The following is a 57,671-nucleotide window of genomic DNA, read 5'->3' on the forward strand; positions in this document are numbered from 1 at the left end:
TAAGATGTGTATAGCTCATGGCGGATTCTCCTTGTAGGTGTTGTGTGGTAACTCCATTCTACACGAATCCGGCCATGGGCCATTTTTTATTTTGAACTAGGTGTCGCACTTCATATTACAATCCGTCTTATAAAAAAGGAGAGGAAAGATAACTTGCCGTGCCGCCTGCTTCCATTTTTACATATGTTGTATGATCACTACCCTTGCCATATTCTTCTGAAATCGATGAAGTCATAGAGAAAGGAGGAGTAGAAATGGTGTACCGTTATCTGGCACTTGGCGATTCACTGACGGTAGGTATCGGTGCTTTATTTGGAAGCGGGTTTGTTCCACTCTATCAAAAAAGACTGGAGTATCATTTACGCAGTCCTGTTCTTGTAAGTAACCAAGGAATCAATGGACTCACGTCCCAAAGACTTCTATCCATGGTAAGATACAATCAATACTTGCGGAATCTCATTGTACATGCTGACATTATTACGATCTCCATTGGCGGGAATGATTTGATTCAGGCAGCTCGTTCAACGAGGTGGAATTTGAGTTCTCCATTATTCACCCAGACTTTGGACGTATGTGAGTATCATATGAGAGAGATGCTTTCACAGATCCAATCCTTAAAAAAGGATTCACCTTACTTTATTCGGCTCGTCGGACTGTATAATCCGCTGCCTAAGAATGAGGCTGCCTATCATTGGGTGAAACAATATAATGACTTTCTTACAAGTCTAGATAGTCCTAAAATAGCAACGGCCCAGCTTCTGTATGCTTTTCAGGGAAGGGAAAGGGAATTATTATTTTTTGATAAGGTCCATCCAAGCAGTAAAGGATATCGGGTTATCGAATCGCAGCTGGATCGTGTAGGCTATGCTCCGCTGTTGAAGCTAGAGAAGCCTCACATATTACGCAAAAAGAAGAAATAAGAATAGGAAGGGTGCAAGCAAAAGCCAGCTTGTATCCTCTACGTTTCGGTTAGAGGAATATTTCGATATAGAAGAAGGAGCAACCATATATGCAAATAGCAAACAGATCCTCCATCACAAAAGAAGAAGAATTACAGGTTCGCCGTATGCTTATAAATTACTTCGAGCCTTCCTTATCAGGAACAGAACTTGAGAATTGTATGATTTGGCGGTTAACAGGAGGGATGAACAACTCTACGTACTTGATTCATCTGAAAGGGAAGCGATATGTACTACGTATGTACAATAGTCACCAGGATAAAGACAAGGTTAAGTATGAACATGCTATTCTGAATAGCCTTACAATACATAAGCAAGCGTTTGTATATCCGCAGCTGGTACAGACATTGGAAAATACGACATTTACTCATCACGAAGGGAAAATCGGAGCCTTATTTCATTATCAAGAAGGGAGTAATGCGGTACGAATGGGGCCGAGTCAATACTTGCAATTGGGACAAAAAGCGGGCCAGGTTACACTCGCATTGTCTCGAATAACGGTTCCTTTAGCGCCTGTATATCCACCTTACTACAGATTGGATCTAGCTTATCCGGAAATTTCGCAAGCAAAGTTCATTCGCTTTCTACAGCAACCCGACTCGTCTTTTCTAACCCTGCGTCAAGAAACCAAGGAAATAGCAGAAGTAATTGAAGAGCTGTTCATCAAGACTCGCGGGGGACTCGAAGATCTTCCTCACCAACTCGTACATGGAGATCTGAATGCTTCTAATATCTTAGTAAATGAAGAAGGGGATATAACCACGATTCTTGATTTTGAGTTTGCTACTTGGGACCTTCGTGTGATGGAACTGGCTGTTCCTCTTTCAGATCTCATCACTGGCATGATTTTGAATGAGAACTATACCGCAAAAGCAGAAGAGAAGATGTGGAACAATCTTAATGCGCTGATCAGCGGCTATACTTCCGAAGTTACCCTACTACCCGAAGAGAAGGACATGATACCGTCTCTTGTTCTTCTGCGCAGAGTAGATGTCGTCATGCATTTTTTGACTCGGTATCATAAAGGAATTGATCCAGCAGATATAGTTAGCGATCAGCTGCAGAAGTTGATAAGCTGCGTAAGGTGGCTTGCGTTACATCAGGCTAGAGTGAGACAATTGTTATAGAAAAAAAAGCGTTCTTCTTCAGTTGAATAGAAAAAGAAAGCTTTTTAATCTGTTTATATTAATTTCCGAAAGAAACTGCGGACAGCCCAGCGACGCTCTTGCCGTTTTTTATATTTAGGCAGAGAGCGGTATACGTCAATCGACTGACGGTAGGCTTCTTTTGCCTCATTCTTTTGGCCGAGCTTTCCGTAGACAAGTCCGAGGTAATAGAAAGATTCACTGGAGGAAGACTGGATGTCTTGAAATTTCTCTACATATTGAAGTGCCTTAGCCTGATCCGTATCCTTGTATGCAGAAGCAAGACGGAGGTAAGGTTGGCCGTATTTTACTTTTGGATTCAGTTTAGTAGCGTGCAGCGTATGTTGTTCCCCTTGTTCAAGCTGCCCTTGATGAATTTCTGTCGTTCCGACCATATCCCAATATTCTGCTGAGTGATCATAAGACGACTCAATCGATAGTAGTAACTGCTGAGCTTCTCTGTACTTTTTGCGTTCAATCAGGAGTCTCGCTAAGTCAAATTTGGAAGTAACGTCATTTGGATTCAGCGCAATTTGCTGACGATTTTTGGAGATGCTTCGCATCCGTTTAAAAGGTTTTGTAATGCTTGGAAATACACCGACAAAACGCCGATCCAGAAGATAAAAAATAAGAAACAGTACAATAATAGCAATAAACGGATTACCAATGATATAGAAAAGCAAACCAAATAGTAAAAACTTACTCATAACCTTCCCCCTGATAAATAATTAGTAATCTCCTCATGTCGAACTTATGGCATTACGAACCTTGCCGAGTTTGCTTCCGATACACGCCGAGTCACTTTAGTCTGATCCTTCTCCAGCAGATGATTGTATCTCGCGCTGAAGCGAACATTTCAATATTATACCATATACGCTCGTGACAGAGTTTCTATAAGTCTAGTAAGATGGAAGTAAATAATGTGGAAAAAGGAGTACAATCATGACAGAGAAAATCAGACAGCAAATCGAGTTTATACGCGAAATTGATAAATTGAAGCACGTATTTCGGCAGTCTTATCTAATGAATCAAGAAAGACACGAGAATGATGCGGAACATAGTTGGCATATTGCTGTTATGGCCTTGTTGCTGAAAGAACATAGTCATGAGGATTTAGATATGACAAAAGTGCTGCACCTGCTTCTCATTCATGATCTGGTAGAAATCGATGCGGGAGATACGTTCGCTTACGATGTCAAAGGATATGAAGACAAATGGGAAAGAGAACTTGCGGCGGCAAAACGAATATATGGGCTGCTTCCAGCGGAACAAAAAGAGGAATGGATGAATCTGTGGCTTGAATTTGAAGAAGGCCTGACAAAAGAGGCACAGTATGCAGCGGCGATGGATCGTCTGCAGCCGGTCCTTCACAATTTTTATACGGAAGGCAAAGCTTGGAGAGCCAATCAGGTATCTGCTGTGTCTGTTAGAAAAAGGCTGGCGGTACTAAAAGAGGTTTGCCCTGCCCTAGATACATTTGCTAATGAATTGATTGACGAAGCGGTAGAGAAGGGTTACCTGTTACCGTAAGACGAATTCAGTAAGCGAGAAGGGAGGATTCTCTTAAAATAAGAGGAGTCCTCCCTTTATTTATTAGATATTAACTTTAAGGAAACAAATAGAACGTTTAGCGCATTAGTCTTCGATAGGAGGAAGGAGTCATCCCGGTATGTTTCTTAAATAATCGGTAAAAATGCGGAAGACTCTCAAACCCGCTGGCTTCCGCAATGGCTACCATTGTATCATCGGTACGCAGCAGTTTTTCTTTCGAGAGAATGATGCGTCTCGCCGCAACATATTCGGTGAGCGTCATCCCCGTATGCTGTTTAAAAGCTCGGCTAAAGTGAGCAGTAGAGATGGAAGCATCCTGAGCAAGTTCAGAAAGAGACACAGGCTGATGAAGGTGCTCGTCTAACCTTTTAAGGGCTTGCGCCATCCAGATCGGCCCCGATAACGTTGTTTTTTCAGGTTTTACAGCATCCGTCATCCGCATCAGGGAAATCAGCATCAGCTGTAACAACAAGAGGGTGGCATAAGTCCTCAAATGCTCCTGACTTACTGTTTCTGTATAAATCTGTTCAATCCATCGTTCGAATTCATCCATTTGTTTGTGGTTCAGTACTTGGATATAATTTCGCGACTTTCGAGACCTTTCGAAAAACTGCTGAATGGATGCTGCTTCTCCTCCCATACCTTGAAAGACAGCAGGGCTGATATAAAAAGCCGAAGACGTCAGCGGATTCTCTGCATCTTGAAAGGTGCGATGAAGTGTATTGCCAGGAATAATGATAAGACTTCTAGCCTTAATATCGACGATCGAGTGATCAATTAACATTTTTCCTTCTCCTTGATGTACACAAATCAGTTCATGCCAGTCATGAAAATGGTCAGGAAGTTCATGTTCAGGAAGTTTGGTTTCATGATATAACATGCGAAAAGGAAGATCGATTGCTGCTTTTAGACGCCCATCCACGGGTGCCTCGAGCTCATATTTCATAGCTGCTCTCTCCTTCTACATACAATATCATCTGAGAGTATATTTTAAGCAAAAATAGCAATTTATGTTCTTTCAGATGATGATACAATGAACAACATAAGGATACAACCACTAATAATAGAGGTGAAGAGTGTGACGGTAAAAAAGGATTATCCAAGACTAAGTATACAGAACAGTAACAGTCACCTAAATTCAGTTCATTCCGAGATCAAACAGCTCCCTGTGAAAGTTCTTCAGATCGGCGAAGGGAATTTTTTGCGGGGGTTTGCAGATTGGATGATTTATGAAAGCGCTATTAAAGGTGCGTTTAAAGGAACGGTAGCTGTAACCCAGCCTAGACGGAAAGGTAGAGGGAAACTGCTGAATATACGGGAACAAGACGGTCTGTATACGCTGCTGACAAGAGGCATTGTTAATGGGACGGCCGTTGAGAAGGCATCCATCATTCCTATTTTGTCTCGTACAATCGACCCTTATGAAGAATGGCAAGATTTTTTACAGCTTGCGATAAGCCCTGAACTGGATATTATCATCTCAAATACGACAGAAGCAGGTTTAACCTACCTGGAGACGAGATATGAAGAGGGTGTACCGATCGATTCTTTTCCTGGTAAACTTACGGTGTTTTTACATGAACGATATACTCACTATTCCGGAAGCAAAGAGAGCGGGGTACTTATTCTGCCTTGCGAACTTGTCGATCGAAATGGAGATGTTCTCAAAAAATACGTGCTGCAGCATAGTATTGATTTTGGCTTTTCGGATTCGTTTCGGGAATGGGTTCAGCAGGACAATCGGTTTCTGAATAATTTGGTAGATCGGATCGTCACGGGTGCCCCTTCAGAGGAAGAGGCGGCTGTACTCACAGAGCGTTTCGGATATGAAGATAAGTTAATGACCTTAGCTGAGCCTTACCATCTGTGGGCGATTGAAGGGGAACCGGACCTTGATGACAGGCTTCCGCTTGCGCAAGCAGGACTGAATATCCACTGGACCTCAGATCTAAAGCCGTTTCAGCTTCGGAAGGTACGTCTCCTAAATGGTTCTCATACCCTAATGACCCCGATTGCTATACTCAAAGGTCAGACATATGTGCGTGAGACGATGGAAGACAGCGAGCTTGGAGTATTTGTAAGAGAAGCAGCGGAAAAAGAAATCATTCCTGCCCTTGATCTGCCTGAGGAGGAAATGCAATGTTATGTCAAAGAAGTGTGGGATCGTTTCCTGAATCCTTATATCAATCATAAACTGACAGATATTATGCTTGGCTCTATCTCTAAGTTTAAAGTAAGGCTGCTTCCGACCCTGCTTGAAAGTATCAACAAAAACGGGGTTCTGCCTGAGCGAATCGTCACTTCTTTTAGTGCACTGCTTCGTTTATATAGGGCGGAACATACGGATAAAGGATATGTGTCAAGCACTTTTAGCGGGCAGATAGTAATCCTGCGGGATGAGGAACAGCTGCTTGCATCCTTGACTCAGCATTGGTCCCAGTACAGCGGAGCTAATATGAATGAGGTCGTTTCGTATATATTGGCAGATGAACAAATATGGGGACAGAACCTTGATCTGATCTCTGGGCTGCGGGATCAAGTGGCAGAGCATCTGAACAAGTGGGAAGAGGAGGAGCATAATGAATACGTATGAATCTTCTGTAACGGATTGGACACGGCTTCATCCGAATGATGATGTGCTCATTGCACTCCGTAATCTAAACGCAGGTGAACAGATTGAGGTAGCCAGCGGACAACATATCATTTTGAAAGAGGATGTCCCAAAAGGGCACAAGTTTGCCGTAAGGGAGCTTCAAGCAGGCGAACATATTATGAAATACGGTTATTCCATAGGTATCGCTAAGGAACAGATCGAGACAGGAAGATGGCTTCATACACACAATGTCAGCACAGGACTAAGCGGACTTATTGACTACGAATATATAAAGACCCCTCTCGAAAAACCGGCGGTTGTTCCTGCGAATCTTCATACTTTTCAGGGGTACAGACGAAGTAACGGCAAGGTAGGAATTCGTAACGAAATCTGGATTATTAATACGGTTGGATGTATTAACAAGGTATGTGAGGCACTGGCGAAAATGGGGAATACAGCTTTTCAGGGCCGTGTGGACGGGGTCTATCATTTTGCTCATCCGTTCGGTTGTTCACAGCTTGGTGATGATCTTAAGTATACTCAGCAGCTCCTTGCGTCCCTTGTATCCCACCCCAATGCCGGCGGCGTATTAGTCATTGGGCTTGGCTGTGAGAATAATCAGATCGAAGAATTTAAGACGTTTATTCCAGCTGAGGATGGGGAGAGAGTACGATTCCTAAAAGCACAGGAAATTGATGATGAGATGGCCGAAGGGCTGCGCTTATTAGAAGAACTGACGGAGCTTGCGGAGAAGCAGGAGCGTGAACCTGTTCCTATATCTGAACTTACCATTGGTCTGAAATGCGGCGGCTCAGATGGTTTCTCGGGTATCACGGCTAACCCTCTAGTTGGGGCTGTATCCGATAAGCTCGTTGCAGCTGGCGGTACAGCAATTCTTACCGAAGTACCGGAAATGTTTGGAGCGGAAACGATTCTAATGAACAGAGCTCGCAGTGAAGAAGTTTATGAAGAGCTTGTGAACTTAATCAACAATTTCAAACAATACTATGTGAACCATGGACAGAATATTTATGAGAATCCTTCTCCGGGTAATAAGGAGGGAGGAATCACCACCTTGGAAGAAAAATCACTGGGCTGTACACAAAAAGGCGGACATTCAGAGGTAGTAGATGTAGTTGCTTATGGGAAGAAGGTAACGCAAAAAGGGCTCAACATTGTGGAGGCTCCCGGTAACGATCTGGTATCCGTAACCGCCCTGTCGGCTGCAGGTGCACATATTGTTTTATTTACGACCGGACGAGGAACTCCTTTTGGCGGACCGGTTCCTACTGTTAAAATTGCAACCAATTCGGATCTTGCTAATCGCAAAAAGCACTGGATTGATTTTAATGCAGGTCAGCTGCTCGAAGGAAAAGCGATGGACGATCTTGCGAATGAATTTCTGGCAGAACTGATTGATATTGCGTCGGGGAATAAAGTGACGAACAGCGAACGTTATGGTTTCCGTGAGATCGCGATTTTTAAAGATGGAGTCATCTTATAGATGTAAAATCATTCTGAAAAATGCGAAAGGCCGGCAGAGATAGTGCATTTCTCTACTGGCCTTTTTTAGCGTGTTCTTTTAGATGATTCCGTAGCTAGCGAGTGTCTTAAGACGCTCCATCGTGAGATGTCCCCGCCATTCTGCTTCGGCTGCTACACTTAGCGCAGGCCAAGAGATTGGCCAGCCTCCGTCTTCTTGTTGAGAGGATAGAAGATGCTCCAAATGCTGCTCCGTAATCTCCTTGGGTACAAAGCGAGCTGCATAGCTGTCTGAACGAGGCGCCCAGTCCAGCACTTTTTGTACATAACCGGTTGCTTTTGGATTCAGCTCGATGACACCAGGCTGCTCTAGCAAATGATCGAGTTTTTGTTTAAGTCGAATGGATCGCTCGCTCTCATCCTGATTTTCCAGAAAATGTATCGCTTGAATAAGATTGTGATATCCTTCTAGTTCAGTGTTTTCAAGGGAAGACCAAACAAAATCTGCAGCCTTTTTAAACCAGTTTTCCCGAAGGAATGGATGCCAATCCTTACATTTATATAGTAGTCCAATAATAGAACCTGATGGATTAAGAGAAGCTGTGTCATCTTTTTCCGTTGTCCACCAGGGTGCATGGGGATAATCGTTTACGTTCTTAAAAGAATAGGGCCAGCCGCCAGTTGTAGGATTCGCATGTTTCTGCAGGAAAAACCCAAGTCCTGTAAGGATACGTTCAGGATAAAAGTGAACTTCATCCAGTAAATGAAGCGCAAACTCAGCACCTTGAGGCTGACTGTAAGGACTGCGAATATCGGGTTCTAGTGCATGCCCAAAACCGCCATCCTGATTTTGATAAGCGGCCAGCGCTTGGACTACGGATTCTGCAGATCTTTGTCCTGTCGCATATTCAAAACGGTAACGATCCAGCAAGCGAGCATGGGTGTACATGAAATGATGAGCTTTTTTCACAACCGGATGAGACACATCTAGTAATGGATATGTTGTCATAGTTTGAATCACTCCTTCAGTGCGTGATCGTATCCTCTTCTGTATTCCTCGTGTTCCTCTATTTCCCTGCAAAACGGTAAGGGAAATAGAAAATTCCCGCACTCTCTGCTACTGCAGATCGTACGGGAATAAGTATCTAGAAACTAGTTGTGATAGCACTTGTAGAGAACTATTTAACTTGCAAAATTTGTACTCCGCGTCCTTCAATTTGGATTGTTCCCTGAAGAGCAGTACCTGTCAGAAGATCCTCGACCTGAACATCACCTAAATCATAGGAACAAGCTTCCTTATTGAAGTTGAGCACAAATAGATAAGAGATTCCGTCTTTTACACGGCGGCTGACTTCAACGCCATCAGGTGTAACCAGCGTCTGTTCAATACCTTTATCGGCTGCTATTTTATCAACCAGGCCCTCTAGGAAGCTAATTTCTGGATCAGAAGCGACATAGTATGCTTCACCAAGGCCAAATACATTACGGGTCAAGGATGGCATGCCTTGATAGAAATCTTCACCATACTCAGCAATCACTTCTGCACCTTCCGTATGGAGCAGATCACAGAGCAGACCGCATTCATACTCGCCCGAAAGTTTGCCATATGCGTTTTTAACAATCATTTTGTTCTTCTGGTCCGGGAATAGTGCATCGATTTCTTCTACCCAGATACCGAGAAGATCTCGAAGTTCACCAGGGTATCCTCCTACCGTGACTAGGTCATTCTCATTAACTACTCCGCTGAAGAACGTAGTAACAAAAGTGCCGCCGTTTTTTGTGAAAGTCTCCAGTTTATTAGCGAATCCGGGTTTCACCATGTAGAGCACAGGTGCTACTACAACCTCATAGGAAGAAAGATCAGTATCGACGCTGATCATATCAACCTGGATATTCTGGCGATAGAAGGCAGCATAGTACTTATGAATTTGTTCTACATAATTCAGTGCTACCGAAGGACCGCTTGATTTCTCAATGGCCCACCAGTTCTCCCAATCAAACAGAATGGCTACTTTAGATTCTACACGAGAGTCAATTATTCGATCTCCGAGTTTCGCGAGTTCTTGGCCTAGCAGAGTTACTTCACGGAATACCCGGGTATTTTCATGGCCTACATGTTCAATGACCGCACCATGGTATTTCTCACAAGCCCCAATGGATCTGCGAAGCTGGAAGAACATCACCGTATCTGCTCCATGGGCAACCGTCTGGTAACTCTGGAGACGCATTACGCCTGGACGTTTTAAAGAGTTGTAAGGCTGCCAGTTTTGCTGGCTTGGAGTCTGCTCCATCAGCATGAACGGCATACCGTCTTTTAGACCTCTCATTAGGTCATTTGCCATCGCTGTCTCACTAGGAGGAGTGGTGAGACTCGGGTAGCTGTCCCAAGATACGATGTCCATATGTTTCGCCCATTTAAAATAATCAAGTTGTTTGAAGAATCCCATCAAGTTCGTCGTTACCACAGAATCCGGTATATATTTTTTAATTGCATCATACTCCATCTTGTAGCAAGCGAGCATACTATCCGAATTAAAACGAGAGTAGTCAAGGGAGATCCCTTGGAAATTAGTTCTGCGCTCACCCCATTCTTCACTGAGATTACTTGGGAGTACGATCTCATCCCAGTCATAGAATGTATGTCCCCAAAAAGCAGTGTTCCAGGCTTTATTCAGGGTATCCAGGTTCTGATAACGTTGTTTTAACCATACACGAAAAGCACGTTCGCAGTTGTCACAGTAACACTCACCGCCATATTCATTGGAAACATGCCATACAAGTACTGCAGGATGATCTTGATAACGTTCCGCAAGCTTGCTAGCAATCCGTTCGGAGTACAAACGATAGGTCGGGCTATTTGGACAGGAGTTGTGTCGCCCGCCAAACTTCCGTTTTCGGCCATCTCGATCTACACGGAGTACATCGGGATATTTAGTAGCCATCCATGCCGGATGAGCGCCGGTACTTGTTGCTAGACAGACATAGACACCGCTTTCATAGAGGCTGTCGATCAGTTCATCGAGCCACTCAAAATGATAGGTGACTTCATCAGGCTGGTTTTTAGCCCATGAGAATACATTAATCGTTGCGATATCGATACCTGCTATTTTGAACATACGAAGATCTTCTTGATGTGTTGCCTCGTCCCATTGCTCTGGATTATAGTCGCCGCCGTAGAATATTTTAGGAAGTTTGGAACTAATCAATGGATTCACCTCTTGTATAAGAATAAGTCCATGATATATCATGAGATATATTTTTAAAATATAAGAATTGTAGAGATGTATATAATAATATGGAACTATACTTGAGGTGAAGTTATGCTGCTTACTCCAGAACATCAGCGTTTTTTTATGACGAGCAGAGAACAACCGCTGCCACTATATATTGAAAGTATTGGAGCGAATTTGAATCAAGAATCGATCGTGCGTTCCGCAGGATATCCTTGCTACCACTGGCTGCAGACCATGGAAGGAGAGGGAGAGTTTACTTTCGCCGGAAAAACGTATCGACTTCTCCCGGGAACCGGTGTACTTGTGGCCCCAGGTGAACCGCATGAGTACAAAAGAAAAGGAGCAGATAGGCTATGGTCTACTCTATACATTACGTTTAGCGGTCCGCAGTCGAGTGCTATTCTAGCAACGCTGGAACTTGAACCATCGGCATGTTACCTGTGGGACCCTTCTTCAGAGCTCCAGTTCTTTGGAGAACAAGTTCTTGGCTCAATCGGCAGTGATCGGGATTTAACCGGTCTTGAAGCATCAGGTGATCTGTATCGTTTTCTATTACTGCTTAAAAAATATGGAACGACAGGAAATTCACCTTCGTTGTCTCACTCTCTTGAAAGGCTTGCTCCACTGCTGCAGTTTATGGAAGAAAAATTGAGTGATCCGAGTGTCGGTTTATCGGAAATGGCAGCTGTACTTTCGGTGAGTCCCCGATATGTCAATACTCTCTTCAAGCAATCTTTTGGAGAGACCGCTTATGGATATTTTATCCTGAAACGAATCCGCAGAGCGAAAGAAATTCTCACATCACGTCCGGATATGACGGTTAAGGAAACGGCAGAAGCTGTCGGTTTCCGGGATGCAAGCCATTTTGTAGCTACCTTTCGTAAGACCGAAGGTGTAACACCAGAACATTTTCGTAAATTGTACTAATGAGTGAAACAGTCTCTTAATACTTTTAGTTGCTTTAATCGGGACTATATATAGATCAAAATGATTCTTTAGGATTGATGAAAACGGTTTTATGTAGGATGATGGGTTAGATAGACGAGAAACATCACTTGAGATGAAGAAAGAAGGGGAAAGAATGTCTGAACTATTCATTTGGCCTGGTCAGCCTCCTTATGCAGCAGAAGGATATGAAGCAGATCGACCAACACTGAGAGCATACCCAGCGGAAGGAGCCAAAAGCGCTGTTATTGTCTGCCCAGGCGGCGGATACTGTCATCTAGCCGATCATGAAGGAGAGCCCGTAGCAAAGTGGCTGAATGAAGCGGGCATTTCGGCATTTGTATTAAAATATCGGATCTTTCCGCACAGAGAACCTGCACCTCTCGCTGATGCTAGACGGGCGATACAATATGTAAGATCCCATGCACAGGAGTATGGGATTGATAAAAATCGGATTGCTATGCTGGGATTCTCGGCTGGAGGACATTTGACTGCGAATGCGGGGACTTCGTGGGTTCCTGGTGAAGAAGATCCGAAAGATCCTGTAGCTTCGGAGAGTTCTAAGCTGAATGCAATGATTCTCTGTTATCCTGTGATTACGATGGAGGATTACGGTCATTTTGGTTCAAGAGAAGCATTACTTGGTAAAGCCGCTTCGAGCGATCTCATTCAAAAATATAGTAACGAAAAGCAAGTATGCAAGGAAACACCGCCTGCTTTTATTTGGCACACGTATGAAGATGAGGCAGTCCCTTTACAGAACAGCCTTGCTATGTCTATGGCGTTAAGTGAATCAAGAGTTCCTCATGAGCTTCATGTATTTGAAGAAGGACGGCATGGAATCGGACTGGCTGAGGAGTTTGAAGAAACAACAGGAAAGTGGAAGGAACTATGTATTACCTGGCTTCGGAAACAGGGATGGTAGAGAGGGCTAAGAAGATGAGAAGGCCTGGGGATATAAAGCTATAAGCTGAGGACAGGGTTATAATTACCAGAGATAGTCACTGATACGGAAGAGCAGGCCTGGATTTTTGTATGCGGTATGGGTCTTGGTGATGGTTAGATGGTAGTCTTGCGTTTAAGTAGAGTGAATCTCGTGTATTAACATGGGTAGATACACCAGCCAGAGTGTTATAGCGATTAGCGAAGGAGTGTTTAACATGGCAGAACTTGAACTTGTACTTGATGCAAAAGCGAAGCTTGGAGAAGGTCCCAGCTGGGATGCGGAAGCGGTCCGTTTATTTTGGGTAGATATTGAAGGGTTTAAGCTGCATGCTTATGATCCGCAGACGGGCGAGGATACCGTTTATGATATCGGACAACATATTGGAGCTGTTGTACCATACGAGAAAGAACGCGTTATCGTTGCGCTGCGAGAGGGGTATCATGAGTACAACCTCCATACGGGAGAGCTTGAGCTTATTCATGACCCGGAAGCGGGCCGTAAGGATAACCGATTTAACGATGGCAAATGTGACCCAGCAGATCGTTTTTGGGCCGGCACGATGAGTCTTGAAGGAAAAGACAAGCAAGGTGCCTTTTATTGTCTAGAAGACGGAGAAGTCAGCACCATATTTACCGAAGTTTCCACCTCTAATGGTCTATGCTGGAGTCCTGATCATAAAACCATGTATTACATTGATACACCTACAGGTAAGGTAGATAGGCTTGATTATGATGAGAAGACAGGCGAGTTGTCTAATCGCAGAACAGCGGTGGATTTTCCTGAGAATGTTGGTTTCCCTGATGGCATGACCGTAGATGCAGAAGGGATGATCTGGATCGCACATTGGGGAGGATCACAAGTCAGCCGCTGGAATCCGGAAACAGGAAAGATGCTGTCACACATAGAGATTCCTGCCGAGCAAGTGACTTGTTGCTGCTTTGGAGGTCAAGATCTGAACGAGCTGTATATTACTACAGCGCGGAACGGACTAAGCGCCGAACAACTCAAAAAAACGCCGCACGCGGGAGGACTGTTTCGAATCAAACCGGGTGTAAAAGGAATGCCGACTTTCCGTTATAAGCAAAAATAAGTTGTTCCGAAATATCTAAATCATCATATTTTACTGAGTAACCCTAAAAAGACATGGTAAAGATCGTATAAACGATCCTTTCTGCGTCTTTTTATTTTGGATAATTGATTTAGTTATCGAGATATACGTAACTTTTTCTCTGCCAAAGTGTTTATAGAGTAATAAATACAATGAGAATAAGGGATAGGGAGGACTATAATTTAGCAAAGGGGATAGTGCGATGAATGACGATCATTTCCAAGATCAGAACCAATTTTCTAAACCCATTGATCCATATAGTGCTAAAGCAAATTTTGATGTGAAGGAAGAGGAGCTACATAAATATGGTGTTCCATCATTATGGCGTGAAGTTTCTAATTTGCTGATTATTGTCGGAATTATTGCAGGCGTAGTTTTATTGTCTCGAATCTTCTAGTAATAATTAGTAACTAATAACAAGAAACGGAATTTTAAAAACACAAAAACCACAGGTGGATAATGGCTATCCATTCTGTGGCTTTTATATGATATATATTAATTGCGGATAAGATAATCAAATGCTCCTAGTGAAGCCGTTGCACCTGATCCCATGGAGATAATGATTTGTTTGTAGGCACTGTCTGTGCAGTCGCCGGCAGCAAATACGCCAGGAAGGCTTGTTGCGCCATGCTTATCTACAATAATTTCACCCATTCTCGTACGTTCGATTGTATCGCCTAACCAATCTGTATTTGGAACCAGACCGATTTGAACAAATACGCCTTGAAGTTCGATATGTTGAACAGTTCCTGTATCGCGTTCAATATAGGAAATACCATTTACTTTATCCGTACCTGTAATTTCCTTCGTTTGAACATTTTTAAGAACGGTAACGTTTGGCAAGCTGTAAAGACGCTCTTGAAGAACAGAGTCTGCTTTAAGCTCAGGCATAAACTCAAGTACCGTTACATGTTTTACGATACCAGCAAGGTCAATGGCAGCTTCAATACCAGAGTTACCTCCGCCGATAACAGCTACATGTTTGCCTTCAAACAATGGGCCGTCGCAGTGAGGGCAATAAGCTACACCTTTGTTTTTGAACTCGGCTTCGCCCGGTACGCCAACATTGCGCCATCTAGCACCTGTGGAAAGAATAACCGTCTTACTCTTAACAACAGCACCGTTTTCCAGCTCGATTTCGATAAGATCTTTTTTCTCCAAACGTTTTGCACGCTGCAGGTTCATTAGATCAATATTGTACTCTTTTACGTGTTCTTCGAGGCTTGCAGCCAGTTTAGGACCTTCTGTATGTTTAACACTGATAAAGTTTTCGATACCAAGTGTATCCATAATTTGTCCACCGAAACGTTCTGCAATAATACCTGTACGAATCCCTTTACGAGCAGCATAAATAGCAGCACTTGCACCTGCTGGTCCACCGCCGACAACGAGTACATCAAATGGTTCTTTATTGCTGAACTCGGATGCATCTGGAGTGCTTCCTACTTTTGCAAGAATTTCTTCCAAAGACATACGGCCGCTTCCAAATGATTCTCCATTCAAGAAAACAGTAGGAACAGCCATGATATCTTTGCTTTCCACTTCTTCCTTAAATGCAGCACCATCAATCATGGTATGTGTGATGTTTGGATTCAGTACGCTCATTACGTTTAACGCTTGAACGACATCAGGACAGTTATGGCAAGACAAGCTGATGTAAGATTCAAAATGGAGTTCATCTTGAATGCTTTTCACTTGATCAATTACCTTTTGATCTACTTTTGGAGGTCTGCCGCTTACTTGAAGCAAAGCAAGTACCAGGGAAGTAAATTCATGTCCTAAAGGAATACCAGCAAAAACAACACCTGTGTCTTCAGAGACACGGTTTACGCTGAAGCTTGGTGTTCTTTCCAATTTTGCATGTTCAACTTTAATTCTGGAGGACATTGTAGCCAGCTCGTCCACTAGGGAGAGCATGTCACGGGAGACTTCATCGTCCCCCGCACACACTTTAAGTACTACGTCGCCTTCCAGAAGCTGAAGATATTGTTCTAATTGAGCTTTAATATCTGCTTCTAGTATCATATTGACGCACTCCTTAGATTTTGCCTACAAGATCAAGGCTTGGTTTCAGTGTTGCACTTCCTTCTTGCCATTTAGCCGGGCAAACTTCACCTGGGTTGTTACGTACATATTGTGCTGCTTTGATTTTGTTAACAAGTGTACTTGCGTCACGGCCGATACCGCCAGCATTGATTTCTACTGTTTGGATAACACCATCTGGATCGATGATGAAAGTACCGCGATCAGCAAGACCAGCTTCTTCGTCCAGTACATCAAAGATACGGGAAATTTTTTGGGAAGGGTCACCGATCATAATGTATTCGATTTTACCGATAGCTTCGGAATGATCGTGCCAAGCTTTATGTGTAAAGTGAGTATCTGTAGATACAGAGTATACTTCTACGCCAAGTTCTTTAAGTGCAGCATATTGATTTTGAAGATCTTCCAGTTCAGTTGGGCATACGAAAGTGAAGTCTGCTGGGTAGAAGCATACTACGCTCCATTGACCTTTAAAGTTTTGTTCAGAAACTTCGATAAATTCACCTTTTTGAAAAGCATTAGCTTTAAATTCTTGTACTTCTTTTCCGATTAGAGACATATTCATGTTCCTCCTAAAGTGTTGTGTATGTTATTACAGAATTTATACTTAACTAGTATTGAAATAAAATTCAAAACTAATTAAATAATAATAATTCTAATCTGATAATTATTATCATATAAGCTTATCATTCTGTCAAGAATAATTCTCAATTAGATTTAATTTTTTATCTCGTAGATGTTTTTTTAATAAACTATACTCTGCCCAGTTATGTGTTCTTTCATTAAAGGGACATCTGCGAAGAGAAGAGGAGTATTTTTAGTATCTTCATCTATAAGCTTACAGAGAATAGAATCAATATTCAAATGCAGTGCTTTGTTGTTTACAGTTTTTATATGGGGAATTACTTTGAAGTCAGGTTAATACTTGCAATTCAATTGATAAGTTTAGAGTGGAAATGAGAAGTGAATAGAATCTATTTGTAGGAGCAGAGAATGTAAGAGAACAACTTGGTAATTTTCCTTCTTCTATTATAGAGGTGAGAAAAGTATATTTAAAGTGATTATTTTCCTTTACAAAATAATTTAGGGCGCCTCTTTCGAGACGCCCAAATCATGGGAGAGGAGAAACCGGATGAAGAGCTTATGGGGAAACGTAAGTCTTCTCCGCGGTTGTCTACGGCACTTGTGATGCCGATAATTACATCATGACCGCTCACAGGTAAGTTTATACATGACCGGGCTAATTTCTTTTTGCCGAATTCATTTGGGCATTTTCACATCTATTATAGATTGTGGTACGATATCGATATAATAAAGGCACATATTAAGACAGAAACAGGGTGACATAAAAAGGTGAGAGTGATATCAGGCACAGCTAAAGGAAGACCGCTTAAAGCAGTTCCCGGAACAGGGACACGTCCGACAACCGACAAGGTGAAGGAAGCGGTCTTTAGTATGATTGGACCTTATTTTGAAGGTGGAAATGTGCTCGATCTTTTCGCTGGCAGCGGCGGACTTGGCATAGAGGCACTTAGCAGAGGGATGGACAAGGGGATATTTATTGACCTTGAACCCAAAAGTATCGAAGTCATTCGAGCTAACTTGAAGGCTACAAAGCTTGAGAATAAGGCAGAAGTATATCGCAATGAGGCAGGCAGAGCTTTGAAACTGCTGGCAAAACGTGCTTACAAGTTTGATGTTGTTTTTCTAGATCCGCCTTACCGGATGAAGAATGCAGATGAACTCATGCTGGCGATGCAGGAGAACGATATGTTATCTGAAGACGCCATCGTAGTCGTTGAATATGATGCGGGTCATGAGTATGAGGAGCACTTTGGACATTTTGACCAAACTCGAAAAACAACCTATGGAGATACGGCTATATCGGTTTACCATTATTCCCCCATCACTGAATCAGTGGAGGAAGATATAAGTCATAATGAAACGAGTCAGGAGATACAAGTTGATGAATAAAGAAGTATATTCAGGCGAGAGAGTGGCCGTCTATCCGGGTAGTTTTGATCCCGTAACGATGGGGCATCTCGATATCATTACAAGAGCTTCCAAACAGTTTGATCGTCTGGTGGTAGCTGTTCTGAACAATAAAAGCAAAAATCCTCTATTTTCCGTAGAAGAACGTGTTGAATTACTGGAGATGGTTACGAAGGATCTGCCCAATGTAGAAGTGGACAGTTTTCGTGATCTTACTGCGAGCTATGTACGAGTTAAAGGGGCCGATGTCATTGTGCGCGGAATTCGGTCGGTAACGGATTTTGAATACGAATTGCAGCTCGCGTCCTTAAATAAGAAATTAAATAAGGACGCCGAGACTATTTTTATGATGACCGATCCGATTTATTCCTATCTTAGTTCCAGTGTGGTTAAGGAAATTGCAAGCTTTAATGGTGATGTGACAGATCTGGTGTCCAAAGAAGTGGAAGAAGCGCTTAGACGTAAAGTTAATGAGAAAAAGGCCCTCGAGTAGACTTCCATCCGGCAATCCATTTGGATAACAAAATGAACGTTGTTAACAGCAAAATGAGAAGCATACCGAGCCATCCCGCATACTGGAAACCGTTTATTACAGGTTCTGAGATTCCGTTTATTCCGGGGGAAGCGTCATTGAACACGGTTCTAGTGGAGAGAAGCCACATTTTAATCGGTGTCCACAAGATCAGGACAAGAATATAAGAAATACATGCATGTAATATTCGTCCGAAAGTAAAGATAGAAGTGCTGATTCCGTACGGTTTCAAAAGGGCTGAGACTTGCCAGTGTGAACTCAGTCCTCCCCAGCCGATCGCCGCTGCAAGCAACCCGAACTGGAGTGGCTGCGAGATGATATCTGTGGAACGAAGAGCATAAGCACCAAGGTGTATTTCAAAAAAAGAAGACCAGAGGTAATCTGGGAAAAATGGAGTGACGTATTTTCCAATCAACTTGATAAGGACAGAAAATACGATCATAGAGCCACCTGTCATCATTAGTACTTGAACGGCATGACTTACTGTATCTCCGAGCAGTTTCCCAAAACTTCGGCCGTCTTTTTTTCTAGTCAAGGCAGCGGCTTGATACATGGAGTAGAGCAGACCTTTTTTTGGAACGGTTGGTTCATGTACATGTGGGTTCGTATTACTTACCGATACTGCATCATTTTTGTTAGCAAACCTCGCGAGAATGAATCCGGAAAGGATACCAGCTGCCCAGTGAACCAGGATGAGGACGTAACCGACAACGGGATTTTGATAAAAAGCCGCTCCAATGACAACGAGCAATGTCATAGGATTGGTAAAATGGGTGAGAGAAGCAAGCCGTGAGGCTTCTTTTGACGTGATTAACTTTTGCTCATACAGCTGTACTGCGGTATCGGCTCCGGAAGGGAAACCAGCACTCATGCCCACGGCAAGTCCAATACCGCTTGCTCCTGGCATTCGAAATCCTTTTTTCATTAAGGGTTCGATGAGTACACCCAGTCCGTGGGTAAAACCGTAAGCAGTCAGCATCTGTGACAACATCAGAAATGGCAGTAATGCAGGAAACACCATTTTCCACCAGATATCAAGTCCCTGCATGGAGGCCTCAAACGCCTCTTCGGGTGATGAAATAATGGCGACTACAAGGAAAAGAGCACCTATGCCCAGCAGCATTGTGATGAGATAGGGAGGAACTAAGGTCCGCATAGCTGCGCTTGTTTTCTTATTAAAGTTCAATGAACGATCACCTCTATAGGTAAGATAAAGACCGACCCTGTAAAAGAAGGGGCGCGGTTTTTTTTAAGGTTGAATGGTAGTGGTGCAACATGTTCTTGTTAGCTTCTACTTCAAGTTCTGTGGATGAATATGTTGTCCTATACATGTATATGTAGAATACAAAGAACAAGAACAAGCTGTCTGTAAGTAAGGAGGAGGTGGACGATCATGAGTGATATGCGTAGAAAAAGCGGAATGCGAACGACGCTATATATCGCCGTACTTGCCATTATGGTTTATGTTTTGGTGTACATGCCTACGCCATATATCATTACTCAGCCGGGTTCGGCAGAGGCAGTAAAACCCATGGTACAAGTGAAAAATGGGGATGAAAAAGAAGAGGGCGAATTTCTCATGACCACCGTATCGGCGAGTTACGCGAATTTGTCACTCCTCTTTTTATCTGTATTTAATGATCATGCGGAGATTGGAAAGAAAGCAGAGCGTCTTCAAGGTAAATCGAAAGATGAATATTCGGCAGAACAGGTTTTCTATATGAGTGATTCTCAATCTTCTGCTATGGAAGCTGCTTATGAGCAGGCTGGCATTGCTTATAGTATTGTACCTGAGCATATATTTGTGTTTGGTTTGTCCAAAGATCCTGCTCCTCAAGGGGATATCCAAGCAGGTGACAAAATATTGTCTGTAAACGGTGTGCCTACTCCCGATCATACGGTTCTGTCTAAGGAACTGCAGGATAAAGAAGTGGGAGACACCATTGAAATGCAGTTAAATCGGAATGGAGAGACCATCACGAGAGAAGTTACGCTTGTTCCGATTAAAGATACGAATACAGGGAAGACAAGAGCAGGTCTTGGCGTGATGATCGGAACGATTCAGAAGGTGAAGCCGGAAGATCCAGCTCATCAGATCGAATTTAAGGATACCCGGGTAGGCGGCCCTTCTGCAGGACTTATGTTTACACTGGAGATTTATAATCAGCTTACTCCAGGGGATTTGACAAAAGGCCATATTATTGCCGGAACAGGGACGATTACGAAAGAGGGCATCGTTGGACCGATCGGCGGTGTAGTGCATAAAATTGTAGCTGCGGACCGGAAAAATGCTGAAATTTTCTTTGTGCCTAGAGATAATTATGAGGATGCAAAGAAAAAGGCAGATTCCATCAAAACAGAAATGAAACTCGTTCCTGTGGACACGGTAGAGGATGCCCTTGAATATATCGATACTCTCTCCGAAAAATAAATCTTTTTTCATTACATCTCCGTTGGTAATGAAAATTAGAAGTGAAAAAAATAGGGCATATAACTTGAGGTCAGAGACTTCACGTTATATGCCTTATTTTTATTGGATCATCAATATGGATGATCATAATGATTTAGCTATATATATTTCATGTCATTTTTCTACAATCCGTACAGGGGGTTCGTAAAAATCACGATATAATAGCCTAGGATCCGGCTTAGGCATCCCCATTCCATAGACTGCTGTTGCCTGCTGATCCCATGTTAATTGATCATGCTCGAAGGCAGACGTTTTAATGACGATCGGCAGTGTTGCTTTTTTACGCATTTCTTTTAACAAGGCTTGTCCTCTATCTGTGAATCCAAGAACCCGAATATAATGAGGGCCTTGACGCAGAATGTCCGGAGTCATTTTTCCCTTCTCATGATGAAGAAGAATATGAGTCAGCATGCGCTGAAGTTTTGTTTTTGTATACCTTTTGGTTTTGACCGCTTCAAGGAGAGCGTGGATGGAGAGCTCTGGAAGCTGAGGGAGCAGTTTAAGTAAACGATACTCCAGGCCCTCAGTGACCTCGCCAAAGCGTGCAAGCTCCTCCGGGCTCTTTGTCACGAGCTGTGTAAAAAGCGCATCACGGTAGCGCTCCAGATCCACAGGAGCGCGTCCATTCTGCCATTCGCGATGCAGAATGGCAAGTACCTCCGCCGGCACATACGGCGCCGCGGCTGCAAGGCCGTCCTCGCCGAGCAGAAGCCGGCGCACGGCCGTTGCACTTGCGATGCCGCCTGTGCCAGGCATCGCATCATGGTATCCGGCGCCGGTACGCTGCGCCGTGAAGGGCCTGATCGCGCTGCCTAGACGGCGCAGCGCGATAAGATAGTGCAGCCCAAGTGTATTATTGGGCTGCTTCAGCAAGGCCAGAGCCCCCGCAGGATCACTGCCGGGGGCAAGAGCAGCCGCAGCCGCTGCATAGGCTGCGGGATAGCTTGCACCGCTGGCAAGCTGCTGCTGGAGGAGGGGAGCCAGAGCCTGCGGCTCACTGGCTAAGAGGTCCGCCAGCTCCATCAGCGGTGCAAGCTCTCCCGATTCGCTGCCAAAGCAGAGCGAATCAACAACGCCTGTATGGTGCAAGGTGGCCACTGCACCATAGGCAAACCATTCCGCCGGCTGTACTGCATATGCAGCCGGCAGCTCAAGCACGAGATCGACGCCCATCGTAAGCGCCATCTCCGTGCGTGCCCATTTGCTGACGATTGCAGGTTCACCGCGCTGCAAAAAATGCCCGCTCATGACGGCAACGACTGCGCTCGATTGCGTGAGCCTTTTCGATTCTTCTAGATGATATACGTGACCGTTATGCATGGGATTATATTCTACAATCAGTCCTACCGCGGAATTCACGATATTGTTCAACCTCCCGGATTTGCTTAAGACCTGCTTTATTTGTTATCTTAGTTAAATCAATTTCATAATACCTTTAGCTGCTTTAATCAGGAGTATATATAGATCAGAATGGTTCAATTTGTCTATATATAGTTACGATTTTTATCGTTTTAATGAGTTATGAAATTGATTATAGTAGGATATTATTTTGAATTAGCCGTTACGGTAACTGTTTTTACAGGAACAGCTTATCCTCCAATACAGGGTGTAAAGTTTAAAGTGTTGACAAACCTCTTTGAAAATCGTTATAATGATTTTTGTTTGTTAGACCCTTTTCTCAACATACTTATGTCTGTATTGCAACACACTAAGATAGTATACAGTAATAGGGCTGATTGAAAAAATGGTTTATCGTCTGGAGTGATTATAATGCAAATGTCATTTCGCAAGATGGCAGCAAGTACTGAGCCTCTAAAGGTATCGAAATCGCTTGATATTAGTCATCTTATTCGAAACAACAAGGAAATCACAGCCGTGTCCCCTTTGCAGGCAGAACTAACACTAACTGCATTACCGGGAGACGTTGTGGATGTTCAAGGTCCGTTAACGGCCGAAGTGGATATGCTCTGCTCTCGTTGTCTTGGTAACGTACATGAACATTTAGATATGAAATTCGCCGAACAGTTCAAACAAGGAACAGAGCCGGAAGATGTGGATGAAGAGGATGATACCTTGTATGTGGACGAGGATACCGTGAATCTTGATCCATTTATGGAAGAATATTTCTTGCTGCATCTACCGTTTGCGCCGCTGTGTAAGCCTGATTGTAAAGGGCTGTGTCCTACATGCGGTACCGACTTGAACCAAAGCAGTTGTGACTGCGACAATACTGTTGTGGATCCGCGGCTTGCTGGGCTTAAGGATTTCTTTAAATGATATTAATCATTCGGTGCATCACTTAGTGTGCATGAATGATTGATAGTAGATATTAATTATTCGGTGCATCACTTAGTGTGCGTGAATAATTAATAGTAACATTAATTGTTTGGTGTATCGCTTAGCGTACATAAATAATTAATGGTTGATATCAATAACTAGTTGCATCACAATAGGTATGCATGGATTATTGAAAGTTTTTGCTGAATACATGACATCTGTGCTATTATGCAACAGTTGATTTTGATAAGGAGGTGGGAATTGTGGCAGTACCTCAACGGAGAACATCCAAAACTCGTCGTGACAAACGTCGTACTCACTTTAAATTGGCAGTGCCAGGTATGGTGAAATGTGAACAATGCGGAGAAATGAAGCTTGCTCATCACGTATGCAAAGTGTGCGGAACGTACAAATCTAGAGAGATCATCTCTCAATAATAGCTTTGCTGCGAAATAGTACTCTATCCTAGGATAGAGTACTATTTTTTTGTGAGTAATAAAGCAGTACTTTCTTTTTGCGTCAGCTTCCTTTATACTAAGCTTTAGTACCAGGTTCTAACCTTGGTTAGTTTGTTATCTAAAAATGGTTTATCATCATTGCCTTTAGGTATCAGATACCTGATTGATGAATGAATAATAAAGAATATAATGTTATGAATATATAGATGGTTTGACTATGGTTTACATAGACTAACGCGGATTAGTCTCACATATACAACGTAATGATTTTAACTTGAGATTGTATAATTTCGGAAGTAAGGGGGAGCTTGGTCATAGAACGCATACCGAAAAGACAGAGGCAACAGCAACTTGCACAGATGATTGAGGACAATCCTTTTATCACGGATCAAGAGTTAACCAGACTGCTGAAGGTAAGTATTCAAACCATTCGTCTTGATCGTATGGAACTTGGCATTCCTGAACTGCGTGAGCGGATGAAGCTGATGGCTGAAAGGTCATATGATCAAGTTCGCTCCCTTCCGTTACATGAAGTGATCGGAGATATTGTTGATCTTCAGCTTGATAAAAGTGGTATTTCCATTTTTGAAATTAAAGATAAACATGTATTTTCTAGAACGGGTATTGCGCGTGGACACTATGTGTTTGCGCAGGCCAATTCACTTGCTGTTGCGGTAATTAACGATGAGATCGCACTCACTGCCTCCGCAGATATTCGGTTTGTAAGACCGGTTCATTTAGGAGAGAAGTGTATTGCTAAGGCATATGTTCGTTCGATGCCGGAACAGAAGGGAAAGGCAAAAGTAGAAGTGTTCGCTTATGTTGGAGAGGAAATGGTGTTTCAAGGAAACTTCGTCATTTACCGATCTGCAAGACAAGATAGCGAAGAGGGAGGTAATCATCATGAGGATCGTCATTGATGCAATGGGAGGCGACAATGCACCAGCTGCAAGTGTAGAAGGTGCCCTTCTTGCTGCTAAGGAATGGAAAGATACAGAGATTGTACTTGTCGGAGACGAAACAGCAATTGCGCCTTATCTTGGGAATGAACGGCCAGTGAATTTGACTGTTCAGCATGCATCTGAAGTGATTACGTCTGATGACGAACCTGTCAGAGCTGTTCGCCGCAAGAAAGACGCTTCGATGGTCGTTGCAGGACGAATGCTTCGTGAAGGCAGTGCAGATGCGATGATCTCAGCTGGCAATACAGGTGCGCTGATGACAACAGGGCTGCTCGTAGTAGGCAGAATGCATGGGATTGAGAGACCTGCCCTTGCTCCTATGATTCCAACCATTGATGATAAGGGAATGCTTGCGCTTGATCTTGGTGCGAATATGGATGCGAAACCAGAGCATCTTGCGCAGTATGCACTTATGGGAAGTATATACCGTCAGAAAGTCCAAGGTATTGAGCGCCCGAGAGTGGGACTTCTGAATGTGGGTACAGAACCGGGAAAAGGGAATGAACTGACGAAAGTTGCCTACCCTCTTTTGGAGAAACTGCCGATTCATTTTATTGGAAATGTAGAAGCAAGAGATATTCTTATGGGAACATGTGATGTACTCGTCTGTGACGGTTTTGCAGGTAATATACTGCTGAAATCGGTAGAAGGCGCAGCGGGTGCTATTTTTGCTCTCTTGAAAGAACAGTTTTCTTCTTCACTGAAGACAAAACTGGCAGCAGCAATGCTTATGCCGGAACTGCGCAGTCTAAAAGGAAAACTGGATTACAAAGAACATGGCGGTGCACCTTTGCTTGGACTTAGCCGTCTTGTTGTTAAGAGTCATGGTTCAGCAGATGCAAACGCAATTAAGAATGCCGTTCGGCAGGCTAGAATAGCGATTGAGAATCAGCTGGTTGAAAGTATATCTAAGGAAATTACAGGGAAGTGAGTGACATGATGAATACACATTTGCGTCCAGTCGGTGTCATCGGTACAGGTAAATATGTACCTGAACGTATTTTGACGAATCAGGATATGGAAAAAATGATGGATACGAATGACGAATGGATCGTTTCTCGTACAGGGATTCGGGAACGTCATATTGCAGCACCTGAGCAAGCTACGTCTGATCTAGCTTTTGAAGCCGCAAAAGCAGCGGCTGCATCTGCAGGCATTAAGCATGAAGACATTGAACTGATTATTGTTGCAACGGTAACACCAGACAGTGCTTTTCCATCTACAGCTTGTATTTTGCAAGATAAACTTGGTGCAAAAGGAGCGGCTGCATTTGATCTGTCCGCAGCGTGTTCCGGATTTGTATATGGCCTGGCAACGGCAACAAGTCTTATCCAAACGGGGATGTACAACAATGCACTCGTAATAGGTGCGGATTGTCTCTCTAGAATTACAGATTATACAGACCGTAACACAAGTGTCCTTTTTGGAGACGGCGCTGGAGCTGTAATCCTGGGCGAAGTACCTGAAGGTCGCGGATTCAAGTCGTTTGACCTTGGAGCTGAAGGAGCAGGTGGTTCGCTTCTGAACTTGCAAGCAGGTGGTTCTAGATTGCCAGCTTCAGAAGAGACGATTGCGAATAAACAGCATTATATCTACATGAACGGAAGAGAAGTCTTTAAATTTGCGGTTCGCGTAATGGGAACAGCTACGATTGATGTACTAGCAAAAGCTGGACTCGGAAAAGAAGATGTAGATCTTTTCATTCCTCATCAGGCTAATATTCGTATTATCCAATCTGCCATGCAGCGTCTTGAGCTTCCAGAGGAGAAGGTAGTTATTAATGTGGACAAGTATGCGAATACTTCTGCAGCATCCATTCCTCTCGCACTCGTTGAAGCAGCGGAAGAAGGCCGAATGAAACCGGGCGATAAAGTACTGATGGTTGGTTTTGGCGGCGGATTGACTTGGGGAGCTTCGGTTCTCGTTTGGTAATCAATGAAATGATTCAGCTATTATAATTTATTTATATTTTTTTATTTGACTCTAGTAATTGGACGAAAGGAGTTTTGAATCTAGTATGGGTAAAATTGCTTTTGTATTTCCTGGACAAGGTTCCCAGTCTGTAGGAATGGCAAAAGATGCATACGATCAGGTAGACGCATCCCAAGCTATTTTTAAACAAGCAGATGAAGCACTTGGATTTTCGCTCAGCACGTTAGTGTTTGAAGGTCCAGATACGGATTTGAAACAAACAAAAAACACCCAGCCTGCACTATTGACAGCGAGTATTGCACTTTATGAAGCATTGCGGGAAAAAGGCATTACCGCCGATTATATGGCAGGTCACAGCCTTGGTGAATATAGCGCGCTTGTTGCATCAGGCGTTATTTCGTTTCAAGATGCAGTATCCATTGTTCGTGCAAGAGGAACATTTATGGAGGAAGCAGTACCTGGCGGCCGCGGTGCCATGGCAGCGGTCCTTGGTGCAGAAAGAGAAGCTCTGGCTGAACTCTGTGCTAAGATTTCTTCGCAAGGGGAGGACTACTTGGTTGAACTGGCGAATCTTAATTCACCAGGACAAATTGTTGTCTCCGGCTTACAGGATGGTGTAAATGAAGTTGTTCAGCGTGTAAAAGAAGCAGGAGGAAAAAGAGCGATCCCTCTTGTTGTCAGCGGGCCTTTCCACACCTCTCTGATGAAAGGTGCGGCAGAGAAGCTGCAAGAACGCTTAGCTCAAGTTACACTGCATGATGCAGCTGTTCCTGTTATTGCTAATGTAACTGCAGAACCGGTGACAGACGCAGAGAAGATTAAGAATCTTCTAGTCGAACAAGTTTATTCCTCTGTTAAATGGGAAGATACAGTCGTATATCTTGTAAAACAAGGCGTGGATACTTTTATCGAGATTGGCCCTGGTAATGTGTTAACAGGTCTAATTAAGAAAGTAGACAAGTCCTTGAAGCTTTATAATGTAAACAATTTGGAAAGCCTGAATGTATTGGCTGCTGAACTTTCTTAAACATCTAAGTTTGATGATACTTGAGGAAAGGAGGTACACAAGAGATGTCTATATCACTCAAAGGTCAAATTGCTCTTGTTACAGGTGCGTCTAGAGGGATTGGACGCAGTATCGCCCTTGCCTTAGCTGAAGCGGGCTGTCATGTTGCTGTGAATTATGCAGGTAACGAGGCTGCTGCTGCGGAAGTGGTGAAGCTGATTGAAGCAAAAGGGGTTCAGGCGATCGCGGTGAAAGCGAATGTCGGGATTACCGCAGAAGCTGACCAAATGGTGAAGCAAGTCATCGAACAATGGGGAAAAATCGATATTCTGGTGAACAATGCTGGAATTACAAGGGATAACCTCATTATGCGAATGAAAGAGGAAGAATTCGACCAAGTTATTGAGACGAATCTAAAAGGCGTGTTCAATTGTCTAAAAGCGGTAACTCGCCCTATGATGAAACAACGCTATGGCCGAATTATTAATATATCTTCTGTTGTCGGTGTGTTAGGGAATGCAGGACAGGCCAATTATGTGGCTGCGAAAGCAGGAGTTATTGGTCTTACCAAATCTTCAAGCAGAGAACTGGCTTCTCGTGGAATTACGGTAAACTGTGTTGCACCCGGTTTTATCCAAACAGAAATGACACAGGAGTTATCTTCTGATATTGTAGAGGGCATGATGACAAATATTCCGCTTGGTAGATTGGGTCAGCCAGAGGAAATTGCTGGGGTTGTTACTTTCCTTGCATCCGAGGCGGCTTCCTATATGACAGGACAAACACTGCATGTTGATGGCGGAATGTATATGTAACCTGCCTAATTCTTCTAGTCGTAGAAAACTTTCTATAAGACGCTATGAAGAGAGACATGTAGGGTCTATGGCATTTTACTAGTTATTCTCGTATAATACGAAAGAGGAGGTGAACCGGAAATGTCCGACGTATTGGAACGCGTAAAACGCATCGTAATTGATCGTTTAGGCGCTGATGAAGCTGAAGTAACGTTAGAAGCATCATTCAAAGATGATTTGGGTGCTGACTCTCTAGACGTTGTTGAATTGGTTATGGAACTCGAAGATGAGTTTGATATGGAGATCTCTGATGAAGATGCAGAGAAAATTACGACCGTAGGTGAAGTTGTAAACTACATACAATCACATACCTAAGTCACCCTGGAAGTCCCGCGCTTGCGCCTATCGCATAGGCGGGACTTCTTCTCCTAATTGCACCATAAGGCTTAAGGCCAACAAGAAGCCCATTTTATAGGTGTTTGTTATCTGACACATGTATAAAATGGGTTTCATTACATTAAAATCTGTTAACTAGCGTAACGCTCGGCGTTATGCAGTCGATATAGAGGTGAATTTGATTTGAGTCGTAGAGTTGTAGTGACAGGTATGGGTGTCATGACCCCAATCGGGAAAAATCTAGATGAATTATGGAACAGCTTGATGGAAGGCAAATCTGGAGTTTCCCTGGTGGAAGCTTTTGACGTAACCGACTATAACACCAAGATTGCTGCATCCATTAAAGATTTTAATCCTGAAGATTATATGGAGCGGAAAGATGCTCGTAAAATGGACCGTTTTGTCCAGTTCGCAGTTGCTGCTGGCTCGATGGCTTTGAATGATAGCGGACTTCAAATTGGTGAGAATATTGATGCTGAGGATATTGGAGTTTCTGTAGGCTCTGGTATTGGCGGTCTTGGAACTTGGGAAGATCAACATAACATTCTTCTTGAAAAAGGACCCAAACGAGTGAGTCCTTTCTTCATTCCGATGATGATCGCAAATATGGCTTCTGGACAATTGTCTATCTCACTTGGTGCAAAAGGTCCGAATACAACACAAGTAACGGCATGCGCAACAGGAAGTCATTCCATTGGCGATTCTATGCGCATGATTCAGCGTGGTGACGCAGAAGCAATGATCTGCGGCGGTGCGGAAGCAACTATTCGTCCAACAGGGATGGCAGGGTTTAACTCGATGCGTGCGATGTCTACACGCAATGATGAGCCCGAAAAAGCAAGCCGTCCATTTGATATCGACCGTGATGGTTTTGTAATGGGTGAAGGAGCTGGAATTCTTATTTTGGAATCACTGGATCATGCTCTTGCTCGCGGTGCTCGCATTTATGGTGAAGTGGTAGGATACGGTTTGTCAGCTGACGCAAAACATATGACAGATCCAGATCCAGACGGCGGTGCACGCAGCATGAAGATGGCGATGAAGGATGCCGGAATTCAGCCAGATCAAATCGATTACATTAATGCACACGGAACATCAACACCGGTTGGTGATAAATCCGAGACAAAGGGAATCAAGATGGCACTCGGCGATCATGCCTATAAAGTCGCAGTGAGTTCTACAAAATCAATGACAGGTCATATGCTTGGTGCTGCTGGTGGTGTAGAAGCGATCATTTGTGCACTAGCCCTGAAGAACCAAACGATTCCTCCAACGATTAACTTGGACAACCCAGATCCGGAATGTGATCTTGATTATGTACCAAATCATCCGCGTGAAGCGAAACTTAATTATGTGCTTTCCAATTCCTTTGGATTTGGCGGTCACAACGCAACTGTAATTCTCAAAAAATATGAATCATAAGGGGTCAGTTCGATTGAATGCAGATCTGAAACAATTAGAGCGCAAACTTCAAATCGAGTTTAACAACCGTCCGTTGTTAAAACAGGCCTTTACCCATGCTTCGTATGTGAATGAACATAGATTCAGTCACAGTCAGGATAATGAAAGACTTGAATTCCTGGGAGATGCTGTACTGGAACTCACGGTATCGGAGTTTTTGTATAATGAACATCCAAACCGTCCAGAAGGCGAATTGACAAAGATGAGGGCAGCTCTTGTACGAGAGCCCTCACTCGTCAAATTTGCTGAAGCATTGGATTTTGGCAAGTACGTTTTTTTGGGTAAAGGAGAAGAACTTACAGGGGGAAGAACCCGTCCTGCACTTTTAGCCGATGTTTTTGAATCGTTTATTGGTGCCCTGTATCTTGATCAGGGTTTAGATACGGTCAAGAAGTTTTTAGATAAACATATATTTGCCGGTCTTGTGATTGAAGGAGAACTCGCTCTTACCGATTTCAAGACAGAACTTCAAGAACTTACGCAACATCATAATATGGGTGTACTTGAGTATCGGATTGTGGAAGAGAGAGGACCTGCTCATGAGCGGGAGTTTGTCTCAGAGGTATATATGGGTAGCCAGAGACTCGGCCGAGGTACGGGTCGATCGAAAAAGGAAGCAGAGCAAAAAGCAGCTCAGCTTGCTTTGAACACATTGAAACTTCCTTAAAGATGGTTTGCTTATACGTGAACCTGAATTTTGACAAACGAAGAGCAAAGAGCAGCCCGCTTAAGTATGAAGTATCTTGCTGAACATGGGGGATGGACTGCTTTTTGCTCTTCTTTTTGTTGAATGAAGTTTAGATCAGCTTCCCTAGGGATGAACGCAGCTAGATCTGTGTTCTTCCTTAGGGAAGGCATGGACTTCATAGGATGTTTCACCTAAAATAAAGAACGGATGTACATACCCGTTTATGGACCGTGGTAAGGCATGGAGGTGTCAAGATAGATGTATTTAAAACGTATAGAGCTGTCCGGCTTTAAATCGTTTGCTGATCGTACGGAGATGGAGTTTGTTCAGGGTATAACCTCAGTAGTTGGCCCCAACGGGAGTGGGAAGAGTAATATTTCCGACGGCATTCGCTGGGTACTGGGTGAACAGAGCGCTAAGTCACTCCGCGGGGGCAAGATGGAAGATATTATTTTTGCCGGAAGTGATACGCGAAAAGCAGTTAATTTTGCTGAAGTTTCTTTAACATTGGATAACCAAGATCAGGCACTCGCACTTGATTTTGGTGAAGTTACGGTAACTCGCCGTGTTCATCGAAGTGGAGATAGTGAGTATTTTATAAACAAACAACCATGCAGGTTGAAAGATATTACAGAGCTGTTCATGGATACAGGGATCGGAAAAGAAGCCTATTCCATTATCGGCCAGGGCCGTATAGAAGAAATTCTGAGTACACGTTCTGAAGACCGTCGTGGGATTTTTGAAGAGGCTTCTGGTATTGTGAAATACAAGTCTCGTAAAAAAGATGCAGTCCGCAAGCTGGATGATACGGAGCAGAATTTACTGCGTATTCACGATCTTGTGACAGAACTTGAAGATCAGATTGGTCCCCTCAGGGAACAGTCCCAAAAAGCGCTTCATTATAAAGAATTGAAAAATGAACTTAAGGAAAAAGAACTTTCCTTGTACGTATATCAAATTGAGCAAATTCATTCCTCGTGGAGTGAGGCTAATGAACGTCTAGTTACACTTAAAGAAAAACAGCGCGAATTATCGGCGATCGTATCGAATCACGATGCAATTCTTGAACAGGATCGTACAGAGCTTCGTGAAGTCGAAGCGGCTGTGGAACGTCTTCAAGGAGAACTGCTGCACTATAGTGAAGCAACAGAGAAAAGTGAAGGATATCGTGAGCTTCTAAAAGAGAGATTAAAGAACCTGTTAGCTAACAAAGAACAGTTGCTAAACTCTCTGAGTGGAAGTGAAGAGCGTTATGCGGAACGTGAACAGGAGCTCGACAACTTCAGACTCAAACTATCGCTGCTTGAGCAAGAACTTGCTGAACTGCGGGAGACTTTATCTGCGGAGGAAGCGAAGCTTGTTGGTGTAACGGGTGGAATCAGCCAGGAACAAGAAGAAAGCCTAAAAGGTAATCTTCTCGAGCTGATGAATCAGATGGCGCAGGCGCGTAACGAGATTCGTTATGCGGATCAGCAAAAAGAAGCGATTGAGCGTCGTTTAAACCGTGCTGATGAAGAATCGGATAAGTGGGAAGAAAAAAGAGATGAACTGCAAAAACGGAAGAGCCTGCTTGAGCAGAACATCCAAAAGTTACAGAAGGAAATCACCTCATTACGTACAGGATATATTTCAGAGAGTGAACGATATCATTCTCTTCAAAAACAGTATTCTGAAAGTCAGTCGACCATAAGGAAATGGGAACAGAAACGAGAAGCCCAAGTTTCAAGACGCGATACAATGAAGGAAATGCAGGATGATTTTGATGGCTTTATGACCGGTGTCAAAGAGGTGCTTAAAGCTTCTCGTAAAAACGTCTTGCAAGGGGTTCACGGTGCGGTCGCAGAACTCATCAAAGTACCTGAAAAAATCGAACTGGCAGTTGAAACGGCGATGGGAGCTTCACTACAGCATGTGGTTATGGAAAATGAAGCTGTGTCACGCCAAGCGATTTCTTTCCTAAAACAGCGTCAGCTTGGTAGAGCTACCTTCTTGCCGCTGGATGTTATTCGTCCGAGAACGATTGGCGCGGCTGATCGTGCAGTCGCCCAGGCGTTAGATGGGTTTGTCGGGATCGGTGCGAGTCTAGTTGAATATCATTCCAAGTATGAAGCTATTGTAGGCAGCTTACTTGGTAATGTCATCATTGCAGAACGCCTGGAGGATGCGAACCGTATTGCGGCGAAATGCCAGTATCGTTACCGTGTTGTTACTTTAGATGGCGATGTGGTTAATGCGGGAGGTTCGATGACGGGAGGAAGTCAGCACCGTAAAAATAGCAGCCTGCTGTCTCGTAAACGCCAGCTCGATCAGCTGGATCTAGATATTCAGGAAACGGAAAATCAAATCAGCAAACTCCTGCGTGATCAGGAAGAGATCAAAGTACAAACGGATCAATGTCAGATTAGCCTGGACACCCTCCGTCAAAACGGAGATGACAAACGGTCTGAGGAACAACAAGCATCTCTGGAGTTAAAGCAGCTCGAGCATGAACTGGGTCATGTTCTTACTCAGGTCGAAGCTGCGGGCCAAGAGAAAACAGGATTTGCAGATGAAATAAAAGAACTGGAACAGACACGTGCTAAAGCAGCTGAGAACTTATCCAAGCTGGAGGATGAGGAGAAAGCAACGCATCAGGCGATCCATGCAGCTGAATTCGCTCGTAAGGCGAATGAGTCTGCCAAGGAAGAGCTTCAAAACTCGCTTACTATTTTAAAAGTGAAGGAAGGTAAGCTGGATCAGGAAAGGTTCTCCCTTGAAGAGCAGGTACGCCGGCTTGAACGTGAGTATCAAAATGTGGATAAAGAACGATATCGCAATCGTACGCTTCTTGCTTCGGTTGAAGCTGACCTCAAAACGAATGAAGAGGAAAGTATTAAGCAGACAGAAGCACTCAATCAGTACAAACTGAAAAAAGAGGAAGCTTCAAGAGAGCTTGATTTGAAACGTACTTCTCGCAGTCAGCTCATTAAAAAGCTTGAACAGGAAGAGAATGAGACAAGGGAACAGCGCCTCAGTCTCAAGACTTGCGAAGACGAGCTGAGAACAACCGAAATTAGCGTGAATCGTTTGGATGTTGAGCTGGATAATATTTTGAAAAAGCTGAATGATGAGTACGAGCTAACGTACGAGCTGGCTAAACAGAACTATGATATTCCTGAAGATATCGAGGGAAGCAAGGCTGATGTACAGCAGCTGAAACGAAATATCCAAGCGCTTGGTGAGGTGAATCTTGGTGCAATTGAGGAATATGAACGTGTGAATGAGCGTTATACCTTCCTTAGTGAACAGAAAGAGGATCTAACGCAGGCGAAGACGACACTCTATCAAGTCATCAAAGAGATGGATGATGAGATGTCGAAACGATTTAAAACGACGTTTGATGCGATTAAACGGGAATTTGGCACGGTATTCTCCAAGCTGTTTGGCGGGGGACGTGCAGATCTCGTCTTGATTGATCCGGATAAACTGCTGACTACAGGGATCGACATTGTTGCTCAGCCTCCGGGTAAAAAACTTCAAAATCTTCAGCTTCTATCTGGAGGGGAGCGCGCACTGACCGCGATGGCTTTGTTGTTTGCCATTTTGCATGTGAGGCCTGTTCCTTTCTGTGTACTAGATGAAGTAGAAGCTGCACTTGACGAAGCGAACGTGGTTCGTTTTGCCCAGTATTTACGCGAGTTCTCTGAACAGACGCAGTTTATCGTTGTAACTCACCGTAAAGGTACGATGGAAGAAGCCGATGTTCTGTACGGGGTAACGATGGAAGAAGGCGGAGTGTCCAAGCTCGTCTCTGTCAAACTAGAAGATGAAGAAGCGGTTATCGCATAACTACAGCACGTATTTTTGAGGTGGAGGGAACGTATGAGTTTCTTTAAAAAATTAAAAGAGAGTATTTCAACCAAAACAGAAACGGTCACAAATAAATTTAAAGATGGCCTGGAGAAAACACGGAAGGGCTTTGTTGAAAAGGTATCTGACCTTGTGATTCGCCGCAAAAAAATCGATGAGGAATTCTATGAAGAATTGGAAGAGATTCTTATCGGTGCGGATGTAGGAGTTAACACAGTGATGGACCTGATCGATGATCTGAGAGTAGAAGTGAAGAAACGCAAGATCGAAGATGCTGCGGAACTTCAGCCTGTACTTTCCGAGAAACTGACAGCTCTGCTTCGGTCGGAACAAGACAATGCGCTGAACATGAACAAAGATGGGATTACCGTTATTCTCTTCGTAGGGGTTAATGGTGTTGGTAAAACAACGACGATTGGTAAACTCGCACACCGCTTCAAACAGGAAGGTAAAAAAGTAATGCTTGCTGCGGGGGATACATTCAGAGCAGGTGCGATTGAACAACTGGAAGTTTGGGGAGAACGTGCCGGAGTAGAAGTTGTCAAACAACAAGCCGGATCAGACCCTGCTGCAGTTATGTACGACGCAGTGAAAGCAGCAAAACAGCGGAATGTGGATGTACTCTTGTGCGATACTGCGGGACGCCTTCAGAATAAATCAAACCTGATGGAAGAGCTCAACAAAATCTTCCGTGTCATTCAGCGCGAGATCCCAGGTGCTCCGCATGAAGTACTTATGGTGCTTGATGCTACAACTGGGCAAAATGCGCTTAGTCAGGCTAAATTGTTTGGTGAGAAGAGCGGGGTGACCGGACTTGTCCTAACGAAGCTGGATGGTACAGCAAAAGGCGGTATCGTCATTGCCATTCGTCAGGAGATGGACATCCCTGTGAAACTGGTCGGTCTTGGAGAGAAAGCGGATGATCTGCAGCCATTTGATTCTGATCAGTTTGTTCACGCTCTATTTGCGGGACTCATTCAAGAAGAAACCGAAAAAGATAAAGAAGAGTAGAATCTGTATAAGGCAGAATTTTATTTTTCGCATACAAAAAGAGATCGGACTCCAATGAAGGAGCCGATCTGGAGACTGCAGGCAAACTAGCTTAAACTAGTTTGCCTGCAGTCTTTTTTATTTTATATAGCTAGGCAGCAAGAATACGGATGAGTTCCACAGATGAAAGGGGTACAAACGCAAGATCTCCCGGAGGTCCATAAATAATAGGAGGAACGCGGAGGATCAGCGTCGTTTCATCGACAGATACCAAGATACCATCTAAATAATCATTCGATGTTAGGATTTCAACTTCACTCCCTAAGAAGCCGCGAACCATATCTCTGAAATTCATCAATCATTCTCCTTTACGATTTCAATTTTTAGCTTGCTTCTTTTTATTTCATTCGATGCTCATGCTTATTGGGCTACAGATATATTGTTATAAGGAATAATAACGATATCCCCCGTGTTTTCACGGATTTCGACGGCATCGACTCCCGCGGCAAGAACGGTACCGATAACCGTAATGCTTGTCGTACTAATACTGATATTGCGACCTGTCTGGGATTCGAAAAAGGTTTGCAATTCTGGATTTACGGTAAGCCCGGAGCGAACCTCAGATTCCAGTTGAGATAACCTGTCCTGCAGTAAATCCGCTTTAGTTGTTAGTTCCTCTACTCGTTTTTTGAGTCGCTGAATCTGTGCCGCAAGCCGGCGGCGATGACTAAATAGAAACCACATGGGTTTAGCCTCCTTGATTTCATTGTTAAATTTTTATGGTTTGTTCAAGGTCTTGAACAAGCTGCTTCAGTTCTGCTGTGCTCTCTTGTTCTGCCCTGCGTATAAGCGGTAAATTGGCCTGTACTTCAGCCGGACCATCTGTAAGAAAACGCTCGATCAAAGGATCTAGCGAAGTAAACGGCACAGAATAGTCACAATAGTAATGTTCCAGATGAAAACGGCTCAGCAAATGTTTGACCTTGCCCATTTTGCTCATAGAAAGAACAGGTACACCTGCCCGCAGGGCAACTAACGCGGGGTGAAGTTTATAACTGATTAAATAATCCATAGACTGGATGATGTTGTAGGTGAGGTCGATTTCCAGCAGAAGAGAGATCGTTTGGATGGATGCCTGAGGATCCATTTCTTTGATCGTTTGTTCAAGTCTTTTACAAGTGCTGTAATCAGAAAAACGGTTATTTGGATGGTTGACCACAGGGATAAGAACAATATGATAATTTTCGCGACTTAGTCTTAGAAGCAGGCGGGTCATTTCTTCGAAAGGGAATGCAGGGTAAGAGAAGAGGCAAACCCCGATCGTTTTTTTAGATGAAAAACGCTGTATTGGAAACGGATGCTCCTGGTAAGCAAATACGATATCCTGAGCTACCTCAGGATGATCATGAAATCCCCCAATTCCGGCAAGCTCTGCTGACGTTTTGTCTCGAAAAACCGCTCTTTTTGCATGTTGAATATATTCACGGTGTCTATCGATCTCTTCCTGAGGCCATGTTTCCGGCGGATACGTATCGACAATGCCCACTCCGTATAACCACATCGGATGTTGCTGCAACACTTTAGGAAAATAATAATTACTGAATTTATAAGGTGTAATGAGGTCTCCACCGCCAATGATGACAGCATCCACCTCACGAGGGTCGATATAACCGTTCCAAGGAAATAGATGATGTCTGTAAAAGGCTTGTTGTAACGTTCTTAAAAACAGATCATCTCCGAAATTACCCATACCGTAGTAACCGCTCGCTGCGATTCTCATGAGGATTCACCTCCTTTTTCATGAAGAAACCGGTTTTGCTTCCATGCTTTATAGTGGTGTAGATGCTGCTGACTGACGCTTCTTGTATGAACAACTCTGTGGTAGACAATCTCTTCTGTTTTAGCAATTTCATATTTAGTAAGCAGCTTCCTACAGACTTCTATATCTTCAAAAACTCTGCCATAGGGGCCCTCGTATTCCGTCCATCCCCTTACGGATCTCAGGTGTTCAGTACGATAGATTCTAGGTACGGGTGGGTAGGCATGGGTATCTGTCTCGAGTGTCCCTTCAAAGGTAGATTGACCGCGCAAGCTAATATGACCATTCCTGCTTCTTCTCCATACAAGGCTTGTTCCCGTACCAAGGGCAGCGCAGGGATTCTGTTCCATCAGACGGATGAGCGAATGAAGAGCGCCTGGAGGGAGCCAGTCGTCTGCATCTAGTTCTAGAACATACGTACCAGTAGCTTCATGGAGCAAGTCATTGAGTACAAAGGCTTTTCCTCGATTTGCAGCATAGCGAAGTATCCGGATCCGAGGATCATGATCCATTGCAGATGCTTTCTCAGCGGTTTTGTCTGTGGAACCGTCGTCTCCGATCAGTAGTTCGAAGTTAGGATAACTCTGCGCTAAGACGGAGCGAATGGACCAGCCAATGGAAGATTCCATATTGTGTACACTAAGCAGAATACTCACAAGTGGAAAAGAGGATTCTAAACGGCTCTTATGAACATGAAGCTGTTGAACAGAGAATGGGACAGTCCGCTGTATAACCGGAAGTATGGAGTCGTGAGAGGGGTCTATTTTGAGTGCAGGGGTCAGAGGCGTGTCAGTGAACGTATGATTTTGATTTTGCAGATATAGGTATTTGCATGCGGACCTTGCTTGACATAACTGTTGCAGTTCCCAGGCTAACCAGTGGGCAGAAGGCAGGGGGGCGAGTGTTAGATTAGAGGCCGGAATAAACAGGCTTCTCCGAAAGAAGAAATAATTAGGTCTGCCAGGCACAGCATAAACGACGCACTGAACCTTGCTGGGCAGGTGAATAAGTATATGGCATAGCTTAATCTCTTGAGTGGTAGAGAGGTGGGCTCCTTGATTAGACCATAACAGCCATTCTGCACAGGGATGCTGTTCAAGTTCTTTACTGAGCTCCAGGAATAACTTGTCAGCACGGTATTCGGACTGTGACATGAGTGTAAAGTAATGAAGTCTCGCCATATTGTAGAAAAAGCTAGATCTTGCACGCTTACTCATAGATTCCTTTGGCAGCGAGGGTTTGACGGATGACAAAATCAGCTGCTTCCCCTCTTTGGGTCCAGCGGTTTTCTCTGGCGTATGCAATTCGGGCCAATCTTGCAGAAGGGTCTTCTGGTTCATTCAGCATCTTTCCTAATTTAGTGATGAAATCTTCATGTGTGGTCGCAGTCGTGACATGTGGTTCCATGTGAATACATTCCGGCAGTGCGGTGGACAACACTTTTACGCCAGTTGCCATATATTCGTAAGCTTTCACAGGATTCGTTGCCAGAGTGATGGGATGATATAGGAAAGGGATAACAGCAACGTCGATATGCTGTAAATACCACTTTAATTCATGATGGGGTTTTTCACCTAAAATGTGTACGTTGGGGAGAGACTTATATCCTGGTATATCTCCATAAGGAGCACCAATGGATACAAACTGTACACTCGGATACCTTTCTGCGGACTTAGCAAAAAGTTCATGATCCACCCAATAAGCCCATGCTCCAATATAAGCTACAACAGGCCCGCTCGGAAGATCATGTGGTCTAGGGACGGAGTCTGCATCAAACATGCTTGAATCAGCACCATTCGGGATAAGGGTAATTGGCTTTTCCGGGTATGCCAGTGACAAGCGCGTTCGGATGGTCTCCGCGGTGGCCACTAAATGATCTGATGATTCTACCATGCGATGCTCGTACCTCGCCCAGTGTGGAAATTCATCACAGCAATCATAAATAACCGCATCCGGATCATATAAAGCAAGCAGTCTCGTTCTTTGTTTGGCCCAGGTGGTCCATACGACAACAGGATGATCTTTTCGTAGCTTGGCTAAGTGTCTTTTTACAAAAGCATGATGATCCGTAAACAGATGAACTCCGGGTTCGATCTCGGCGAGCCTACTTGTCATCGGGGCCAAGTTTTCAAAAAACACATGATGTCCTCTTGCTCCAAGTTCTGTCATCAGCTGTTGAGGACGCTGTTTCATGAAAGTCCAGTTCATCGTTTTGGGATAAATGATAATCGCCATGTAATCGTAATACCTCCTTTTGCAAACTCTATATCATCTTATTCGCTGATAGATTAGTAGAAACGGCAGATGACCTATTACAATGTGCGGATAATTTAATATAGAAAATAATATATTAGAGGTCTGTCCGTTTCACTAAATTGTCGACTTACATATAGAAGAAATGAAGAACACTTTTTCTCCCTTTGCAAAGGGTATAGCAGATCGTTATTTTATAGGGGGGATTTGATTACATGGAACAGAATTCAGTGCGGGTTCTCATTATTTTTGGAACTAGACCTGAGGCGATTAAGATGGCACCACTCATTAAAACCTTACAAAGAACACCAGGGATTGATCCGGTGGTTTGTGTTACCGGGCAACACCAGGAAATGCTGGGTCAAGTAATGAATGATTTTGATATCAAGCCAGACATTGAACTAAGCGTGATGAGAAATGCTCAAACGCTGCCCTCGCTCACTGCGCATTTAGTACAAGTCCTAGAACCGGTTATGCAGGAAGCTTATGATTTGGTGCTTGTTCACGGCGATACATCGACCGCTTTTGCAGCAGCTCTAACTGCTTATTACGCAAAAATACCGATTGGTCATGTGGAAGCAGGGCTGCGTACGTATGACAAATATGCACCCTATCCTGAAGAGATGAACCGGGAATGGATTGGAAGGATGGCAGATATTCATTTTGCCCCGACTCCTTTGTCTGCACGGCAGCTTGCCCGCGAGAATCGAAAACAGCATGTCTATGTAACAGGTAATACTTCTATTGATGCGCTGAGATGGACACTTAAAAAAAATTACCATCACCCGCTTTTGGATCAAATTCAGCCGGGAAGTCGAATGATATTCATGACAATGCACAGACGCGAGAACTGGGGCTTACCGATGGAACAAGTATTTAGTGCACTTAGGGAAATGGTAAGCAGTGATAAAACAATCGAGCTTGTATTTCCAGTCCATCCGAACCCGCTTGTTAAGAATCTGGCTTATGATCTGTTAGGGGGGAAGGAGAGAATCCATCTCACGAGCCCTTTGGATGTAATAGATATGCATAATCTGATGAGTCGTTCTTATCTAATACTTACAGATTCAGGAGGGATTCAGGAAGAAGCTCCAACTTTAGGAAAGCCAGTTTTAGTGCTGCGGGAGAAAACGGAAAGACCAGAGGGAGTCAAAGCAGGGACACTGCGGTGTATTGGAACGGATTATGAAGGAGTAAAGAAAGAGACTCAGATTTTGCTCAGTAATGAAAAGAAATATAAGAAAATGGCATCTGCGAGAAACCCATATGGCGATGGTTATGCATCAGACCGAATAGCGGAGATTATTTTAAAGTATTTCAAGAAACAATAAATGGGAAAGATGAACGGCGAGGGAAATCGTAGTATACTATATGGATAGGTAACACGGTTTTGGAAAGGAATGATGGAATGGCTAACACTTACACTTATACCCGCCGGGAAGAGGTAGTAAATGCCGTAACACACGGAATTGGGGCTGTACTCAGCGTGGCAGCACTCGTGCTGCTTATTGTGGCAGCAAGCATAAACGGAACAGCATGGCATGTTGTCAGTTTTACGATTTATGGGATTTCGATGTTGCTTTTGTATTTTAATTCAACAATGGTACATGCATTAAAAGAGGGAAAAGCCAAAGATCTGTTTGAGATTTTTGACCATTCTTCTATTTATTTATTTATTGCCGGGACATATACCCCGTTTTTGCTGGTTGCGATACGCGGTACGCTGGGATGGACGCTCTTTGGGATCATCTGGGGAGTTGCTCTTTTCGGTGTCGCATTTAAAGCATTTTTTACAAAGAAATTTCTCTTTATGTCTACTTTATTTTACCTCGCGATGGGGTGGCTGATTGTACTTGCCTGGGGGCCGCTTGTAGCAACGGTACCTTATAGCGGAATTGTGTTACTGGTTGCAGGCGGGCTTATGTACACGCTCGGAACCCTATTTTATGTATGGAGAGGATTCCCTTTTCATCATGCGATCTGGCATTTGTTTGTTCTTGCAGGAAGTGTTCTTCATTTCTTCGCTATTTTTATCTATCTGACACCGCTTAGATAATCAGCTCTGAAATTACGAATAAAAGAATGATTTTCCGTAGATGAACAGCTGAAAATGAAGATTATTTACAGACGATTTGCATGAAATATGAATTATTAGAAGATGACAAGGATTTTTGCTTGACATCTTCTTTTCTTTTATGTAAGATAAAGAACGTTAATGAGTGTAAAGTGTTTTTCCTTGACGAAGGGAGTGTCCCGTATGAGTCAGGAGAATCGGCTCGAGAAGACGAACCGAATCAACTTGCTGTTTGCTTTTTATGAAACGTTGCTTACCGAGAAACAACAAACTTTTCTCAAATATTATTTTCACGACGATTTCTCATTAGGAGAGATTGCTGGGGAATTTGAGATTAGCAGGCAAGCAGTATATGAGCATATTAAACGAGCAGAGCAAGTACTGGAAACGTATGAGAACAAGCTTGGCTTACTTGATAAGCACGAACGGCGTCTATCTGATTTGGTAGAGCTGAGAGGACTTATTGCTTCAAGTGATCTTGACAGTGAGCAAAAGGAACGAATGAATACAATTGTGAACCACCTAGAGGTTCTGGAATAGGGAAGTTTCCCATAAGAAATGGACTTGAAGGAGGTGTGTTTATGGCATTTGAAGGATTAACAGCGAGATTACAGAACGTGTTCGGCAAGCTTCGAGGAAAAGGTAAAGTATCCGAAGAAGATGTGAATGATGCAATGCGCGAGGTGCGCCTTGCGTTGCTTGAAGCGGACGTTAACTTTAAGGTCGTAAAGCAGTTTATTACGAAGGTCAAAGAAAAAGCAGTCGGTAAAGAAGTGATGGATAGTTTCACACCCGGCATGGTAATCATTGATATCGTTAATAAAGAGCTGACTGAGCTGATGGGCGGAAGCCAATCCAAGCTTGCCAAAGCAAATAAACCACCAACTGTTATTATGATGGTGGGTTTGCAGGGTGCCGGTAAGACAACGACTTCCGGTAAACTGGCCAAACTGCTTCAGAAGCAGAATGCAAAACCTTTGCTCGTTGCCGCTGATATCTATCGTCCTGCTGCCATTAAGCAGTTACAAGTACTTGGAGAACAGATCAATGCTCCCGTATTCACACTCGGCGATCAGACAAGCCCGGTTGAAATTGCGAAGCAAGGTTTACAGCATGCGAAAGACAACAATCATGACTATGTCATTATTGATACAGCCGGTCGTCTTCATGTTGATGAAGAACTGATGGCAGAATTGCATCAGATCCACAGTCATGTTAATCCAGACGAGGTGCTTCTCGTTGTCGATGCGATGACAGGTCAGGATGCAGTAAACGTAGCAGAACATTTTAATACTCAGCTTTCACTTAGTGGTGTTGTTCTGACTAAGCTTGATGGTGATACTCGTGGTGGTGCTGCGCTGTCTGTTAAAGCAGTAACAGGTTGCCCGATCAAGTTCATTACGCTTGGTGAGAAACTCGATGCCTTGGAGCCGTTCCATCCAGAACGGATGTCATCCCGAATTCTTGGTATGGGTGACATGCTCTCTCTAATTGAGAAAGCACAGTCTAACATTGATGCTGAGAAAGCAAAAGAAATGGAACAAAAGATGCGTACCGCATCCTTCACATTTGAAGATTTCTTGGAACAAATGGATCAGATTAAGAAGCTGGGACCGATTGATCAACTCATGGATATGATTCCTGGGATGGGCAAGATGAAACAGACCAAAGATCTGAAAGTCGACGACAAGCAAATGGGAAGAATTGAAGCCATTGTGTTCTCGATGACCAAGGAAGAGAAACAAAATCCTGAAATCATTAATCAAAGCAGACGCAAGCGGATTGCAGCCGGCAGTGGTACAACCGTGGCCGAAGTAAACCGACTCATTAAGCAATTTGATGAGATGCGCCGTGTAATGAAGCAGTTTAGTGACATGATGGGTCCTAAAGGTAACAAAAAAGCGATGAAGCAACTCAAGAGTCTTACAGGTGGTAAAGGAATGAAATTTCCTTTCCGGTAAGTTCTCATGATGATAAATTAAATTTCATTGAAGGAGGTGAATTTTCATGGCAGTACGTATTCGTCTGAAACGCATGGGTGCTCATAAAGCTCCTTTCTACCGTATCGTGGTATCGGATTCCCGTTCCCCGCGTGATGGTCGTTTTATCGAAGAAATCGGTTACTACAATCCGATTGAACAACCAGCAGTGGTTAAAATCGATGAAGATAAAGCTTTGGCATGGCTTCAAAACGGTGCACAAGCATCTGATACAGTTCGCAACTTGCTTAGCAAAGCGGGTGTAATGAAGAAATTCCATGAGTCTAAACTACAGAAATAAGGTGCTGATAACGGAGGGTATCTATGGAACAATTAGTCGGCGTTATTGCGAAGGCTTTGGTAGATCATCCGGAAGATGTGTCGGTCCGGACGCTTGAAAAAGATCGCCTGGTTGTCTATGAACTGACCGTACATCCTGAAGATGTAGGGAAAGTGATTGGTAAACAGGGGAGGATTGCGAAAGCACTCCGTACGGTCGTCACATCGGCAGCAGTTAAGATGGATAAACGGGTTACCGTTGATATCATATCTTAAAGATATACGAAAGGGGGTTAGGATGCATTTCCTAGCCCTTTTTCGTACATGCTTATAGAATCGTATAATCGATATACAGGAGGAATTATGGCACAATTTTTTAATGTAGGTAAGATCGTGAACACACATGGAATTAAGGGTGAACTAAAAGTATTGCCGTTAACAGACTTTCCAGAGGAACGTTTTGCAAAAGGCAGCAAACTTGTTATAGATACGACGAAACAGATCATTCCTGTTGTTGTGGAATCAGCAAGATTCCATAAAAATATGTATGTCGTTCAATTTGAAGGATTCAATAATATCAATGAAGTTGAGCAATATAAAGGATCCATGCTCAAGGTTTCTGAAGAATATCAAACAGAACTTTCGGATGACGAATTTTATTTTCATCAAATTGTCGGCTGTACTGTAATTACAGATGAAGGTGAAGAACTCGGAACGGTGAAAGAAATTCTTACACCGGGAGCCAATGATGTATGGGTTGTCAAAATGAATAACGGAAAAGAGATTCTAATTCCTTATATTGATGATGTTGTACTTCATGTAGATATCAATAACAAAAAGATTACGGTTCATTTGATGGAAGGGCTTATTTAATGAAGGTAGATGTATTAACACTGTTCCCTGAGATGTTTCCTGGTGTGTTTGAGACAAGTATTCTCGGAAAAGCACAAGAAAAAGGCATTGTATCTTTACAAGCGATCAATTTTCGTGAGTATTCAGGCAATAAACACGGACAGGTAGATGATACGCCTTATGGCGGCGGTGGGGGGATGGTTCTTAAACCAGAACCTATTTTTAACGCAGTTGAAAGTATCACAGGTACAGATTTAGAGAATGGCGCGGTAGATCCTTCTAAGAAACCTCCTCGCATTATTCTGATGTGCCCGCAAGGCGAGACATTCTCTCAGAAAAAAGCTGAGGAACTCTCCAAAGAAGATCACCTGATCTTTATTTGCGGTCATTATGAAGGTTATGATGAACGAATCCGCGAGCATCTCGTTACAGACGAGATCTCTACAGGAGATTATGTACTTACTGGCGGAGAACTTCCTGCCATGGTGGTAATCGATAGTGTGGTTAGACTCCTTCCTGGGGTTCTGGGTAACGAAACGAGTGCGATCACGGACTCATTTAGCACAGGCCTCTTAGAATACCCTCACTACACGAGACCAGCCGAGTACAGAGGACATAAAGTGCCGGACGTCCTGTTATCTGGTCATCATCGTAATATTGATCTATGGCGTAGACAGCAGTCGCTTTGGCGGACATATACGCGCCGTCCAGACCTGCTTGAGCATATCGAAATGACGAAGAAGGAAAAGATATGGCTCGATCAGCAGATTCGTGAGCATGAACAAAACAATGAAGCTGAATAAGCAGGCCACTGTGGATAACTATGATTACGATAAACTAAGATACCGTTTTATGGATTGATAGAGATATATCCTTAGTTCGAGCATTATCTACTAAAATACAAAAAGAAAGGCTGCACCCATGTATATCTATTGGGTGCAGCCTTTTTCATTTTACTCCAAACTTTCATCCGGCGGATGGAGAAGGATAGATAAATCGGTACCTGTTGTTACAGTTAATCGATTCAGCTTCATTGGATTATCACCGGGTTTAACAAAACCTTGCCTTACCGAGAATGCCATACGGTAACCTTCTTCACGCAAATAATACATCATTTGTGTACTTTTATTCCCGTAGGGATATGCAAAATAAGGGGTATCAATACCGAATTCTTTCATTTGCTTCATATCTTGCTTCAGTAGTTTTGCGTCGAGACCTGCCGCGTACGTGGAACCGCATTTTTCAAAACCTTTATAGTGGAGATTATAGGTGTGGCTGTGGAACTCAAATACATCTTTGCTTTCTTCCATTTGTGCTTTCGTTAAAAAACTTTTACGAGCAGGATCAAACGGTTCATTATTTTCTTGTGTTTTACTTCCGATGATAAACACCGCTGCTTTGAAATTATATTTTTTCAAAATAGGATAGGCATAAACTAGATTATTCTCATATCCATCATCAAAAGTAATGACAACTGATTTTTTAGGCAGTGTAATTTCGCCATTAACGTATTGTTCTAGCTCTTGCAGCGTAGGAGTATAGTATCCTTCTTGGTGGAGATAATCCATACCTTCTTCAAAATCTTCTACATTCATAACCGATTTGTTGCCTGGTTCTTTATTTAACGATTTAGGAACAAGATAATGATACATAAGTACAGGAACCTGTTTAGCTTGCTGCTCAGTTACATTGTCTGCATAGGCAGTGTCTATGATGTTCTCAGAAAACTGACGATGAGACAATATAAATGATTTGTTCTTAACCATTTGCCACGAAGTACAAACCTTGTGATTAAAAGCATTTGTTGGATTTGCAACAAGTGTTGCATACAATACAATCATGGCGACCAGGACAATAGCGAGCCGGGGGCTCCATTTTTTCAAAAACTTGCGGTTCATACAGTTCTCCTTTTAAAATCATCAAAGGAACGAAGATTCCTTATTGATATCTTATTATCTTTTCTCTATCCTAAACGAGAAGGAACGCTAGAAAGTTACAAGGTTCTTACAATATAATCTTTGCAAAATAATAGAGCAGGATACTTGCAATATAATAGTACTGCATGTTATAATTATTCTGTTGTGTGGAATACGGTGGTCCTCTGTGGATGATGATGGATAACGTTGAGAGTATCCGGAAGATACATGAACACCTGTACGGAAGGAGGGAGTCATAGATGAATATCGTCCAAGCGATTACACAAGAACAACTTCGTACTGATTTGCCAAACTTTCGTCCTGGTGACACTGTAAAAGTGCACGTTAAGGTTATCGAGGGAACACGCGAACGTATCCAGTTGTTTGAAGGTGTAGTAATCAAACGCCGTGGTGGTGGAATCAGTGAGACTTTTACAGTTCGTAAAATTTCTTACGGTGTAGGTGTGGAAAGAACTTTCCCGCTTCATTCCCCAAAAATCGATAAACTCGAAGTGGCTCGCCGTGGTAAAGTGCGTCGTGCGAAGCTTTATTATCTTCGTGAACTTCGCGGTAAAGCAGCGAGAATTAAAGAAATTCGTTAATATAACGAATAACGGAAAGGGCTTGGAAACAAGCCCTTTTTGCTTTTTTTACTTTATCTTTGTTGAAATAGAAAGTTGTAACCTGTACTTATTTCTCTTACAATAGCTTGAGGGACTCTTAAGTAGATGATGTTTCCTTGGTCAAAACAGGCAACCTATTGATAAGGAAAAGGAATCATACATAAATTCGTTAAATGCGTCATTTGATGACATGGAAGGATGAGAACGAGCTATGGAGCAGGATGTACAAAATGAACGAGTGAATCCACCACAAGATGGAGATTCTAAATCAAAGAAAGTAAAAAATGAAGTTTGGGAATGGACCAAAGCGATTGCGATTGCTTTAGTACTGGTTTTCATTATTCGCTTCTTCTTGTTTAAACCATTTATTGTGGATGGTCCTTCAATGAAACCTAATTTTCATACGGGTGAAAGAGTCATTGTGAATCAGATCTTGTATGATATTAGAGAGCCGAAACGTGGAGAAGTTGTTGTGTTTCACGTTCCTTCCGAAAACCGAGATTTTATTAAACGAGTTATTGCGGTAGGCGGCGATACGGTTGAAGTTAACGGAGATGAAGTAAAAGTAAATGGGCAAGTTATCGATGAGCCTTATTTAAAGGAAGCCATTGAAGAAGCTCAGGCAGATGGCGGACAGTATAATACGTATAACTTCCCGAATGAATTTTTCCCGGATGGAAAAGTGCCTGAAGGCATGATTTTTGCGATGGGAGACAACCGTAGTAATAGTACGGACAGCCGAATGATTGGTTATGTACCGCTCGAAGATGTTGTAGGTAGAGCAGATGTAATCTTTTGGCCAATTAAAGATATTGAGTGGATTAACCACTAAGAATGATTCTGATTGATGTATAGGTTTATCAGAAATGCTGTGTAAAAGAAGGTGAATGAACTTGACTATACAATGGTTTCCCGGACATATGACAAGAGCACGTCGTCAAATTCAGGATAAACTGAAACTGATTGACGTAGTAATCGAGCTGATTGATGCGCGGTTGCCGATTTCCAGCCGAAATCCCATGATCGATGAGATTTTGCAAGGCAAACCTCGGATGATATTGCTGAATAAAGCAGATCTAGCCGATCCGGAAGTAACAGAAGAGTGGATTAAGCATTTCAAAGAAGAAGGGCATACTACCCTTGCGATTGATGCGAATACAGGGACGGGCGTAAAAGACATTCCGGCAACTGCCAAGCTTCTGTTCAAAGATAAGATCGACAGACAGATTGCAAAAGGAATCAATCCTCGGCCTATCAGGGCGTTAATTGTAGGTATTCCTAACGTCGGAAAATCGACACTGATTAACCGTATGGCAGGCCGTAACATTGCAGCAACCGGAGATAAACCTGGTGTGACGAAGGCGCAGCAATGGATTAAGGTAGCGAACAGGGAGATTGAGCTTCTGGATACCCCAGGTATTCTGTGGCCTAAATTTGAGGATCAAAATGTTGGATATCGTCTCGCCGTAACGGGAGCGATTAAAGAAGAAATTCTGAATATTGAAGATATCGCATTTTTTGCAATCAAATACCTCGTTCAGTTCTACTGGCCGGCAATGAAGGAACGTTACGGACTAGAAGAACCGCCTAAGGATATCGATAACCCGGATGAGATTGTTGCCATTATGGAAGCAATCGGACGTAAACGCGGTGCGATCATCAGCGGTGGACGAGTAGATCTTGAGAAAGCTTCCTCTATCTTATTAAGAGAACTGAGAGCGGGCAAGCTTGGACGTTTCAGTCTGGAAGCTCCATACTAAGCCATTTTACGAAATCAGCTGTGAATATAGTAGGTAGGAAAGGTCTCTGCTTTTATGCAGGGACTTTTTTTATGCCAAATTTTCATAACATATCGCTACAATGAAGAAGGTTCTCGTATAAGGTTACATATGCTATGATAATGAATACCGAGTAATACCGCGAAGGGGAAGATATGCATTGAAGAATCAGGAAATTGGCATGTTAGATTATGAGGAAGAAGAGAATAAAACGATAGATATGCTGCGCTATGAACGAGAAGCATGGGAAAGCGGAGCGGAATATATTGCAGGAATTGATGAAGTAGGAAGAGGCTGTTTGTTTGGAGATGTGGTTGCTGCTGCGGTCATTCTACCCAAAGGGCTTGTTCTTGATGGAGTGAATGACTCTAAGAAACTATCGGACAAAAAACGCGACTTGCTTTATGACATCATTATGAAAGAAGCGCTGGCCGTTGGCGTAGGGTTCTGTGATGTCGAGACGATTGATCAGATTAACATTAGACAAGCTTCCAGACTGGCTATGAAAAAAGCAGTGGAACAACTCGCCGTTGCGCCAGATCACTTACTGGTTGATGCTGAAACAGTGGATCTTCCAATTCCTCAATTATCCATCATTAAAGGGGATGCCAATAGTCAATCCATTGGCGCGGCTTCGATAATCGCTAAAGTGACAAGAGACCGGATGTGCAAGGAAGTATGGGATGAGATGTATCCGGAATACGGGATTGCCGTACATAAGGGATATGCAACGAAATTTCATAGAGAGCAGCTGCTGGCTTTAGGGGCTACCCCTATGCATCGGCGAAGCTTTCTTGGCAAAATTTTGGGTGAGCAGGAACAGCCGACGTTATTCTAATTAAGAACTCAGGTTTTTGTTTCTGTAGTAGAAGGTAACTTTGGTTTATACCGGGGTTATCTTTTTTTAATAGCACTTAACTTCAGTGTGACCAAGGGATAACCGATAATAATGATAAAGTACCACGGTGAGACAGGGCAGAATGCAATGAAAGGGGAATTACTCCCATGAATATAGGACAAACCTTACGAGGGCTGTTAGGTGATTCAAAAGCAGCGGGAGGTGCAAAGTCGCTCGAATTAAAAGAAGGACAGGTGGTTCGGGCGAGCGTTGTACAGGTATCCTCAGATCAAAAAGAAGCGGTCCTTCAAATTAAAGGAGTTCAAATACGAGCTGCACTAGATACACCTATGAAAGCCGGAGATACCGCCATACTCCAGGTAGGTTCCCCGAATAAAGACGGCATGCTCGTGATGAAGCCGTATGAAGGAACACTTGCATCTGCATCACCCGGCACAATGACCGATCTCTTAAGTTCGCTTAAGCTGACTGATACAAAAGAAAACAGGCAGCTGCTGATTGCGATGCAACAAAGCGGTATTCAGCTTACGAAAGAAAATGTGACAAGCGTGCAGAATACGATGGCGGCGAAGCCCGAAAATATAAAATTAGGGGAATGGATGAACTCAGTAAGTCTTGCTATGCAGCGAGGACTTCCCGTTACCGGAACGAGTGTTCAAAGTCTCCATATGGCTTTGTATGGTCCTTCGCTGGATCAACTTATGGGTGAACTTGATGGTATGCTGCAAAAAATCATTACGGCTGACGCTACGTGGAAGGGGAATACCGCCAAAACCGCGGGGATCGTAGACGGGAATCGAACCCCATTCCCAGGTTCTGAGATGCCGTTTCGTCCTGAAACGAAAGCAGAGAATGGTAGTGGGAATGTTAGTATGACGGAAGGTAAACGAGGAATGGTGACCTCTGCCGAGTATGGTGTTACGAGTCTTCGTGCTGAAAGTGCTGCAGGTAGCGCGGCAACACCGCTAACGAATGGAGATCTTGATTCTAAAACTGCAGGAATGGGTGCAAAGAATACGAGTGATCTAAGTTCTGTTGCTACAGGAGAACAGACTGCAAGTGAATCGGAAGGAATGACGAGTTCTAAAGTAAATACACAAGACAGCGGATTAAAGGGTAGCGGAAATATACAGAGTATGGGTATCAAAACAGGTGGCAGTGAGGAACAGAATCAGGCTCCTAAGAATGCAGCTGCTAGTGAGGGAAATGATCAGGTTCATGGCGGCGAAAATGCAAGCAAGAAAAATTTAGGCGGAGATTCTGTGGTAAAAGATACGAAGTTTGTATCCCTATCTGTATCCGCATCGAGCGAAAAAGAGCAGTTCGTAAACAGGCCTGCAAACGCAGGAACTGCAGATCAGGGAGAGGCGGAGCTAATTCCTGCTCGCTCAGCAGCTGTGCCGCCTGGGCCTGAACTGGCGCGGCGCGTGACAAACCTGCTGCAGGAACTGCAGGCAGCGCCGCAAATCCAACTGGCCGGTGAGAACTCGGCCAGCAAAGCTGCTGCGGTGCCAGGCACGCCGCAGCAGGGACAGGGTGCTGATGCACAGCCAGCACCCGGGCACACGCCAGCCGCCACGAGTGATGACTCGTGGGTGGGGCGTGTGCTGAAGCTGCTCGGTGCGGAGCACGAGCAGCAGATTGTGCGCGGGACATTGCCTTCTCCCGCGCAGAGTGGGGTGGCCGCAGCAGAGCAAGCGGACACACTGAAGGGCCTGCTGCTGCAAGCAGAGGCAAGTGCAGAACTTCCGCCGGCTGTGAAAGAGACGGCTGGGCAGCTTGTGCACTTACTTACAGGGCATCAGCTGCTAATGAATACAGACCGGACTGCTCCCTTTGCCCAGATGAATTGGTTCATCCCGTTAAACGGAGCAGACGGGCAAGTGACGGCAAATGTGCAAATCGAGTCTCGGCGCGGGCCAAGAGGTGAGCTGGATGCATCCCATTGCCGGATTTGGTTTGATCTGAATATGAAGCAGCTTGGCCCAACATTAATAGACATGCAGGTGGTTGGTAAAGTGATAAGCCTGCATATTCGTACAGATAATGAGCTTTCCGCTCGTATTTTTGAAGAAGGACATGATCAGATTGGATCACTCCTCGAGAACACAGGGTACCAGCTGTCCGTATTTCGTTCAGAAGTAGTAACAAGAGAATCCTCTTCGAGCGGTCCCGAATCAGGACTCGGGCCAAAACAGGTGCTAGATACCTATGTACCTGACTCATATAAAGGGGTGGATATGCGAATATGAAAGAGGACACCTCGCAAAAACAAGAGCAGAAAAAGGCAGTAGCTTTAAAATATACACCGGGAGAAGCAGAAGCACCGGTTGTCGTGGCAAAGGGCAATGGCACTTTAGCAGATTCAATATTAGAAAAAGCAAGAGAACATGGTGTGCCCATTCAGGAGGATGCAGCTTTAGTCGAAGTTCTCTCCAAGCTCGATTTGGATACCCAAATACCTCCCGAACTATATCAACTCGTTGCTGAAGTACTGACATTTGTCTATCAGGCAGAACAAAAAGCAAAAGTTTATACTCTTCCCGAGTAGAGAGGAATTGCGATGGATAACGGACAAGTTCCTAATAGAGCAGACTTTCGTAGTGAAATGCCCAAAGATACACGGAAAGCCAAAGGAAAAGCAGGAGAAGAAGCGGCAGCTAGGTTTTTGATAGAGGCAGGTTACCGAATCATGGAAACCAACTGGAGATGTCGAAGCGGTGAGATTGATATTATCGCTGTACTTGAGGATATGTATATTTTTGTTGAAGTTCGAAGTCGAACCGGTTCGCATCAGTATGGAACGGCTCTTGAGTCTGTCAATCATCGTAAAATAAATCAGGTGCGGCAGACTGCCGCGGTGTATCTTCAAGATCGTCGTCTTGGTAACAAGCAGATAAGGTTTGATGTGATGGGTGTTTTACTTCCTCCCGTGAATTGGTCCGAGGGGCCGGTAGAGATTAAACATATTGAGAATGCTTTCTAAGAAATTAGATTCACTTTTGTAAAGTGAAGTAATATAGAGTGAAGTAATGTAAAGTGAAGTGAAGAGCGGTATCATAGAGTTAACTGTGGACGTCCAGACCCTTGGGGAAACAACCGAGTGGGTACTGGACTTTTTTCTATTGTGAGGAATTGACTTTACAAGCATTACCAAGGTATGCTAGGGACAGTGATTTAATTGATAAACATTCTCATTATCTATGTAACTTGTGAAAAATAACTTTGAGTTTTACTTGAGGAGGAAATACGAATGAGTGATACACCTGTACAAGCAGCAGCAAAGAACTTGGACATAAAGGAAGTTATCCGTGGACGCCGTACGATTAAGAAATTTCAGGAACAACCCGTACCTGTAGAAAAGATTACGGAGTTTTTGGACACAGCTGTATGGGCGCCAAATCATAAGCTTCGTGAGCCGTGGAGATTTTTACTATTTCGAGAAGAGGGACGTCAAAAGTTATCGGAGGCCATCGCAGCTGAGATGGGTGAAGACAACAAGTTTGTGACTACGGTCCTTAATGTACCGACGATTATGCTTGTGGTTATGAAGGAAGATCCAAGGCAAGCGATCTTTGATGAAGATTTTGCAGCAACAAGTGCGCTTGTGCAGAACTTTATGTTAGCAGCTTGGGCCGAAGAGGTTGGAACTTTCTGGGTAACAAAGCCGTTCTTGTACGGGCCTAAGTTTAGAGAAACACTTGGCATTGTTCCAGGTGAGAAAATTGTAGGTATGCTCTATATCGGCTATCCTGATGTCGTGCCTAAACCACAAGAACGCACACCAGCATCTGAGAAATTAACTTTATTTAAATAAATTACAAATGAAGCCTGAATCAAGTGTAATGAGTTATGAAATTGATTCAGGCTAGTAGTTAATCGTAGGATTCAGCTATTTAACGAAGAGGAAGTTCTCTTGACAGTGACATGTCATAGGGGACTTCTTTTTGGTTTGTTTATTTATTTTTATTGTCTTTTAAAAATTGGTTTTATACAAGAAAAATGCGAACATTTGTGCTATAATTGAGATTGGTTAAGAGTGGTGGAATTCATTTTATAGATATAATCTTCGTTCTTTAGATCGATACTCTGATACGAGGTGGCATACTTTGAGCTTAACTTCGCTTATTCATACAAATAAGGACTTTCAAGAAATCATCCGTAAAGTTACACCGAAAGCAGCAGATTTTAAATCTTATTCTACGGAAGTTCCTCCCTTTAAGAAAAAATCGATACTCGCAGATTCTAATTTTACGAGCTATGTATCTGGACTCGTTCGGGTGTCTTTTCAATATATGATCAGTGCTATTTTAGCTAGGAAAAATCAAGATTCTCCTGATAAAGCCCTCAATCCGCTTGCAAGAAAAGGGTACGAAGTGATTCATGAATTCTTTTCCGATGTACCTGCGATCGATGAACTGACTCATCTTTTTGAGAGTTTCACTGGGGTTTGGGATTCATTTATAAGAGGAGAAGCGGTTTCGGAAGGAGAATTCATCCACGGAGCCTTTATGTGCAGTAAGCTCGATACGATCTACCGGCTTGGTGTACATGCGACTTTTACCAGTCCAACTGAATTTGTTCAGCAGTTTATCCATCCTCCTATGCCTGATGTAGAGAGCGACCTAAAGCTTCTATGGCAGATCTTTGAAGAACGTTTTCCTTATGAGCAAAGGACAGAAATTAAGTATTTTCCTTCCTTTGATGAGAAGCGAAGACGAGTGGGCGGAGCTTCGGCTGATTTTATGATTGGAGATACGCTGTATGATATCAAAACGACTAAAAAACACGGATATAACTGGAAAGAAGCTGCAGAACTAGTGACTTATTATTTACTGAATCGATTAGAAGGGGAGCCTTATAAAATACAAAAACTCGCTTTTTACAAAGCAAGATTTGGAGTTATAGAGTATGTGGAAATCGGCGATTTATTGAGAAAGTATGATATGGAAGAAGCTTTGAATGATCTAAGTAAATTTCAACGAAGATGGAAATAGGCTTTAGAACGTACAAGGATATGATGAAACTGTGGGGATTTGATTAAAAAGTTATCCTGCAGATCGGATATACGATATAATGAACCTTTCAAAGACAATATCTTAAATGAGCATTTTGCAAAATAACTGAATTAAATAATAACTCAAAATATAGCATGAATTGATAGGAGGACATCATCATGGCAAAATCGAAAGTACCAAAGCGGCCAACAAGAGATGAATTTGTATTAGAAGAATTAGGGAACCAGTTGTCAGAAGCCTATCAAGAAGAATCCACAATTGAAGTGACGGTATGGGCATGGGAAGAAAAAGTACGAGGGCAGATCGTAACGATGGATTCACGTACAGGCAAGGTACATATTCAGTCTGAAGAAGGGCTGTATAAAGTCCCCTTCATGGATATTATGAGAATGGATTACCCTAGAGATTAAAGATAGTCTATTATGGCACCATTCAGAACTGTAGGACAAGCCTGCTGGAACAAGTTGATGAGACAATCGAATATTATACTCTACTAACCAACCTATCTAAATTCAGATACTGAGTTGATTGTCCCTGTTACTTGAAGACTGGCGGCAGATGCCGTAACTTCATGTTGAATAATAATATGCCCGCAGAAAAATTTGCGGGCTTTTGCATGCCATTTTTGACAGGAGTGCTTCATCACACAGCAGGATATCGAAGTTATAGAAGGAATGCTGGAGTTGAAAAAGCCATACTGGTAAATAGTTAAAGCAGTAATTGCTAGATGGTAAAGGCTTTCAAGATAGGTGCATCGAAAAAATCGGATTGCTGCTGCCCATGACTGATTTTAAAATTAAAGAGCTATTTGAGTAACAATTTCGTTGGAGAGTTAATCACATATAAGCCATTTGCCCATATACTGTTAAAAAGGAGCTGGCCAGTGTGTATAGCCGTTATCCGATTTATTACTATCCTGTTGCTCGAAGTTATCCCACGTGGACATCATCAAGCGTAGAGTTAAACAGGAAGCTGAGAGCACTATGGGAGCAACATGTGTATTGGACAAGATTAACTGTGAACAGTATTGTAGACGGCCTGCCTGATGTGAATGCAACAACGGAAAGACTGCTGCGAAATCCTGATGATTTTGCGGAAGTATTGGCCACCGTATACGGTACAGCTATTGCTAATGAGTTTGCAAGATTGCTTAGAGAGCATCTCACAATTGCAGCTGAGTTAGTTGGTGATTTGAAGTCGGGTAACTCCGAGGCAGCGGCTGACGCCCAGAGGAGATGGTATGCAAATGCAGACTCCATTGCCGATTTTCTTGGCAGAATAAATCCTTATTGGTCTAAAGTGGAATGGCAGCACATGATGTATGAGCATCTTCGCCTTCTCAGTGATGAGGTTTCCACCCGTATAGCGAAAGACTACGTGAAGAACGTTGCGCTAAATGATCAGATCGAGACACAAGCGCTAGGAATGGCAGATATGATGACGAGTGGGATCGTTCAACAGTTCCCGTCAAACTTCCTAAGTTAATATCGAAAAGGATAAGTTCTTATGGAACTTATCCTTTTTTTGTGGGGAAGTGAGAAACCAGGCAGAAGGACATTGTTACTGATATCCTATTTCTAACTAGATGGGTTAATATATGAAATACGCCCGAACACTAGGAAGAGTGAAGCAGAGGGTAATACTCAAAAACAGGAATTGTTTAAGATGAATTGTTATAACATGATTTATCTTAATAAATAGAACTATAGGGGATTTCATACTTACTCCTGCATCGCCACAGATCTTACATCTAAATTCCGATACTGAATGGCTTCTGCCACATGGAGTGTTGTAATTTGCTCTTCTTCTGCTAGATCTGCAATCGTACGAGCCATCTTAAGAATCCGATCATAAGATCTCATGCTGAGCCCGAGTGCATCAATGGTCTGATGTAGCATCTCCTCGGCAGGCTTATCAAGAACAGCGGTCCGCCGAAGCAAACTACCCGACAGTTCACTATTCCAAGAGATCGGCAGTCCCTTATACCGATGCTCCTGAATTTTCTGTGCAGCGAGCACTTGTGCTTGGAGCTCAGCTGAAGAGGAAGTAATCTTCACTTCTAGTACTTCCTTCGGCCGGGGGACTTCGACTTGTAAATCAATCCGGTCCAGCAGCGGGCCAGATATTTTGGCACGATAGGCGGCTATTTTATGAGGCGTACAAGTACATCGCTGCTGCTTAGGATCATTTCCAGCATATCCGCACGGACAAGGATTCATGGAGGCAGCAAGCATAAAATGAGCAGGGAATGTAAAAGCTGCCCGGGCCCGGCTAAGTGTTACTTGACGATCTTCTAGCGGTTGTCTCAGTACTTCAAGAACTTGGCGGTTAAACTCAGGAAGTTCATCCAGGAACAAAATTCCTCGGTGAGCAAGACTGACTTCTCCTGGTTTTGGTATCGTCCCTCCT

The 57,671-nt window shown here is 43.4% G+C and carries 58 protein-coding genes (1 of these 58 running past the window's edge); 43 read left to right on the plus strand and 15 right to left on the minus strand.

Features of this window, described 5'->3' with window-relative positions; translation table 11 throughout:
- The first annotated feature begins 254 nt into the window (after nt 1-254).
- Together KJS58_RS10595 and KJS58_RS10600 are read left to right on the plus strand one after the other, a co-directional pair.
- On the plus strand, nt 255-920 hold the full coding sequence (locus tag KJS58_RS10595; RefSeq protein WP_213532499.1) for a GDSL-type esterase/lipase family protein: 666 nt from the start codon (nt 255-257) through the stop codon (nt 918-920).
- 89 nt (nt 921-1,009) lie between these two features.
- On the plus strand, nt 1,010-2,086 hold the full coding sequence (locus KJS58_RS10600) for a phosphotransferase enzyme family protein (RefSeq protein WP_213532500.1): 1,077 nt from the start codon (nt 1,010-1,012) through the stop codon (nt 2,084-2,086).
- 53 nt (nt 2,087-2,139) lie between these two features.
- Here the strand turns inward: KJS58_RS10600 and KJS58_RS10605 are convergent, their stop codons facing one another.
- Nucleotides 2,140-2,811 carry a tetratricopeptide repeat protein gene (locus tag KJS58_RS10605; protein WP_213532501.1) on the minus strand — a complete coding sequence of 224 codons (672 nt, stop codon included), beginning with the start codon at nt 2,809-2,811 and terminating at the stop codon, nt 2,140-2,142.
- Between the two features lie 235 nt (nt 2,812-3,046).
- Here KJS58_RS10605 and KJS58_RS10610 point away from each other — a divergent pair, with 235 nt between their 5' ends.
- Nucleotides 3,047-3,634, plus strand: coding sequence for an HD domain-containing protein (locus KJS58_RS10610; protein WP_213532502.1), 588 nt, complete (start codon nt 3,047-3,049; stop codon nt 3,632-3,634).
- Between the two features lie 97 nt (nt 3,635-3,731).
- On the opposite strand, the gene KJS58_RS10615 is transcribed toward KJS58_RS10610, so the two are convergent.
- A complete protein-coding gene (locus KJS58_RS10615) occupies nt 3,732-4,601 on the minus strand; it encodes an AraC family transcriptional regulator (protein ID WP_213532503.1) in 870 nt (289 codons plus the stop codon).
- 132 nt (nt 4,602-4,733) lie between these two features.
- Here KJS58_RS10615 and KJS58_RS10620 point away from each other — a divergent pair, with 132 nt between their 5' ends.
- A complete protein-coding gene (locus KJS58_RS10620) occupies nt 4,734-6,248 on the plus strand; it encodes a tagaturonate reductase (protein ID WP_213532504.1) in 1,515 nt (504 codons plus the stop codon).
- Nucleotides 6,235-7,752, plus strand: coding sequence for a UxaA family hydrolase (locus KJS58_RS10625; protein WP_213532505.1), 1,518 nt, complete (start codon nt 6,235-6,237; stop codon nt 7,750-7,752). Before KJS58_RS10620 ends, KJS58_RS10625 begins: the two co-directional genes overlap by 14 nt.
- 78 nt (nt 7,753-7,830) lie before the next feature.
- Here the strand turns inward: KJS58_RS10625 and KJS58_RS10630 are convergent, their stop codons facing one another.
- Nucleotides 7,831-8,739, minus strand: a complete 909-nt coding sequence (locus KJS58_RS10630) for a hypothetical protein (protein ID WP_213532506.1) — start codon at nt 8,737-8,739, stop codon at nt 7,831-7,833.
- A 169-nt stretch (nt 8,740-8,908) separates the two neighbouring features.
- Entirely contained in the window at nt 8,909-10,936 is a 2,028-nt protein-coding gene (locus KJS58_RS10635) for a beta-galactosidase (RefSeq protein WP_213532507.1), read from the minus strand.
- Nucleotides 10,937-11,050: 114 nt separating this feature from the next.
- On the opposite strand from KJS58_RS10635, the gene KJS58_RS10640 reads away from it, so the two are divergent.
- The 4 genes from KJS58_RS10640 (at nt 11,051) to KJS58_RS10655 (ending at nt 14,359) form a co-directional block, all read left to right on the plus strand.
- The gene (locus KJS58_RS10640; protein WP_213532508.1) at nt 11,051-11,890 is read left to right on the plus strand and encodes an AraC family transcriptional regulator; all 840 of its coding nucleotides are present in this window, start codon (nt 11,051-11,053) and stop codon (nt 11,888-11,890) included.
- 133 nt (nt 11,891-12,023) lie between these two features.
- On the plus strand, nt 12,024-12,833 hold the full coding sequence (locus KJS58_RS10645; protein ID WP_249717181.1) for an alpha/beta hydrolase: 810 nt from the start codon (nt 12,024-12,026) through the stop codon (nt 12,831-12,833).
- Between the two features lie 235 nt (nt 12,834-13,068).
- The gene (locus KJS58_RS10650; protein ID WP_213532509.1) at nt 13,069-13,944 is read left to right on the plus strand and encodes an SMP-30/gluconolactonase/LRE family protein; all 876 of its coding nucleotides are present in this window, start codon (nt 13,069-13,071) and stop codon (nt 13,942-13,944) included.
- A gap of 220 nt (nt 13,945-14,164) precedes the next feature.
- Complete coding sequence (locus KJS58_RS10655; protein WP_213532510.1) at nt 14,165-14,359, plus strand: hypothetical protein; 195 nt, start codon at nt 14,165-14,167, stop codon at nt 14,357-14,359.
- Nucleotides 14,360-14,457: 98 nt separating this feature from the next.
- On the opposite strand, the gene ahpF is transcribed toward KJS58_RS10655, so the two are convergent.
- Entirely contained in the window at nt 14,458-15,987 is a 1,530-nt protein-coding gene (ahpF, locus tag KJS58_RS10660; RefSeq protein WP_213532511.1) for an alkyl hydroperoxide reductase subunit F, read from the minus strand.
- Between the two features lie 13 nt (nt 15,988-16,000).
- Nucleotides 16,001-16,564: an alkyl hydroperoxide reductase subunit C gene (ahpC, locus tag KJS58_RS10665; RefSeq protein WP_213532512.1), complete on the minus strand. Its 564-nt coding sequence runs from the start codon at nt 16,562-16,564 to the stop codon at nt 16,001-16,003.
- Between the two features lie 794 nt (nt 16,565-17,358).
- On the opposite strand from ahpC, the gene rsmD reads away from it, so the two are divergent.
- Together rsmD and coaD are read left to right on the plus strand one after the other, a co-directional pair.
- Nucleotides 17,359-17,979: a 16S rRNA (guanine(966)-N(2))-methyltransferase RsmD gene (gene rsmD / locus KJS58_RS10670; RefSeq protein ID WP_213532513.1), complete on the plus strand. Its 621-nt coding sequence runs from the start codon at nt 17,359-17,361 to the stop codon at nt 17,977-17,979.
- Complete coding sequence (gene coaD / locus KJS58_RS10675) at nt 17,972-18,490, plus strand: pantetheine-phosphate adenylyltransferase (protein ID WP_213532514.1); 519 nt, start codon at nt 17,972-17,974, stop codon at nt 18,488-18,490. The genes rsmD and coaD overlap by 8 nt, the downstream gene beginning before the upstream one ends.
- Here coaD and KJS58_RS10680 read toward each other — a convergent pair.
- Nucleotides 18,465-19,715, minus strand: coding sequence for a nucleoside recognition domain-containing protein (locus tag KJS58_RS10680; protein WP_213532515.1), 1,251 nt, complete (start codon nt 19,713-19,715; stop codon nt 18,465-18,467). The genes coaD and KJS58_RS10680 overlap by 26 nt on opposite strands.
- Nucleotides 19,716-19,922: 207 nt before the next feature.
- On the opposite strand from KJS58_RS10680, the gene KJS58_RS10685 reads away from it, so the two are divergent.
- The gene (locus tag KJS58_RS10685) at nt 19,923-20,960 is read left to right on the plus strand and encodes a SepM family pheromone-processing serine protease (protein ID WP_213532516.1); all 1,038 of its coding nucleotides are present in this window, start codon (nt 19,923-19,925) and stop codon (nt 20,958-20,960) included.
- Between the two features lie 153 nt (nt 20,961-21,113).
- Here KJS58_RS10685 and KJS58_RS10690 read toward each other — a convergent pair whose 3' ends face one another.
- Complete coding sequence (locus KJS58_RS10690) at nt 21,114-22,319, minus strand: nucleotidyltransferase (RefSeq protein WP_213532715.1); 1,206 nt, start codon at nt 22,317-22,319, stop codon at nt 21,114-21,116.
- 450 nt (nt 22,320-22,769) lie between these two features.
- Here KJS58_RS10690 and KJS58_RS10695 point away from each other — a divergent pair, with 450 nt between their 5' ends.
- From KJS58_RS10695 to ftsY, 12 genes are all read left to right on the plus strand, one after another.
- Nucleotides 22,770-23,276 carry a YceD family protein gene (locus tag KJS58_RS10695; protein ID WP_213532517.1) on the plus strand — a complete coding sequence of 169 codons (507 nt, stop codon included), beginning with the start codon at nt 22,770-22,772 and terminating at the stop codon, nt 23,274-23,276.
- A 263-nt stretch (nt 23,277-23,539) separates the two neighbouring features.
- A complete protein-coding gene (gene rpmF, locus KJS58_RS10700; protein WP_160036476.1) occupies nt 23,540-23,713 on the plus strand; it encodes a 50S ribosomal protein L32 in 174 nt (57 codons plus the stop codon).
- A 344-nt stretch (nt 23,714-24,057) separates the two neighbouring features.
- The gene (fapR, locus tag KJS58_RS10705; RefSeq protein ID WP_213532717.1) at nt 24,058-24,654 is read left to right on the plus strand and encodes a transcription factor FapR; all 597 of its coding nucleotides are present in this window, start codon (nt 24,058-24,060) and stop codon (nt 24,652-24,654) included.
- Nucleotides 24,638-25,627, plus strand: a complete 990-nt coding sequence (gene plsX, locus KJS58_RS10710) for a phosphate acyltransferase PlsX (protein WP_213532518.1) — start codon at nt 24,638-24,640, stop codon at nt 25,625-25,627. The genes fapR and plsX overlap by 17 nt, the downstream gene beginning before the upstream one ends.
- Before the next feature lie 5 nt (nt 25,628-25,632).
- Nucleotides 25,633-26,628: a beta-ketoacyl-ACP synthase III gene (locus KJS58_RS10715; protein ID WP_374705803.1), complete on the plus strand. Its 996-nt coding sequence runs from the start codon at nt 25,633-25,635 to the stop codon at nt 26,626-26,628.
- 85 nt (nt 26,629-26,713) lie between these two features.
- Nucleotides 26,714-27,655 carry an ACP S-malonyltransferase gene (gene fabD, locus KJS58_RS10720; protein WP_213532519.1) on the plus strand — a complete coding sequence of 314 codons (942 nt, stop codon included), beginning with the start codon at nt 26,714-26,716 and terminating at the stop codon, nt 27,653-27,655.
- A gap of 44 nt (nt 27,656-27,699) precedes the next feature.
- The gene (gene fabG, locus KJS58_RS10725) at nt 27,700-28,449 is read left to right on the plus strand and encodes a 3-oxoacyl-[acyl-carrier-protein] reductase (protein WP_213532520.1); all 750 of its coding nucleotides are present in this window, start codon (nt 27,700-27,702) and stop codon (nt 28,447-28,449) included.
- A gap of 120 nt (nt 28,450-28,569) precedes the next feature.
- Entirely contained in the window at nt 28,570-28,803 is a 234-nt protein-coding gene (gene acpP / locus KJS58_RS10730; protein ID WP_160036471.1) for an acyl carrier protein, read from the plus strand.
- 204 nt (nt 28,804-29,007) lie between these two features.
- Complete coding sequence (gene fabF, locus KJS58_RS10735; RefSeq protein WP_213532521.1) at nt 29,008-30,246, plus strand: beta-ketoacyl-ACP synthase II; 1,239 nt, start codon at nt 29,008-29,010, stop codon at nt 30,244-30,246.
- 13 nt (nt 30,247-30,259) lie between these two features.
- Nucleotides 30,260-30,952, plus strand: a complete 693-nt coding sequence (gene rnc, locus KJS58_RS10740) for a ribonuclease III (protein ID WP_249717184.1) — start codon at nt 30,260-30,262, stop codon at nt 30,950-30,952.
- A gap of 279 nt (nt 30,953-31,231) precedes the next feature.
- Complete coding sequence (smc, locus tag KJS58_RS10745) at nt 31,232-34,801, plus strand: chromosome segregation protein SMC (RefSeq protein WP_213532523.1); 3,570 nt, start codon at nt 31,232-31,234, stop codon at nt 34,799-34,801.
- Between the two features lie 33 nt (nt 34,802-34,834).
- Entirely contained in the window at nt 34,835-35,833 is a 999-nt protein-coding gene (ftsY, locus tag KJS58_RS10750) for a signal recognition particle-docking protein FtsY (protein WP_213532524.1), read from the plus strand.
- A gap of 130 nt (nt 35,834-35,963) precedes the next feature.
- Here ftsY and KJS58_RS10755 read toward each other — a convergent pair whose 3' ends face one another.
- The 5 genes from KJS58_RS10755 to KJS58_RS10770 all read right to left on the minus strand — a co-directional run bounded on the left by KJS58_RS10755 (nt 35,964) and on the right by KJS58_RS10770 (nt 39,866).
- Nucleotides 35,964-36,167, minus strand: coding sequence for a hypothetical protein (locus tag KJS58_RS10755; RefSeq protein WP_160036466.1), 204 nt, complete (start codon nt 36,165-36,167; stop codon nt 35,964-35,966).
- Between the two features lie 65 nt (nt 36,168-36,232).
- The gene (locus KJS58_RS10760; protein ID WP_213532525.1) at nt 36,233-36,556 is read right to left on the minus strand and encodes a bZIP transcription factor; all 324 of its coding nucleotides are present in this window, start codon (nt 36,554-36,556) and stop codon (nt 36,233-36,235) included.
- A gap of 25 nt (nt 36,557-36,581) precedes the next feature.
- Nucleotides 36,582-37,592: a polysaccharide pyruvyl transferase family protein gene (locus KJS58_RS10765; RefSeq protein WP_213532526.1), complete on the minus strand. Its 1,011-nt coding sequence runs from the start codon at nt 37,590-37,592 to the stop codon at nt 36,582-36,584.
- On the minus strand, nt 37,589-38,848 hold the full coding sequence (locus KJS58_RS25630) for a glycosyltransferase family 2 protein (RefSeq protein WP_306433086.1): 1,260 nt from the start codon (nt 38,846-38,848) through the stop codon (nt 37,589-37,591). The genes KJS58_RS10765 and KJS58_RS25630 overlap by 4 nt, the downstream gene beginning before the upstream one ends.
- Entirely contained in the window at nt 38,841-39,866 is a 1,026-nt protein-coding gene (locus KJS58_RS10770) for a glycosyltransferase (protein ID WP_213532527.1), read from the minus strand. The genes KJS58_RS25630 and KJS58_RS10770 overlap by 8 nt, the downstream gene beginning before the upstream one ends.
- A 233-nt stretch (nt 39,867-40,099) precedes the next feature.
- Here KJS58_RS10770 and wecB point away from each other — a divergent pair, with 233 nt between their 5' ends.
- The 8 genes from wecB to trmD all read left to right on the plus strand — a co-directional run bounded on the left by wecB (nt 40,100) and on the right by trmD (nt 45,871).
- Nucleotides 40,100-41,215, plus strand: coding sequence for a non-hydrolyzing UDP-N-acetylglucosamine 2-epimerase (gene wecB / locus KJS58_RS10775; RefSeq protein WP_213532528.1), 1,116 nt, complete (start codon nt 40,100-40,102; stop codon nt 41,213-41,215).
- A gap of 77 nt (nt 41,216-41,292) precedes the next feature.
- The gene (gene trhA, locus KJS58_RS10780) at nt 41,293-41,940 is read left to right on the plus strand and encodes a PAQR family membrane homeostasis protein TrhA (protein ID WP_213532529.1); all 648 of its coding nucleotides are present in this window, start codon (nt 41,293-41,295) and stop codon (nt 41,938-41,940) included.
- Between the two features lie 201 nt (nt 41,941-42,141).
- A complete protein-coding gene (locus KJS58_RS10785; protein WP_213532530.1) occupies nt 42,142-42,498 on the plus strand; it encodes a putative DNA-binding protein in 357 nt (118 codons plus the stop codon).
- Between the two features lie 41 nt (nt 42,499-42,539).
- Nucleotides 42,540-43,919 (plus strand): signal recognition particle protein, encoded by a 1,380-nt coding sequence (ffh, locus tag KJS58_RS10790; protein ID WP_213532531.1) that lies wholly within the window; start codon nt 42,540-42,542, stop codon nt 43,917-43,919.
- A 46-nt stretch (nt 43,920-43,965) separates the two neighbouring features.
- Nucleotides 43,966-44,238 carry a 30S ribosomal protein S16 gene (rpsP, locus tag KJS58_RS10795; protein WP_160036457.1) on the plus strand — a complete coding sequence of 91 codons (273 nt, stop codon included), beginning with the start codon at nt 43,966-43,968 and terminating at the stop codon, nt 44,236-44,238.
- Between the two features lie 23 nt (nt 44,239-44,261).
- Nucleotides 44,262-44,492, plus strand: a complete 231-nt coding sequence (locus tag KJS58_RS10800) for a KH domain-containing protein (RefSeq protein WP_047909748.1) — start codon at nt 44,262-44,264, stop codon at nt 44,490-44,492.
- Between the two features lie 87 nt (nt 44,493-44,579).
- The gene (rimM, locus tag KJS58_RS10805; protein ID WP_213532532.1) at nt 44,580-45,089 is read left to right on the plus strand and encodes a ribosome maturation factor RimM; all 510 of its coding nucleotides are present in this window, start codon (nt 44,580-44,582) and stop codon (nt 45,087-45,089) included.
- Complete coding sequence (gene trmD / locus KJS58_RS10810) at nt 45,089-45,871, plus strand: tRNA (guanosine(37)-N1)-methyltransferase TrmD (protein WP_213532533.1); 783 nt, start codon at nt 45,089-45,091, stop codon at nt 45,869-45,871. Before rimM ends, trmD begins: the two co-directional genes overlap by 1 nt.
- Nucleotides 45,872-46,021: 150 nt before the next feature.
- Here trmD and KJS58_RS10815 read toward each other — a convergent pair whose 3' ends face one another.
- Entirely contained in the window at nt 46,022-46,966 is a 945-nt protein-coding gene (locus KJS58_RS10815) for a polysaccharide deacetylase family protein (RefSeq protein ID WP_213532534.1), read from the minus strand.
- A gap of 278 nt (nt 46,967-47,244) precedes the next feature.
- On the opposite strand from KJS58_RS10815, the gene rplS reads away from it, so the two are divergent.
- The 11 genes from rplS to KJS58_RS25460 all read left to right on the plus strand — a co-directional run bounded on the left by rplS (nt 47,245) and on the right by KJS58_RS25460 (nt 56,747).
- Nucleotides 47,245-47,586, plus strand: coding sequence for a 50S ribosomal protein L19 (rplS, locus tag KJS58_RS10820; protein ID WP_211745967.1), 342 nt, complete (start codon nt 47,245-47,247; stop codon nt 47,584-47,586).
- A 232-nt stretch (nt 47,587-47,818) separates the two neighbouring features.
- Nucleotides 47,819-48,439 (plus strand): signal peptidase I, encoded by a 621-nt coding sequence (lepB, locus tag KJS58_RS10825; protein WP_213532535.1) that lies wholly within the window; start codon nt 47,819-47,821, stop codon nt 48,437-48,439.
- 61 nt (nt 48,440-48,500) lie between these two features.
- Entirely contained in the window at nt 48,501-49,367 is an 867-nt protein-coding gene (gene ylqF, locus KJS58_RS10830; RefSeq protein WP_213532536.1) for a ribosome biogenesis GTPase YlqF, read from the plus strand.
- Between the two features lie 199 nt (nt 49,368-49,566).
- Nucleotides 49,567-50,223, plus strand: coding sequence for a ribonuclease HII (locus KJS58_RS10835; RefSeq protein WP_213532718.1), 657 nt, complete (start codon nt 49,567-49,569; stop codon nt 50,221-50,223).
- A 167-nt stretch (nt 50,224-50,390) separates the two neighbouring features.
- Nucleotides 50,391-52,496: a hypothetical protein gene (locus KJS58_RS10840; RefSeq protein WP_213532537.1), complete on the plus strand. Its 2,106-nt coding sequence runs from the start codon at nt 50,391-50,393 to the stop codon at nt 52,494-52,496.
- Nucleotides 52,493-52,795, plus strand: coding sequence for an EscU/YscU/HrcU family type III secretion system export apparatus switch protein (locus tag KJS58_RS10845; protein WP_213532538.1), 303 nt, complete (start codon nt 52,493-52,495; stop codon nt 52,793-52,795). Before KJS58_RS10840 ends, KJS58_RS10845 begins: the two co-directional genes overlap by 4 nt.
- 12 nt (nt 52,796-52,807) lie before the next feature.
- Nucleotides 52,808-53,230, plus strand: coding sequence for a YraN family protein (locus tag KJS58_RS10850; protein ID WP_249717186.1), 423 nt, complete (start codon nt 52,808-52,810; stop codon nt 53,228-53,230).
- Nucleotides 53,231-53,497: 267 nt separating this feature from the next.
- Nucleotides 53,498-54,061 carry a nitroreductase family protein gene (locus tag KJS58_RS10855; protein ID WP_213532539.1) on the plus strand — a complete coding sequence of 188 codons (564 nt, stop codon included), beginning with the start codon at nt 53,498-53,500 and terminating at the stop codon, nt 54,059-54,061.
- Nucleotides 54,062-54,353: 292 nt separating this feature from the next.
- A complete protein-coding gene (locus tag KJS58_RS10860; protein WP_213532540.1) occupies nt 54,354-55,241 on the plus strand; it encodes a hypothetical protein in 888 nt (295 codons plus the stop codon).
- Between the two features lie 179 nt (nt 55,242-55,420).
- Nucleotides 55,421-55,672: a YolD-like family protein gene (locus KJS58_RS10865; protein ID WP_160036445.1), complete on the plus strand. Its 252-nt coding sequence runs from the start codon at nt 55,421-55,423 to the stop codon at nt 55,670-55,672.
- 475 nt (nt 55,673-56,147) lie between these two features.
- Complete coding sequence (locus tag KJS58_RS25460) at nt 56,148-56,747, plus strand: acetylglutamate kinase (RefSeq protein WP_249717188.1); 600 nt, start codon at nt 56,148-56,150, stop codon at nt 56,745-56,747.
- 236 nt (nt 56,748-56,983) lie between these two features.
- On the opposite strand, the gene KJS58_RS10875 is transcribed toward KJS58_RS25460, so the two are convergent.
- Nucleotides 56,984-57,671, minus strand: the end of a protein-coding gene (locus tag KJS58_RS10875) for a YifB family Mg chelatase-like AAA ATPase (RefSeq protein WP_213532541.1). It continues 920 nt past the right edge of the window; 688 of the gene's 1,608 nt are visible here — the last part of the coding sequence; its start codon lies off the right edge, out of view; the stop codon is at nt 56,984-56,986.

Origin of the sequence: Paenibacillus sp. J45TS6 (genome assembly GCF_018403285.1) — a bacterium.
GTDB lineage: Bacteria > Bacillota > Bacilli > Paenibacillales > Paenibacillaceae > Paenibacillus.

Coding starts and splice junctions, on each gene's coding strand:
- KJS58_RS10685 (WP_213532516.1), top strand. CDS start 19,923: ATGAGTGATATGCGTAGAAAAAGCGGAATGCGAACGACGCTATATATC.
- ffh (WP_213532531.1), top strand. CDS start 42,540: ATGGCATTTGAAGGATTAACAGCGAGATTACAGAACGTGTTCGGCAAG.
- ahpC (WP_213532512.1), bottom strand. CDS start 16,564: ATGTCTCTAATCGGAAAAGAAGTACAAGAATTTAAAGCTAATGCTTTT.
- trmD (WP_213532533.1), top strand. CDS start 45,089: ATGAAGGTAGATGTATTAACACTGTTCCCTGAGATGTTTCCTGGTGTG.
- rpsP (WP_160036457.1), top strand. CDS start 43,966: ATGGCAGTACGTATTCGTCTGAAACGCATGGGTGCTCATAAAGCTCCT.
- rimM (WP_213532532.1), top strand. CDS start 44,580: ATGGCACAATTTTTTAATGTAGGTAAGATCGTGAACACACATGGAATT.
- KJS58_RS10760 (WP_213532525.1), bottom strand. CDS start 36,556: ATGTGGTTTCTATTTAGTCATCGCCGCCGGCTTGCGGCACAGATTCAG.
- KJS58_RS10845 (WP_213532538.1), top strand. CDS start 52,493: ATGAAAGAGGACACCTCGCAAAAACAAGAGCAGAAAAAGGCAGTAGCT.
- KJS58_RS10855 (WP_213532539.1), top strand. CDS start 53,498: ATGAGTGATACACCTGTACAAGCAGCAGCAAAGAACTTGGACATAAAG.
- KJS58_RS10625 (WP_213532505.1), top strand. CDS start 6,235: ATGAATACGTATGAATCTTCTGTAACGGATTGGACACGGCTTCATCCG.
- KJS58_RS10650 (WP_213532509.1), top strand. CDS start 13,069: ATGGCAGAACTTGAACTTGTACTTGATGCAAAAGCGAAGCTTGGAGAA.
- rplS (WP_211745967.1), top strand. CDS start 47,245: ATGAATATCGTCCAAGCGATTACACAAGAACAACTTCGTACTGATTTG.
- coaD (WP_213532514.1), top strand. CDS start 17,972: ATGAATAAAGAAGTATATTCAGGCGAGAGAGTGGCCGTCTATCCGGGT.
- KJS58_RS10835 (WP_213532718.1), top strand. CDS start 49,567: ATGTTAGATTATGAGGAAGAAGAGAATAAAACGATAGATATGCTGCGC.
- KJS58_RS10815 (WP_213532534.1), bottom strand. CDS start 46,966: ATGAACCGCAAGTTTTTGAAAAAATGGAGCCCCCGGCTCGCTATTGTC.
- ftsY (WP_213532524.1), top strand. CDS start 34,835: ATGAGTTTCTTTAAAAAATTAAAAGAGAGTATTTCAACCAAAACAGAA.
- KJS58_RS10850 (WP_249717186.1), top strand. CDS start 52,808: ATGGATAACGGACAAGTTCCTAATAGAGCAGACTTTCGTAGTGAAATG.
- KJS58_RS10605 (WP_213532501.1), bottom strand. CDS start 2,811: ATGAGTAAGTTTTTACTATTTGGTTTGCTTTTCTATATCATTGGTAAT.
- lepB (WP_213532535.1), top strand. CDS start 47,819: ATGGAGCAGGATGTACAAAATGAACGAGTGAATCCACCACAAGATGGA.
- plsX (WP_213532518.1), top strand. CDS start 24,638: ATGAGGATCGTCATTGATGCAATGGGAGGCGACAATGCACCAGCTGCA.
- KJS58_RS10630 (WP_213532506.1), bottom strand. CDS start 8,739: ATGACAACATATCCATTACTAGATGTGTCTCATCCGGTTGTGAAAAAA.
- KJS58_RS10595 (WP_213532499.1), top strand. CDS start 255: ATGGTGTACCGTTATCTGGCACTTGGCGATTCACTGACGGTAGGTATC.
- wecB (WP_213532528.1), top strand. CDS start 40,100: ATGGAACAGAATTCAGTGCGGGTTCTCATTATTTTTGGAACTAGACCT.
- KJS58_RS10755 (WP_160036466.1), bottom strand. CDS start 36,167: ATGAATTTCAGAGATATGGTTCGCGGCTTCTTAGGGAGTGAAGTTGAA.
- fabD (WP_213532519.1), top strand. CDS start 26,714: ATGGGTAAAATTGCTTTTGTATTTCCTGGACAAGGTTCCCAGTCTGTA.
- KJS58_RS10800 (WP_047909748.1), top strand. CDS start 44,262: ATGGAACAATTAGTCGGCGTTATTGCGAAGGCTTTGGTAGATCATCCG.
- KJS58_RS10695 (WP_213532517.1), top strand. CDS start 22,770: ATGCAAATGTCATTTCGCAAGATGGCAGCAAGTACTGAGCCTCTAAAG.
- smc (WP_213532523.1), top strand. CDS start 31,232: ATGTATTTAAAACGTATAGAGCTGTCCGGCTTTAAATCGTTTGCTGAT.
- KJS58_RS10640 (WP_213532508.1), top strand. CDS start 11,051: ATGCTGCTTACTCCAGAACATCAGCGTTTTTTTATGACGAGCAGAGAA.
- KJS58_RS10865 (WP_160036445.1), top strand. CDS start 55,421: ATGGCAAAATCGAAAGTACCAAAGCGGCCAACAAGAGATGAATTTGTA.
- acpP (WP_160036471.1), top strand. CDS start 28,570: ATGTCCGACGTATTGGAACGCGTAAAACGCATCGTAATTGATCGTTTA.
- KJS58_RS10765 (WP_213532526.1), bottom strand. CDS start 37,592: ATGAGAATCGCAGCGAGCGGTTACTACGGTATGGGTAATTTCGGAGAT.
- KJS58_RS10600 (WP_213532500.1), top strand. CDS start 1,010: ATGCAAATAGCAAACAGATCCTCCATCACAAAAGAAGAAGAATTACAG.
- KJS58_RS10645 (WP_249717181.1), top strand. CDS start 12,024: ATGAAGAAAGAAGGGGAAAGAATGTCTGAACTATTCATTTGGCCTGGT.
- KJS58_RS10715 (WP_374705803.1), top strand. CDS start 25,633: ATGATGAATACACATTTGCGTCCAGTCGGTGTCATCGGTACAGGTAAA.
- KJS58_RS10770 (WP_213532527.1), bottom strand. CDS start 39,866: ATGGCGATTATCATTTATCCCAAAACGATGAACTGGACTTTCATGAAA.
- KJS58_RS10655 (WP_213532510.1), top strand. CDS start 14,165: ATGAATGACGATCATTTCCAAGATCAGAACCAATTTTCTAAACCCATT.
- ahpF (WP_213532511.1), bottom strand. CDS start 15,987: ATGATACTAGAAGCAGATATTAAAGCTCAATTAGAACAATATCTTCAG.
- KJS58_RS10610 (WP_213532502.1), top strand. CDS start 3,047: ATGACAGAGAAAATCAGACAGCAAATCGAGTTTATACGCGAAATTGAT.
- trhA (WP_213532529.1), top strand. CDS start 41,293: ATGGCTAACACTTACACTTATACCCGCCGGGAAGAGGTAGTAAATGCC.
- KJS58_RS10840 (WP_213532537.1), top strand. CDS start 50,391: ATGAATATAGGACAAACCTTACGAGGGCTGTTAGGTGATTCAAAAGCA.
- KJS58_RS10615 (WP_213532503.1), bottom strand. CDS start 4,601: ATGAAATATGAGCTCGAGGCACCCGTGGATGGGCGTCTAAAAGCAGCA.
- KJS58_RS10785 (WP_213532530.1), top strand. CDS start 42,142: ATGAGTCAGGAGAATCGGCTCGAGAAGACGAACCGAATCAACTTGCTG.
- fabG (WP_213532520.1), top strand. CDS start 27,700: ATGTCTATATCACTCAAAGGTCAAATTGCTCTTGTTACAGGTGCGTCT.
- KJS58_RS10690 (WP_213532715.1), bottom strand. CDS start 22,319: ATGCATAACGGTCACGTATATCATCTAGAAGAATCGAAAAGGCTCACG.
- KJS58_RS25630 (WP_306433086.1), bottom strand. CDS start 38,848: ATGAGTAAGCGTGCAAGATCTAGCTTTTTCTACAATATGGCGAGACTT.